The organism is Pseudorhodobacter sp. W20_MBD10_FR17 (assembly GCF_052119765.1).
Classification (GTDB): domain Bacteria; phylum Pseudomonadota; class Alphaproteobacteria; order Rhodobacterales; family Rhodobacteraceae; genus Pseudorhodobacter.
This window is the reverse complement of sequence record NZ_JBGQOQ010000002.1, coordinates 56,357-111,797: the sequence shown is the minus strand read 5'-3', so window position 1 is coordinate 111,797 and position 55,441 is coordinate 56,357. Positions and strand designations below refer to the sequence as shown.

Sequence of the window (55,441 nt, the reverse complement as noted above, 5' to 3'; positions counted from 1 at the left end):
TTTGATCAAAGCGCAGCGTGGCATGGTTGTAGCCACCACCTTTGCGTCAAACGTGGCGCGGTTGAAAACCTTGGCGGATGCCGCTGTGGCGGCTGACCGGACGGTGTGTTTCCTTGGCCGTTCGATGCGGCGGATGGTTTCTGCTGCCGAATCTGCTGGTGTGCTAAAGGATTTGCCGCGTACGGTTAGCCCCGAAGAGGCGCTCGATGTGCCGCGCGGAAATCTGATGCTGATCGTGACGGGGTCGCAAGGCGAACGCCGTGCTGCCTCGGCGCAGCTGTCGCGCGGGAAATACCTTGGGTTGGAAATGAAAGAGGGCGATACATTCCTGTTCTCGTCTAAAACCATTCCGGGCAATGAACGCGGCGTGATCGCGGTGATGAACGCGTTTTCCGAAATGGGCGTGAATATCGTGGATGATAGCGGTGGGCTTTACCACGTTTCTGGCCACGCCAACCGCCCTGATCTGGAAACGGTGCACCGCGTGTTAAACCCGTCAATCGTGATTCCGATGCATGGCGAGCACCGCCACCTGCGCGAACATGCCCGCATTGCGATGGCTGCGGGCCGCATGTCCGATGTGGTGACCAATGGCATGATGATCGATCTGACCAATGATGCGCCGGAGGTGGCCGAGTATATTGAGGCTGGCCGGACCTATCTTGATGGGTCGGTTATGATCGGCTCTCGGGATGGCGTGGTGCGTGACCGCATTCGTATGGCGTTGAACGGCCATGTGATGGTGACGTTGCTGTTGGACGAGTCAGACGAGCCGCTTGGCGATGCGTGGGTTGAGGTGAAAGGCCTGCCAGAAAAGGGCCGCACGGGGGCTGTTTTGGCCGATACGTTGGAAGCCGATTTGACCGAATTCGTTGATAAAGCGGGCAAAAAAGTGCTGAAAGACGATGACAAACTGGACGAAGCTGTCCGCCGCGTGATCCGTCAGATTTGCATGGAGGAGATCGGTAAAAAGCCCGAAGTGACCGTGGTTGTCAGCCGTTTGTCGGATGGCTAAAACGAAATTGCACCGTACTTGGCCCTGACGGGTTAAGTACGGTGAAGTGTGTTTTACACATGGAAAAAGGCGCGGAGGGGAAACCCTGCGCGCCTTTTTTAGTCTGAGAGCGAAAGAGGCAGGGCTATGGCCCCGCCAAAAATGCTTATTCGTCGGTATTTTCGCTGCCGTTTTCGTCTTCAACGTCATCCGAGCTGTTATCGCTTAGGTTATCTTCTAGGCGAAAACTGCGCAGGATAAAGTCTGGTACATGGTCGCCCATGCCGACAACGCGGTCATTTCCATTGCCCCGCCGATTGTCATTGCGATCATCGCGCCGATTATCGTTGCGGTTGTCGCCCCGACTGTCAGTGTTGCGGTCGTTGCGACGGCTGTCATTGCGGTGATCATCGCTGCGCTCTTCGCGGGGGGCGCGGCGGGTGTCTTGCTCTGGCTGTACCTCAACCACAGCAGGCACCACGGGTTTTTCAACGGCAACGACCGACTCTTGCGCGGCCTCTACCTTTTCGGCCTTTGGAGTACGGGTTCTGCTGCGGCTGCTGCGTGTGCGCTTTGGCTTTTCAGCACCGTCGTCCTCGGTGACTTTGGCAGTGGGCACTTTGACTGGGCGCTCGGCTTTTACCTCTATCCCTTCGGGCAATTCTCCGCGTGGAATAGGTTTGCCGACCAATGTCTCAATCGCGGCCAGATATTTGGCATCCGATGGAGACGAAAGCGTGAACGCCTTGCCCTCACGGCCCGCGCGGCCCGTGCGGCCGATGCGATGAACGTAGTCTTCGGGATGGCTGGGCACGTCAAAGTTAAACACGTGGCTGACGGCAGGAATGTCCAAACCGCGTGCGGCCACGTCAGAGGCCACCAACAAATGCACCGAGCCATCGCGGAATCCATCCAGCGTGCGGGTGCGCATCGATTGATCAAGATCGCCATGGATGGGGCTTGCGTTAAAACCGTGTTGTTTCAGCGACTTGGCAACAACATCGACATCCATCTTGCGGTTGCAAAAGATGATCGCGTTGGTGCAAGATTCGCCCTCGGCCCGAATGATCGCGCGCAAAACCGCACGTTTTTCAGCAAAGGTGCGGTCTTTGCGGCTTGGCGTGACCTCAATCAGCTTTTGCGTGATCGTGTCAGACGTCGAGTTTTGACGCGCAACCTCAATCTTCACGGCAGCCGATAGGAAGGTGTTGGTGATACGCTCAATTTCCGGCGCCATTGTGGCCGAGTAAAAGAACGTCTGGCGCGTAAACGGCGTCAGGCTAAAGATTTTTTCGATATCGGGGATGAAGCCCATATCAAGCATCCGGTCGGCCTCATCCACCACCATGATCTGCACGCCTTGCAGCAGCAGTTTTCCACGCTCGAAATGGTCAAGCAGGCGGCCCGGTGTGGCAATCAGCACGTCAACGCCGCGGTCGATCAGCTTGTCTTGCTCACCAAAGGCAACGCCACCGATCAGCAGCGCTTTGGTCAGTTTGGTGTGCTTGGCATAGGTTTCAAAGTTTTCTGCAACCTGTGCCGCCAGTTCCCGCGTTGGGGCCAGCACCAGCGACCGTGGCATCCGCGCACGGGCGCGGCCTTTGCTCAGCAGGGTGATCATCGGCAAAACAAAGCTGGCAGTTTTGCCAGTACCGGTTTGGGCAATGCCCAAAACGTCTTTGCCTTCCAGAGCATGTGGAATGGCTTGCGCCTGAATTGGGGTTGGGGTCTCGTAGCCAGCTTCGGCCACAGCCTTAAGCACGCGGGGATCCAGCGCGAGGTCAGAAAATTTGGTCATGTGCGTCCTGTGCATGCGGTATCGGACCGCAATAATGAGAAGGGACGCAAAAATTCCGGGCGCCCCGGCGTCTTGGCCCTAGGGCCTGCCCGCATTTATCGCGAATTCAGTGCTAGGTCAAGTTATGGCCTTTGCCCCTGTGTTTTCCCTCGTGTTTTGGGCGGGTTTCTTGCGCCGATGGGCCTCGGGGGCCGAGAGAATCGGTTTCGGTTCTGTGACCGAAGGTTTCGGGGCAGGTTTTGCGGCAGCCGCGTGGGTTTTGCAAAAGCTGCGTAATTGGCGCATCGGTGCGTCCTGCAGCAGGGTATAATAGCGCGCCATATGGGCAAAAATCGCAGCCTCGCGCAGATCCATCAGCCGCCCGTTTGAGGCGGTGTTCAGGGCCTCCATCCGTGCTGCCACCCGTGCCAAATGCGGCCGTGTGCTATCATCAATAGCGACGTTCGTGTTGCGTGTGGCCCAATACCGCGCGCCGACTGCGGGGCTGGTCGGGTGCTGGACCGATTTCAGCAGAAAACCTGCCACATCGCGGGTTGCGTAGTGGTTAATCTGCGCGCAGACGTTCGGGGCGGTGTGCCTCGCGTGTGGCGCGCCTTGGGGGCTATGGATGCCGGGCAGTGCGTACTTGGCCGGGCGGAACAGGCTTTTGGAAACGCGGTTTTCATCTGGCCGATCTGCCATCGAAAACCGTTCTGTCACAAGTTGATCGGTTATGGTTTCATAGCCGGAATTGCCAAAATTGCGCCGCCGAATGGCTATGCAATCGGCATTGAGCAGGGCGGCAGGCAGATCGCGCAGGGTGCCGCCACCGGCCTTAACCACTAAAAACTCATCCATATCCAAGGCCAAGGCCCAATCGCTGCTGCGATAGGCCGCAAGTTTGGCCGCACGGGCATAGGCATTCAGGCGGCGGATGGGTTTGGGGGCGCGGTTATAGAAGTATTGGATGGCACCGATATCGCGCAGCGCGGATAGGGTTTCATGCGTCAGATCATCGCTATCGTTTTGATAAATCGCGATATCTGTAAAGCCGATTTCCAGGTGATGCGCGACCCATTCCAGAAAGTAGGGGCCTTGGTTCTGGGCGGTTGCGACTAAAAACGCCTTCATAGCTTGGCGGGATCCGCCTTACGGTTCGCAATCCGAGCCTGTTTTTTTGCCCGCATTGCACCGATCCTGCGAAACAACCCGCCGGGGTCTTGGTTCAACTGCTCTAACAGCCGGCAGGCGAGGGGGCCCATCACAGGTTCATCCATCGCGCGCTGCCAAACGGGGGCCAAAAGGTTGATATCAAGCCCGCCTGTGGCCAGCGAAAACGGTGTCATGCCCAAGGGCAATTCGGCGTTTGCGCGGCGCAGGCCAAAGGCCTCATCCGGGGCCTTGCCGGAATGCAGACGCTCAAACTCATACAGTTTCATCATCGAAAACATCATACCCATTTCGCGCCCCAAGGCTTGCTCGGACGCGGTAGCGCCGTGTTCGCCAAAGGTAATCACGGCCGAGATCAGCCAGCGGGTGCTGAGATGTTCCAGCAGATAGGGAGTCTGTTCGACCCAGATTCGCCGAAACAGCTGCGGTGCGTGGTCGGGAAAGCGGCGTTTGCGCATATGGGCGATCAGCAACCCGTGCAGCAATAGCAGCGCAGATTGGCCACCCAACTCAGCGCACAGATCATGCTCTTTTTCGGCATGGCGGCTGGCCCCTTTGGCAAGGGGGGGCGGCGCGCTTGGTAGAACCTGTGCGATCAAGGCGCCTAAATCCACATCCAACGCGGGGAGTTCCTCGCCCGGTTCGGGCCGCATTGGGCCGCGGCGTTTATCCCAATGGGCGATCAGGCTGTCAGGGGCGTTTGGATAGGTGTTATCAATGGGCACAGGCTTTTCCGGCGGAGAGCGTTTGCACCGATTATAGGCCGACATCCCGCCATCAAGCAATAAGGCCAAGCAGAATTTGCGCTTGGCCTTTATAACTGTCGCCCTAGACGCGGTTAGACCATCATTTCCTTGGTCGCTGTCAGCTTTAGCTCGGGGTAGTCGCGGGTGATCCGGTCGATATCCCATTGCAGGCGGGTCAAGAACACCGTGTCGCCATCGCTGTCTTCGGCGATATGGCCTTTGTTTATGTTGATAAACTTGTCCATTTCGGCCTTTGGTCCGCGCACCCAACGGGCCGAGGTAAACTGCGATGGTTCAAACCGGACGGGCAGGGAATATTCCTGTTCAATCCGGCTGGCCAGCACGTCAAACTGCAAGGCCCCCACAACGCCGACGATATAGCCCGAGCCGATCATCGGTTTGAAAACCTTGGCAGCCCCTTCTTCGGCAAATTGCAGCAGCGCCTTTTCAAGGTGCTTTGCCTTCATCGGGTCGCCCGCCCGCACGCCTTGCAACAGTTCGGGTGCGAAGCTTGGGATGCCGGTAAAGCGCAACTCTTCTCCCTCGGTCAACGCATCGCCGATCCGCAGCTGGCCGTGGTTGGGAATGCCGATGATGTCACCGGCCCACGCCTCTTCGGCCAATTCACGGTCAGCGGCCAAAAACAGCACAGGGCTGGAGATGGTCATCGTTTTTTTGCTGCGCACATGGTTCAGCTTCATCCCGCGTTGAAAATGCCCCGAGGCAAGCCGCACAAAGGCCACGCGGTCGCGGTGTTTTGGGTCCATATTGGCCTGCACCTTGAACACAACGCCGGTTACAGCGGTTTCTTCGGGGGCCACTTTGCGGGTCGCTGTGGGCTGGGGCTGGGGCTCGGGGCCGAATTTGCCGATGCCATCCATCAACTCTTTGACGCCAAAGGAATTGATCGCCGATCCGAACCAGATCGGCGTCATTGACCCATTCAGCAGCGACTCGCGGTCCAGCGGTGGCAGCAGTTCACGGGCCATTTCCAGCTCTTCGCGCAGCTTTGCCAACATATCGGCGGGGATGTGCTGCGCCAGTTTCGGGTCGTTCAACCCTTTAATCTCAATCGTTTCTGCCACGCGGTTCCGGTCGGCGCGGTCCATCAACTCCAGCCGGTCGTTCAAAATGTCATAGCAGCCAAGGAAATCACGGCCCGAGCCGATGGGCCAGCTTGCAGGGCTTACGTCAATCGCCAGATTTTCTTGAATTTCGTCAATTATTTCAAATGTATCGCGGGCCTCGCGGTCCATTTTGTTACAAAAGGTCAGAATTGGCAGGTCGCGCAAACGGCACACTTCAAACAGTTTACGGGTTTGGGATTCCACACCTTTGGCACCGTCAATCACCATCACAGCCGCATCCACCGCCGTCAGCGTGCGGTAGGTATCTTCGGAAAAGTCCGAGTGGCCGGGGGTGTCGACAAGGTTGAACCGGAATTCGCGGAAATCAAACGACATGGCAGAGGCCGACACGGAAATCCCGCGGTCTTGCTCCATCTTGATGAAATCCGAGCGCGTGCGTCGGGCCTCGCCCTTGGCGCGCACTTGGCCAGCCATCTGAATAGCCCCACCAAACAGCAGGAACTTTTCGGTCAACGTGGTTTTACCAGCATCCGGGTGAGCGATGATCGCAAAGGTCCGGCGGCGGGCGATTTCGGGCGGAAGGGGGGGGCGATTTTCCAACATATGCGGCACATATCCGCAAATTTAAGGCTTCGCAACTGTCTGCAAAGCGTGCTGTTGCTATCGCTCGCCCTTATTGTGCTTTGCGGCATTCAATCCCAGCGCGGCAAGGTCGTTTGCGCCAGCCTCAACCCCGAAATGCTGTATATGGCTCACTTCGGGAAAACGCAGTTTTACCTCGGCTGCCAGTTCGGGCGGCAGGCGCGACACGGTCGCCTCGGTCACCATCAGACTCTCGGCGGGGATGCCCTCGGCATAGATGATTTCATGCGCGTCGAATACCAGACTGTAATAATCGACAAAGCCGATTTCGCGCAAATAGACGGTGTCGCCGTTTACCAAATGCTTGGCCTGCACCAAGATTTCAGCTTTTGGCACGGCTTTGGCCCTGTTGCGCTGGTACAGAAACATGCGGTGGTGCTGGCTGACAACCAGATCGGCCTCATTCCCCAACACGCCCGCCGCGATGACAACGGGCGCATAGGCCCCAACAGCGCGCAGCGTGACGTGGCCGATCCAAAGCAGCGCTTGTGGCCCATGATCGCGCGTTAGCACGCGGTCGCCGACCAACAGGCGCTCAATCGGTTTTTGGCTGCCATCGCCCAAGGTAATCATGGTGCCGCGCGCAAATGAGATGCACAAAAGGTCAATCAACCGCTCATCAGGCTGCGGCTCTTCGGCGCGGATCAATGTGTATTCAATTCTCTCGCCCATCGGGGAGAGAGGCAGAATGAAATACCCTCCCGCATCGTTTGCCATTGCCGCAATATGTAGGGCCAGCAACTCTAGCTTGTCGCCGCCGGGGGCCAACATGGTAAACCGAGCGGTGATTGTCACGCCCGCGCCGGGCGCACCTAACGTGCTGTTTTCTGAGACGATCTGGCTGTCGCCATCATGTTCTAACAGTAGTTTTTGTGGTGTGGCACCTTGTGCCAGCACATACATATCCCCCAAGCACACCTCATCCAAACTGGATAAGCCTTCGCCAAGGTTCACCCCGAGTGTGACGAAAACGTCATGGGAGGCAAACACCTGACACAGCTGGTCCGGCAGGCCAGGGGGCATAAAGGGTGTATTCAATTGGTGGTCCATTCAAAATCAGAGCCTCGCCCCGCAGTGTGTGACGTATGCTATATTACAACTTTATCAACCTTAATTCCAATGCCAGAGCCATGATTATATCTGGAAAATTGCAAAGACGCTCTAAACGAGTGGCGCGGATTGTCTTGAAACTTTTAGTCAATTGTGACGAATCATCGCGTCGCACTTTCACTTGATGCACAGGACTGCTAGCCTTTGGCGAACATAATTCAGGGGGCAAAGATGGAACTTGGCATCAACGGAAAAACAGCACTGGTTTGCGCGGCGTCGAAGGGTTTAGGCCGTGGCTGCGCCGAGAGCTTGGCCGAGGCAGGGGTGAATCTGATTATCAACGCGCGCGGCGATGCAGCATTGCAGGCGACGGCGGCGCATATCCGCGCCACTTATGGTGTGACGGTGACGGCTATCGCAGCCGACATCACAACCGAAGACGGGCGCGCGGCTGTGCTGGCTGCTGCGGGCGATGTGGATATTTTGGTCACCAATGCAGGTGGCCCACCCCCCGGCCTGTGGTCGGATTGGTCGCGTGACGATTTTATCAAGGCATTGGATGGCAATATGCTGACCCCGATTGCGCTGATGCAAGCCGTGCTGCCCGGGATGATTGCCCGCAAATGGGGCAGGGTCGTGAACATTACCTCGGGGTCGGTCAAGGCGCCTATCCCGCAGCTTGGGCTTTCCAATGCCGCGCGTGCGGGCCTGACAGGCTTTGTTGCAGGGACTGCGCGTCAGGTGGCCGAGCATGGCGTGACCATCAACAACCTGCTGCCCGGCATCCACGCAACCGACCGCGCCGACAGTTTGGATGATGGCGTGGCAAAGGCCCAAGGCATCGACCGCGCCGCTGCGACCAAGCAACGCCAAGCAACGATTCCGGCGCGCCGCTATGGCACCGCGGCCGAATTCGGGGCGGCCTGTGCGTTCCTGTGTTCGAATAAAGCGGGCTTTATTGTCGGGCAAAACCTGTTGCTGGATGGTGGGGCTATTAATGCGACCCTCTAGTCGCATTCTGTACCTGTCGCACCCCGAGGTTATGATCGACGCGCAAACCCCTGTTCCGGAATGGAAAATTTCAGATCAGGGGCGGCGGCGTCTTAAGGCCGCGTGCAAACGGGGCTGGCCGGGGCGCGGCTGGCGGATTATCGCCTCGCCCGAGGTAAAGGCGCAGCAAACGGCAGAATTGTTGTCCAATGCCTTTGCTCTGCCGCTGCACACCCACCCAGACATGGGTGAGGTAGATCGCAACGCTACGGGCTATTTGCCGCATGATGCGCATGAAAAGCTGGCAAATGCGCTGTTCGACCAGCCCGATATTGGCCCGCAAGGCTGGGAATCGGCCGCTGCCGCCAGCGCGCGTATTACCAAGGCTTTTCAAGAGGTTCTGGCCGAAGTCTCGGGCAATATGCTGTTTGTTGGCCATGGTGCTGTTGGCAGTTTTCTGTGGTGCGCGCTGACCAATACGCCCATAAGCCGCGCCGCCGGTCAACGACGCATGGGCAGCTTTTGGGCGGGCAGCATGGGGCCTGCGGGGTTTGCGCCGCTTCACGGCTGGCAGGCACTGGAAACGGCTGCGGCAAACAAGGCACGGTAATGACTTGGCTAAGTCTTGCCAGAGCCTTGAACTGCAGGGCGCAGCCTGCTAACTCATTCCTGATAGAATTTATAAGGTAAAGGCAGCTAGCCATTATGCCAGCCATCACGCCCAGATTAGAAGTCGCAAACCTGTCCCGTCGTTTTGGCGCACGGGATGTAGTGAAGAACCTGTCGCTGACTGTAGCACCGGGGCAGGTTACCTGCCTTTTGGGGCCGTCTGGCTGTGGCAAATCCACGACATTGCGTATGATTGCTGGGGTGGAAACACCAGATAGTGGCACGATCAAAATTGATGGCGAAACCGTTTGCGATGCGAACCACCACCTACCACCCGAGGCGCGCGGCATTGGCTTGATGTTTCAGGATTTCGCGCTGTTCCCGCACTTGACGGTGGCCAAAAACGTGGCCTTTGGGCTGTCGGGCTCTGCGGCGGAAAAATCGGCGCGTGTGGATGAGCTGCTGGAACGTGTAAACCTGACCGGTTTTGGCCCCAAACACCCGCATGAACTGTCAGGGGGCGAGCAACAGCGGGTTGCTTTGGCTCGTGCCTTGGCCCCACGCCCGCGCATGATGCTGATGGATGAGCCGTTCTCGGGCCTCGATAACCGATTGCGTGACGGTATCCGCGATACCACGCTAGAGGTGCTGAAAGACGAAGGCACTGCCGTTTTGCTGGTCACGCATGAACCGGATGAGGCGCTGCGCATGGCTGATGAAATTTGCCTGATGCGCGATGGCGCGATCGTTCAGCGCGGCTCGCCCTACCATATCTATAACGCGCCGTCCGACCGTGCGGCGGCAGCTTTCTTTAGTGATATCAATGTAATAAAAGGCGTTTCCAAAGGTGCGCTGACGCAAACCCCCTTTGGCGCATTTCTGACGCCCGGCCATGCCGACGGTGGGGCCGTGGAAATTGTGATCCGCCCGCAGCATTTGAAAATCGATTTTGATCGTGGCGGACGCGGGCCCAATACCACGCCACAAGAGGGCACACCTGCGCGCGGCATCGTGGCACGGGCGCGGTTTTTGGGGCATGAAAGCCTTGTCGATTTCACGATGGAATTTGACGGGTCCAAGCTGACAGCAGCCGTGCCGGGGGTGTTTTTGCCTAAGGTGGGAACGCCGCTGTGGCTGATGATCCGCCGTGACCGGTGCTTTGTGTTTAAGGCTTGATCAGCCCAAATCCTCGGAATCCGGCACCAACCCTGCCTGTGGCATTAGGGTGGACACCTTGAAACGCAGCGCCCGCGCCGCCCGTGCGCGCGATCCGTCCTCTGCCGCCACGCGGCCAAGGCCGTCCATCAGCGCTTCCAGCTCGTCTTGTGTCAGCATAATTGGCGGCAACATCAACGGTGCGCGCAAAATATAGCCCAAGCCGCGCTCGCCTTCGACCGGAATACCTGTAGCCGCCATCATCGCCATATCGCGCCAGATGGTGCGGGTCGACACCCCCAAATCCTGCGCCAGATCGGCAGCGGTGTGCAGCCGACCGTCGCGCATCCGTTGGATAAGGTCAAAAATGCGTTGGTCGCGGCTCATCTGCTGGGTCCGATGGGTTGGGGCTTGGGCAACTGACAAAATACTGTCAGCAGCGCGCGGCGTAAAGCCGAATCCCCCTTTGATCTGCCGCAACTTCCCCCTAAACGGAATGCACAACGTTCTGGGCCGCAGCTGTGGCCCACCAGGGGAGAATAGGCATATGCTTAACAATATTGGTATTCCGGGCCTTCTTTTGATCGCCGTAGTCGTCCTCGTGCTGTTTGGCCGTGGCAAGGTTTCGTCACTGATGGGCGAAGTCGGCAAAGGCATCAACGCGTTCAAAAAGGGCGTGAAAGAAGAGACCGAAGAGCTGGAAAACAAAACCGCCGATGACGCGGTTGATGTGACACCAAAGAAAAAAGACAAAGCCTGAACGCAGCTTTGCTAGGGGAATGACCCATGTTTGATATTGGCTGGTCCGAGCTTTTGATCATCGGAGTGGTGGCGCTGATCGTGATCGGCCCCAAAGATCTTCCGGATATGTTCCGCACCCTTGGCCGGTTTACCGCCAAGGCCAAGGGGATGGCGCGCGACTTTTCCCGCGCGATGGAATCGGCTGCGGATGATGCAGGCGTTAAAGACGTGGCGAAAGACCTTCGCAATGCGACGTCAGCCAAATCAATGGGTTTGGACGCGGTGAAGTCGGCCGCCAGCAAGTTTGAAAGCTGGGACCCGATGAAAGCTGCCAAATCGACGGCACCAAAGCCAGATCCAGCAGCGCCCAAACCGCCAACGCCTGCGGCCAAAGTTGAAGACGCCGTCAAAGGCCCTGCAACGCAGGCCTTGGCCGACGCGCAAGCCGCCAAGCCTGTAGCCAAAGCCGATCCCGCGCCAAAGGCGGTTGCAAAACCCAAAGCTGCGCCAAAGGCCAAGGCTGCGCCGCGCGCGGCCGCGACCAAGGTCGCCGCCGCTAAACCGGCAGTCAAAAAGCCCGCAGCGAAAAAACCAATCACAAAGAAGCCTAGCATAAAGAAGAGTGACGCATGAGCGCCGACGATATTGATGATAGCTCTGCCCCGTTGATCGAGCATTTGGCCGAGCTGCGTACCCGCATAATGGTCTCGCTCGGTGCATTTATCGTGGCGATGGTGATTTGCTTCACCATCTGGAACCCGATCTTTCACTTTCTGACGCAACCGATCTGTATTTCCTTGGCCGAGCGTAGCCAAGAATGCCATCTCGTGCTGATCAAGCTGCAAGAAGGCTTTTTCGTAGCGATGCGGATTTCTATCTTTGGCGGGTTTGTCCTGTCCTTTCCTATCATCGCCACCCAGATGTGGCGGTTTGTGGCACCCGGCCTGTATAAGAATGAAAAAGGTGCGTTCTTGCCGTTTTTGATCGCATCGCCGGTGATGTTTTTCCTTGGCGCTGCTTTTGCGTTTTATGTCATTATGCCAATGGCTTATTCGTTCTTTCTGGGGTTCCAAGAAATCAATGCAGACCCGGCAACGGCCAAAGACGCTGGCATCTTGTTCCAAGGGTCAATGGAAGAGTATCTGTCGCTTACGATCAAGTTTATCATCGCTTTCGGGCTTAGCTTCCAGCTTCCCGTTCTGCTGACGCTGATGGGCAAAGCGGGTCTGGTTTCGGCTGCGGGGCTGGGGGCGGTTCGTAAATATGCAGTTGTTGCCATCCTTGTACTTGCCGCGATTGCAACACCGCCGGATGTGCCGTCGCAGGTTATCCTGTTCACCGTGATTTACGGGCTTTACGAAATCTCTATCCTCCTTGTGCGGCGTGTGGAAAAGAAACGCGAAGCCGATCTGCGTGCCCAAGGTCTTTGGGTCGAAGAAGACGACTATGACGAGGACGATAGCGGCGAAGAGGTTAAGTAATGGATAATGCCGTCTTGATCCGTATTGCTGAGGCGTTAGAGCGCCTTAGCCCAAGGCCGCTGCCTGCGCCGGATTTTGACGCGGCCAGCGCCTTTATCTGGCACACGGGGCCTGACCGGCTTGATCCGGTTGTGGATGTGTCTCGGGTGGATCTTGGCTTGCTGATTGGCATTAACCGTGCCCGCGATATCTTGCATGAAAATACCGTGCATTTTGCCAAGGGCCTGCCTGCCAATAACGCACTTTTGTGGGGTGCGCGTGGCATGGGAAAATCTAGCCTTGTCAAAGCTATACACGCCGACGTTCATGCAACGCATCCCGTCATCCTTGTCGAGTTGTCACGCGAAGACTTGCCGTCTGTTACGGCATTGCTGCGCCACCTGCGCGCGGCACCAGATCGCCGGTTTATCTTGTTTTGCGACGATCTTAGCTTTAGCCATGATGACCAGCATTATAAATCGCTAAAGGCCGTGCTGGATGGTGGCATTGAAGGGCGGCCTGAAAATGTGATTTTCTACGCCACCTCAAACCGCCGCCATCTGATGCCGCGCGACATGATCGAAAATGAGCGGTCAACGGCCATCACACCGGGCGAGGCCGTTGAAGAAAAAGTCTCGCTGTCTGATCGTTTCGGTCTGTGGCTGGGGTTCCATCCCTGTACCCAAGATGAGTATTTGGCGATGATTGACGGCTATTGCGCCGCGCATGGCCTGACGGTTGCGCCTGAAACCCTGCGCGCCGAGGCGATTGAATGGCAGGCGACGCGCGGATCACGGTCCGGCCGTGTGGCGTGGCAGTTCTTTACGGATCTTGCGGCGCGGCATGGCGTATTGATTTAACCAATCCTCGGGGCAAGCTGAAACCTATTGAAACAAGCCCTGCCTGATGCTGAGAGGGCTTTAGTTTTGGCCGCCCCGCAAGCGCAGGGCGGCAATAGGGTTATTGGATCAGCGACATCGGATCGATCGCGTCCACGCCTTTGCGAACCTCAAAATGCAAAAAGGCCGGTGCTTTTTGCACCACGGCAATGGTTTGGCCTTTTTTGACCGTGTCGCCCTTTTTGACTTTGGCCGCATCTATGCCAGCATAGACGGTCAGGATATTTCCATCATGGCGGATCACCAAAATAGGCACCTGATCGGTATCTTTGGTCAGGGCTACAACTTGGCCAGCGGCGGCGGCCACAACAGGCGTGCCTGCGACGGCGCTGATATCAATGCCCTCGCTCTTGCCTTTGGTAAAGGGGCGGATGATCTTGCCATTGACCGGCATCATATATTTTGACGAAGACGAGGCGGTGCGGCTTGCACCCAGATTTGGCGAGGCCGGCGTGTCTTTTGCCTTGGATGCCGCAGGTGTGGTCTGTTCCGCAGGCAGAGGTTTTGCGGCCGAGGGCGGCACGGGGGTTGGCGAGCCACTGCCAGGTGCGGTTGTGCTATTGGGGTCGGTTGGGGCGGTACTACTGGCGCTTAGAACCGGGATCAGCAAATACTGGCCTTCGCGCAGGTTCAGATCTGCCCCAAGCCCGTTCCAATCGGCCAGTGATTTAACGTTAACGCCGTAGGTGCGGGCGATGGAATAGGCGGTCTCGCCGCGCTGTACACGGTGGCGGCCCGGCTGATCGGCGGTTGGTTTGACCGCAGTGCTGGCGGTACTGGTCGGGTTTGCGGCCTGCGTACTTGCCACGCGGTCCAAAGCACCCGAGGCGAGGGTTGTCACCTCAACCGGGGCCGGTGCGATTGTGCCGCCGATGATTGCCCCGCTTTGAGGGGCGGTGCCAGTGACAGATGATGCACTATCAACCCGGCGCGGCAGGGCGAGGATTTCGCCCTCGCGCAGCACATCCGTTGGCATCAGGGCATTATAGCGGCCCAATTCATCCGCGTTCATACCAAGGCGCGCAGCAATGCTGCTGACGGTATCGCCGCGCCGCGCGACAGCCACTTGATAGCTGGGATAGGCAATAACGCCGCGATTGTCGGCGCGAGGCCGTGCCACGCTGGCTTGCATGGCGGCACCGCTTGTGTCCAACGCTCCGCCTGCCAGACCGCGCATATCCCAGTCCAACCCGTCGCTTTGCACACAGGCCGACAGCGCACCAAGCGCTGCACCAAGCATCAAATTACGGGGGGTCACAATCAGGGAAAAACGATACATCTGGCACGGCCTCATTTTGGTTCGCCCGGGTTTGCCCCGGTGCGGGTTGGTTTTTGCTTTACTCTGTAGCAAGACCTTCGACCAATGGTACAAACCGGACCGGCCGCAGCTCTTCGTATTCATACCCAGTGTCATGGCGGGTGACTTTTATCAAGCTTTGCACCGCATCTGATTGGCCTACAGGCACCACCATGATACCGCCGTTTTTCAACTGCGCCAAGAGGGGGCCAGGCGGATCTTCGGCAGCGGCGGTGACCAAGATGCGATCAAACGGCCCTTGGTCGGGCAAACCATAACTGCCATCGGCGGAAAAAGCGGTGATATTGGTCAGGCTCAGGGCGCGAAACACCTCGGCCGCTTCGCGCACAAGGCGGCGGTGGCGATCAACGGTATAGACCCTGCGCGCCAACTGGCTGAGGATGGCCGCCTGATAGCCCGATCCGGTCCCGATTTCCAACACGGTATCGCGGGGCTGGATGTTCAGCGCTTGGGTCATCAGGCCCACAACCGAGGGCTGGCTGATGGTTTGGCCGCAGGCGATGGGCAAGGGCATGTCTTCATAGGTGCGATCGGCGAACAGGCCTTTGATGAAATGGCCGCGGTCGATCCGTTCCATCGCCGTTAAAACACGTGCATCGGTGACGCCTTTGGACCGAAGTGCAAACAAAAAACGCATCTTACGTTCGGCAAGGTCGTCGTCGTGATTATCCTCGTGATCTTCGGCGTGATAGGTCATGACAGGCGCGCCTTAAGCTCGTCAAGCCGGTCATGTGCGGTCAGATCGGCGCGCATCGGGGTGACAGAGATATAGTCATTCAAATTGGCGTTCACATCGGTGCCCGGCCCAGTATCAACCTGCTGCGCACCGCCTTTGATCCACAAAAAGCGGCGGCCATTGGGGGCGTGATGGGGTTCGACCCCGAAATAGGTGCCGGGACGCCAGCCTTGCGCCACCACTTGGCTGCCTTTTACATCGGCAGCCGCGCAGGGTGGAAAGTTGATGTTGTAAAACAACTGGTAATCATCATCGGTATCCCACAACCCGTGGTCCAGCAGCTTGCGGATCAGGGCGGCACCATGTTTGCGTGCGCCTTCAAACGGGTCGTCCAGCACTTGTGTCCGCTCTCCCAGAAACTGCGACAGGGCGATCGCGGGAATGCCTTGCAAGGCGGCCTCCATTGCGCCGCCAATTGTGCCGGAATACAGCGCATTTTGGCCCGCGTTGTTGCCACGGTTCACGCCCGACAGCACAAGGTCGGGGCGGGCATTGGGCATCACGTCATAGAGCCCCGCCAGCACGCAATCGGCGGGGCTGCCCTCGGTGGCAAAGCGGCGGGGGCCAAGTTCGGCAATCATCATCGGGTGGGTGTAACTGATGCAATGGCCAACGCCAGATTGTTCAAACGCGGGGGCAACTGTCCACACTTCGCCACTTGGTCCGGCCAATTCGGTCGCGATGTCTAGCAATACCTCAAGCCCGGGGGCGTTGATACCGTCATCATTGGTGATCAGAATGCGCACTTAGCTTTTCAACCTTATGTTTTCATTATTTAACGGCAAGAATGCTAGATTTATGCTGACTTTGATACCTACATAAAGATTGTCTGCATAGCCAAGCGCCAAATATTTCTTGGTATCGCGAGAGATTTTTTCAACGCAAATGCCGGAAAACGGCGAAAACGCCTGCTTTTCGCGCCTGCCCGTTGGCACATGCGTGCCCACACTTGAAGTCGGGAACCACATATCTGCTTTGCATAACCGTGGTCATAGGCGTCAAATAGCGTGGCATATGCCCCTGCTTTAGGGGGCATATGAAATGCTGTCGCTGCGAAAGATTTAGACGTCCAGCTCTTCGACGAACTGCGCGTTCTCTTGGATATATTGAAAGCGCAATTCGGGCTTTTTCCCCATCAGGCGTTCCACCAGATCCGAGGTTTCGCCCGGCTCATCCTCATCAATCGACACGCGGATCAGCTTGCGAGACATTGGGTTCATCGTGGTGTCTTTCAGGTCTTTGGCGTCCATCTCACCCAAGCCCTTAAAACGTTGCACGTCAATTTTGCCTTTTCCGCCCAAACCTTTGGCCAGCCACAACTCTTTTTCCGCATCATCGGCCACATACAGCCGCTTGGCGCCTTGGGTCAGGCGGTAGAGGGGCGGGCAGGCCAGATACAGGTGGCCTCGGTCGATCAAAGGGCGCATCTGGGTAAAGAAAAACGTCATCAGCAATGCGGCAATGTGGGCGCCGTCAACATCCGCATCGGTCATAATGATGATCTTGTCATAGCGCAGATCATCGACCTTGAATTTGGTGCCCATCTGCACCCCCAAGGCCTCACATATATCGCGGATTTCCGAGTTGTCGTGCAGCTTGTTTGACGCCGCGCCCAGCACGTTCAGAATTTTGCCTTTCAGCGGCAGCAGCGCCTGATTTTCGCGGTTGCGCGCGCCTTTGGCTGACCCACCCGCCGAGTCACCCTCGACGATGAACAATTCGGTGTTGTCGCGGTTTTTGGCGGTGCAATCGGTCAGTTTTCCGGGCAGGCGCAGGCGTTTGGTGGCCGATTTGCGCTGGGTTTCCTTCTCTTGGCGCCGTTTCAGACGCTCTTCGGCGCGCAGCACCAGAAAGTCCAAAATTGCGCCAGCTGATTTGGTATCGGACGCCAGCCAGTTGTCAAAGTGGTCTTTGACGGCCAGATCGACCCATTTGCTGGCCTCCTCAGTGGACAGCCGGTCTTTGGTTTGGCCGACGAACGAGGGCTCGCGGATAAAGATCGAGATCAACGCGCAGCCGCCGGTCAGCATATCGTCGCGGGTGATGAGGGCGGCTTTTTTGTTATTTGCTCGCTCGCCGTAAGCCTTGACGCCTTTCAGCATGGCCGACCAAAACCCGGATTCGTGCGTGCCGCCTTCGGCAGTGGGGACCGTGTTGCAATAGGATTGGATGAAGCCATCGCGCACGGGCGTCCAGTTGATCGCCCATTCGATCGAGCCGGGAATACCGAACTTTTCCTCAAACGAGACTTTGCCCGCAAAGGGGCGCTCGGCATAGGTCATCGCACCGGTCAGCGATTGGTTAAGAAAGTCAGCAAGGCCGTTGGGAAAGTGGAACGTCGCCTCGGTCGGCGTGGTGCCATCGTCGATTTCCGATTTCCAGCGGATTTCAACGCCAGAAAACAGGTAGGCCTTGGATTGCGTCAGCTTATATAGCCGTGCAGGTTTGAATTTCAGCGCGCCAAAGATTTCGGCATCGGGGTGAAAGGTGATCGTGGTGCCGCGGCGGTTTGGTGCGGCCCCCATCTTAGCCACGGGCCCCAAAGGCACACCGCGCGAAAAGCGTTGTTCATACAGCTCTTTGTTGCGGGCGACCTGCACGATCATGCTGTCAGACAGCGCGTTCACGACCGAAGAGCCAACGCCGTTTAGCCCGCCCGATGTCGAATAGGATTTGTTGGAAAACTTGCCGCCAGCGTGCAGCGTACACAAGATCACCTCAAGCGCGGATTTACCGGGGAATTTCGGGTGCGGGTCAACCGGAATGCCGCGCCCGTTATCGCGGACCAGAACCGAGCCATCAGCCAGCACCTCGACCTCAATACGCGTGGCGTGGCCTGCGACGGCCTCATCCATTGAGTTGTCGAGGATTTCGGCCACCATGTGATGCAGCGCGCGTTCATCCGTTCCGCCGATATACATGCCGGGGCGTTTGCGCACAGGTTCCAGCCCCTCAAGCACCTCGATGGACGAAGCATCATAGGTTTCTGGGGCGGTGGAAAGAAGGTCATTGGCCATGCGCTGCTCGATTCTTGTTAAGACGTCTTTGCGGCAGGATTAGACCATTTGGTGGCGCAGGGCGCAAGGCACCCGCCAGCATGACGTGTGGCGAGGGCCGGGTTTAGGTATTTTGGCCAAGGTGAAACGGCGGGCGAAACGGCAAGGGCAGGCGCGTTTGTGATGCCCTCTTGACCTTATCAGGCAGGCTCGGCGTTGCGGCGGGCCATCATTTCGGTGAAGGCGGGGCGCGATTGGCAGCGGGCCAGCCATGCAAAGGTTTTGGGATAGGTCTGGTGCAGCGGTTTATGCGGTTGGGAGTAGCGCAGACATTCGGCCAGCATGATGTCGGCCACGGTAAAGCGGTTGCCCATAAGGTGGTCATGCTGTGCGAAATGGGCCTCTAGCTGGGCAAGCGGGCGCGACAGGCGGTCGGCTGCGGCGGCAATTTTGGCCGCGCCTTCGGGGCTGTCAGACAGGCCATCGGCATAGGTGTAGAGGATATCAATGCCCGGCGGATCAATCGAGATGGCGGCAAACAGCGCCCATTGCTCGGCCAATGCCAGCTCGGCCTTCGTTTGTGGGCCAAGGTCGCCGCCGTATTCGCGGGCAAGGTAAAGCGTGATGGCGAGGGATTCCGTTAGCACCAGATCGCCATCTTGCAGGACAGGGACGGCCGATTGCGGGCTGGTTTTCAGGAACTCCGGCGACAGGGTATTCAAAGGGGCATCAACGGCCTGCGGATCGGCGAGGCGGTAGCTTTGAATCACGGGAACATGGGTAAATTCCGTACCCGTCTCGGCCAGCAGCCATAGGGGGCGGGTGGCACGAGAGCGCAGGACACCGTAGATCGTTAGCATAGGGACCGCCTAATCAAATTGAGGTTTGGGCGAGTGTTGCGGATTATGGTTCATCGCGCAAGTCCCGCTATGGGGGCGGCCCTTTGACACGGATCAAAGCGTCGCAGGCGGCGATGGGATATACTTACAGCTTGAGCAGCGGTGCTTGTGGCGTTTGTGCGGCTGTCGGCAGGTTTTGACGCAACGATTGGAATTGGGAGACGACATGGCTTTACCGGCAAACAACAAGACACTTGAACCAAACACCGCCCATGAGATGCAGGTCGAGGCCGCCGAAGTTGCAGCCGCAGTGGCCCCCCAGACCACAACGGATGCGCCGGTGACGGTTGCATCTAAGGCCGTTCGCAGAAAGCCTGCCAAAAAGGTTGCCGACGCGAACACGCTGCGCCAAACCTTTGAGCAAGGCAAATACCCCTATGCCCGCAAGATGGCGCGCAAGCTGTATGAGACCGAAAAGGCCAAGTTGCAGGCCGAGTTGCTGAAGGTCCAGATTTGGGCGCAAGAAACCGGACAGAAGTTTGTGATCTTGATGGAGGGCCGCGATGCGGCGGGCAAGGGCGGCACAATCAAACGCTTTATGGAGCATTTGAACCCCCGCTATGCCCGCGTGGTGGCCCTAAGCAAACCCGGTGAGCGCGAGCAGGGCCAGTGGTTTTTCCAGCGCTATCTGGAGCATCTTCCGACCAGTGGTGAAATCGTGTTCTTTGACCGCTCATGGTACAATCGCGCTGGGGTTGAGCGTGTGATGGGCTTCTGTTCGCCTTCAGAATATCTGGAATTCATGCGTGAGGCCCCCGAGTTGGAGCGGATGCTGGTGCGCTCGGGTATTCAGCTGTACAAATACTGGTTCTCTGTCACGCAAGAGGAACAGCGCGCACGGTTTGAAAGCCGCGAAACTGACCCCTTGAAACGGTGGAAACTGTCACCGATTGATAAGGCATCACTAGACAAGTGGGGCGATTATACCGAGGCCAAAGAGGCGATGTTTTTCTACACTGACACCGCCGATGCGCCGTGGACGGTCGTGAAATCGAATGACAAAAAACGCGCGCGGTTGAATTGTATGCGACATTTCTTGTCCAGCATAGATTACCCCGGCAAGGATTTGGCCGCGATTGGCCAGCCGGACCCGCTGATCATCGGCAAAGGGCGGCAGGTGATCCATAACGCCGAAGGCTTGATGGCCGCCGCCGTTCCACCAGAGCTGCGCAAGCCGAAATCCGCTGTCCCCAAAGCTGATCCGAAACCTACAGCCTAGGGGTTCTGGCATGCCCTGCGCTGCTGTGCCAAACTGCGGGCACTAAGGTTTGTGAGGGTATGTATGAGGTTTGGTATAATATTTGCGTTCGCAGTAAGCCTTGGTGGCTGCCTTGGTTCGGGCGCTGCCAAGGCCCATCCGCATATTTTTATCGATAGCGGGGTCGAGGCGATTTTTGATGCGCAGGGTCAAGTGACGGCACTGCGCATCAGCTGGGCCTATGATGATTTCTATTCATTGCTGGCGATTGAAGATCGGGGCTTGGACCCTGATGGTGACAGCCATTTAACGGCAGAGGAACAAGCCAGCCTGACCGGTTTTGATATGCATTGGGATGCCGACTATGATGGCGATCTGTATGTGCTGCACAAAGGCGCGCCCGTGGCTATGGGCCGCCCTGTGGATGTGACCGCCCGGTATGAGGACGGTATCATCACGTCAAGCCATCTGCGCACACTTGTAACGCCTGTTCGACCCGGCCCCGAGGGGGTGATCGTTAAGATCTACGATTCCGGCTATTATACCGCCTATACTATTGCATCCGAGACGGTGTTGACCAACGCCCTTGCAGGCTGTGCAGCCCAAGTTTATGCGCCTGACCTGTCAGAGGCCGATGAACAGCTGCAAGCCGTGCTGCAAGAATATCAGGCCGGCCAAAGCCTTGAAGAGGACTTTCCCGCTGTCGGGGCCAATTACGCCGATGAGGTGCGCATCACATGCCCCGCGCGTTAGTTTTATTGGGTGCAGTTCTTGGGCTGGGGTTTGTGCTATTCTGGGCCTTGGGTGGATTGGACGGCTTTACCGCATGGGCCGCGGCCGCCCAACACGATGCTCAAAATGCGCTGGCCCGTGCGTTGCGGCACTTGCGGGCGGGCGCGCACGGTGCGTTGCTGGGCCTGCTGAGCGTGTGTTTTGCTTACGGGTTTTTTCATGCGGCGGGGCCGGGGCATGGCAAGGTACTGATTGGCGGTTATGGCGTAGCCAAGCGGGTGCGGATGTGGCCTTTGATGGCTGTCGCGCTGGCCTCAAGCCTTGCGCAGGCGACAACGGCGGTGATCTTGGTTTATGCGGGCGTGTTTGTATTGGGCCTAACGCGTGAGGCCATGGTGGGGCTGACCGAGGATGTGTTTGCCCCCATCAGCTACGGCGCGATTATGACGATTGGGTTGTGGCTGGCATGGCGCGGCCTGATGGCGTTTTTGCGGGCGCGAGGCGGGACAGATGCCCACCACTTCCACCGTGGCGGGCATGACCACAAGCACTGTCACCAACACACGGGCGATTGCGGTTGCGGCCATACGCATGGGCCAGACCCCGCGCAGGTAGCGGCACTGACGGGGTGGCGCGATACGGTGCTTTTGATTGCAGGCATTGCGATACGGCCTTGCACGGGCGCATTGTTTTTACTGATCTTATGCTGGCGCATGGGGATTGATGCGGCGGGCATCGCGGGGGCCTATGCAATGGGCCTGGGGACGGCGACAATCACAATTGCGGTGGCCTTTGCCTCGGTCTGGGTCCGCGAAGGCGCATTGACGGCACTGGCAGGCGGGCGGTTGGCACGCTTGGCCCCGCTGATCGAGTTGGGTGCAGGGCTGACGGTAGCGGTACTCTCGGCGATCATGTTGCGCGCGGCGCTTTGAGGGATCTGGCTCTTGCCGGAATGGCTGGCCAAGGTTAAGGCTGGTGAATGAGCATACATCCCACCCTGTCCAAACCCCAACACGCCCGCGCCTTGCTGACGCTGGGCTTGCCCCTTATTGGCAGCCATCTGGCGCAAATGGCCCTGCATGTGACCGACACGGTGATGTTGGGCTGGTACGGGGTGGTCGAACTCGCGGCCGTTGTGCTGGGCGCGTCTGCCTTTTTCATCGTGTTCATCCTTGGGTCGGGCTTTGGCCAAGCGGTGATGCCGATGGTCGCCCAAGCCTTGGGGCGCGGGGATGAGGTGCAGGTGCGGCGCGATACGCGGATGGGGCTGTGGCTGTCGATCGGCTTTGGCATTGCCTGCTATCCGGTGTTTTGGTGGTCTGGCACGATTCTGCTCGCGCTGGGGCAACAGCCGGATGTGTCGGCGCTGGCCCAAGATTATTTGCGCATAGCGGGGCTGGGGATGCTGCCTGCGCTGCTGGTCATGGCGCTGAAAAGCTATCTGGCAGCGTTGGAACGGACCCAAGTGGTACTATGGATCACCGTCACCGCAGTGGTGCTGAACGCAGGCATCAATTATGCGCTGATTTTTGGCAATTGGGGCGCGCCCGAGCTGGGCGTGCGGGGCGCGGCCATTGCATCAGTGCTGACCCAAGCTGTGACCTTTGTGGCGCTGGGGTTTTATGCGCATTGGCAGCCCGAGTTGCGGCGGTTTTCGCTGTTTCAGCGGTTCTGGCGGCCGGATTGGCAAGCGATGCATCAGGTTTACCGCATTGGCTGGCCGATTGGCCTGACAGGGTTGGCCGAGGGTGGGTTGTTCCAAGCCTCGGCCATTATGATGGGTTGGATTGGCACAATTGAACTGGCGGCACATGGCATCGCCCTAGAGGTCACGGCGCTGGCGTTTATGGTACATTTGGGCCTGTCGAATGCGGCCACGGTGCGCGTGGGGCGGGCGATGGGGCAGGGCAATGCGCAAAGCCTGCGCGACGGGGCCAAGGTCGCGCTGATCCTGTCGCTGGGGTTTGGCGTGCTGATGGTTGTGTTGTTTTTGGCACTGCCGGGGCAGATCGTCGCGCTGTTTTTGGACCGCGAGAACCCATCAGCGGGCGCGATTATTGCCTTTGGGAGCGTGCTTTTGGCGCTGTCGGCGCTGTTTCAGATGGTCGATGCCACCCAAGCAATGGCGCTAGGGTTTCTGCGCGGGATGCAAGACACCCGCGCGCCGATGTGGATTGCCGCCCTCAGCTATTGGGTTCTTGGCATTCCGGCCAGTTATGTGCTGGCATTCCCATTGGGGTTTGGCGGGGCAGGGCTGTGGTTAGGCCTGACGGTGGGCCTAAGCGTGGCCGCCGTTCTGTTGATGCGGCGGTTTTGGAGCCGCGCACCAAAAGTATGACGCGACCCGAATTTTCCACGAAAATTCAGCGTGTTGCGACATGTGGTTAAGGTTCTGTGCGGCTGGAGTTATTCCCAGCCCTCGGCAATAACAAAATCGGCCTGCGCAGACGCGAGGCGAAGTTTTAGCACGTCTTGGTATTCGGGACTGTCGTAACAGTCTTGGGCCGCTTGATAGCTTGGAAACTCAACCAACACGGGGCGCGATTTGGCCGTGCCTTCCTTGACAATCTGGTTGCCTGCGCGTACCAAAAAACGCCCACCATAAAGCGCAAGCGGCGGGGCAACAACGGCACGATAATCGTCATAGGTTTTAGGGTCTGAAATCTCGACTTGAACCATCCAGTAACCTTTGGCCATGATGCTATCCTTTCGATGCAAAAAGCTTTGTAATCTCGGCGGCGTGGCCGGCCAGCCCGTAAGGCGGGTTCACGATGAACATGCCCGACCCGATCATGCGGTGGTCTTCGCGCACGGGCGGAAACCGGACCTCGTGGCGCAGTGCATCGGGGAACGCCTCGGTCAATGCGGCCAGCATCGGGCCGTGGCTGCCCGAGGTCAGCAGCGGATACCACAGCGCCAAAATGCCGACATTCCACTTGCGCGCGATCTTGGCAAAGTCTTTGGGAATGCTGTCATATTCGGCCTTTACCTCATAACTGGGGTCGACCAGCAGCATTCCGCGACGGGGTGTCGGCGGGCAAAGCGCCTGCGCCAGTTTAAAGCCGTCTTGCTTATAGATATGCGCGTCCCATTGGGTCAGGTGCTCGGCCAAAATCTCGTTTTCACCGGGGTGCAGCTCGGCCAGATGGATCGTATCGGTTTCGCGCAGGGTCATCGCGGCGATCAAGGGTGATCCGGGATAGGCCATCGGCCCGTATTTGAACCGCACATCATCCAGCCGTTGTCGGTAGGGGTGATCTGGCGCAAAAGACTGTTCCAGAACCGAAATACCTTTGGCGGCCTCGCCGGTTTTGAGCGCGGCCTCATCGCCCAAATCATAGAGGCCACGGCCCGCATGGGTTTCGATATAGGTCATCGGCTTGTCTTTTTGGACAAGATAATCGAGCGTCCACGCCAGCAGCGCGTGCTTGTGAACATCTGCCGGATTGCCGGCGTGGTAATGGTGTTGATAACTGAGCATAGCCCTGTCTAACAGGCCCTGCGGAGCGGGGGAAGTGTTACAACAGGTAAGACCCCAGAAACCTACAGAAAACCTTTGGTAATCCATCAGAGGCTTTACGCTTGCTTCGAACCATCAAATGTGAAGAATTGTCCTAGATTTCAGGTATTTGGAATATTTACTTTATGACAGCAAGTTCATCACTCCCCAATGGTCATATTCCTTCATTGGACGGGATACGCGCTGTCTCTATCGCGATCGTGTTTGCCTCACATGCGGTGGTAAGCGCGGCGATTCCCGGCGGTTTTGGGGTGACGGTGTTTTTCTTTCTGTCGGGTTATCTGATCACCACGCTGTTGCAGCGCGAATATGACCGGACCGGCGGGGTAGACCTTGGCGCGTTCTACATGCGCCGTTTGTTACGGCTGGGGCCTCCGATTTTGCTGACCCTTGCCTTGGGCGCGGTACTGGTATGGCTGGGGGTGTTCGCAGGTGAGGTCGAAGGCTGGACGCTGGCGAGCCAAGTTTTCTTTTACTACAATTATTTTACGCAATTTGGACAAGTGCATGAGATTGCAGGGACGGGGATTTTGTGGTCGCTGTCGGTCGAGGAGCATTTCTATCTGCTGTGGCCCGCGCTGTTCTTGTGGGTTGCGCGCGGCTGGCTGGGGCTGCGCGCGATCGTGGGGCTGCTGGTGATCAGTCTTGTCTGGCGCTGGGTGCGAATTTCGGTCTTGGGGCATGATGAATGGACGATTTACCAATCATCAGACACGCGGCTGGACAGTTTGCTGTATGGGTGTTTGCTGGCCATGATGCAGGCCCGTGGTCTTGCCGAGCGTTGGTTTGCGCAAGGGCGTGGGCGGTATCTGGTAATGCTGGCGGCGCTTGTGTTGGTGTTGGCCAGCTTTTTGGTGCGCGACCCGGTGTTCCGGTCAACCCTGCGCTATAGTCTGCAAGGGGTGGCGCTGATGCCGCTGTTTTATTATGCGGTGACGCGGGCGCAGGATTGGTATTTTAGGCCGCTGAACTGGGGATGGGTGCAGCAGATCGGGGTATATTCGTTTACGATTTACCTGTGCCATTTCGGGATAACTTTAGCGCTGGAGGCGCATGGATTATCGTTCGGGTCACTGCTTTTTGTAATGCTGGCCGCCATGTTGTCGCTGGGCTATGCGGCGCTGATGTATTGGGGGGTTGAGCGGCCCATTAAGGGCCTGCGGCGTCGGTTTGCGCGGTAAAGGGCGGGGCGCGAACCCCGCCTAATTTGTGCGGGATTAGACCAAGCGTGATGCCTCAACTGCGGCGCGGATGAAATCAGCAAACAACGGGTGCGGCGCAAACGGCTTTGATTTCAGCTCGGGGTGGAATTGCACCCCGATGAACCACGGGTGGTCTTTGACCTCGACGATTTCCGGCAGCTTGCCATCAGGCGACACGCCCGAGAACATCAGCCCGCATTTTTCCAGCTTGTCGCGGTAGGTCATGTCGACCTCATAGCGGTGGCGGTGGCGTTCCTCGATCTCGGTGGTGCCGTACACTTTGGCGACTTTCGAGCCGGGTGTCAGGTGGGCGGAATAGGCCCCCAAACGCATAGAGCCGCCTTTGTCATCGCCAACTTTGCGGGCGACGACGTGGTTGCCTTGGACCCATTCTTTCAGGTGGTAAATCACGGGGGTAAACCGTTTGGAGCCGCCTTTGCTGGTGGCCTCGTGGTCAAATTCCTCGGAGCCTGCGTCTTTTAGACCGGCCAGATTGCGGGCCGTTTCAATCACCGCCATTTGCATACCCAAACAGATGCCCAGATAGGGCACGCCACGGGTGCGGGCGAATTCAACCGCTTTGATTTTGCCTTCGGTGCCGCGTTCGCCAAAGCCGCCGGGCACAAGGATCGCATGGAAGCGTTGCAGATGCGGGGCGGGGTCTTCGCGCTCGAACAACTCGGCATCCACCCACTCAACCTTAACACGGGTCCGGTTGGCCATGCCGCCATGGGTCAGCGCTTCGGCGATCGATTTATAGGCGTCTTCCAACTGCGTGTATTTACCAACAATAGCCACACGGACCTCACCCTCGGCGTGGGTCAGGCGGTCCATCACGTCTTCCCAGCGGGCAAGGTTGGGGCGCGGGGCGGGCGATATGCCGAACGCATCCAGCACAGCTTGGTCAAGCCCTTCGCGGTGATAGGCGAGCGGGGCCTCATAGATGGTTTTCAGGTCATAGGCGGCAATCACCGCCTCTTTGCGCACGTTACAGAACAGCGCGATCTTCTCACGTTCTTTTTCGGGAATAGGGTGTTCCGAGCGCAGCAGCAGCACATCCGGCGCAAGGCCGATGCTTTGCAGTTCTTTGACCGAGTGCTGGGTTGGTTTGGTTTTCAGCTCGCCTGAAGCGGCCAGATAGGGTAGCAGCGTCAGGTGCATCAAGATACATTCGCCGCGCGGACGCTCATGGATAAACTGGCGGATGGCTTCAAAAAACGGCAGGCCTTCGATGTCGCCCACAGTCCCGCCGATTTCGCACAGCATGAAATCAACTTCATTCTCGCCGATGCGCAGGTAATCTTTGATTTCATTGGTCACATGCGGCACGACTTGGATCGTTTTACCCAAATAGTCGCCGCGACGTTCCTTTTCCAGCACGGTGGAATAGATCCGGCCCGACGACACAGAATCGGTGTTGCGGGCAGGGACGCCGGTAAAGCGCTCATAATGCCCAAGGTCGAGATCGGTTTCGGCACCATCATCGGTCACGAACACTTCGCCATGTTCAAAGGGTGACATCGTGCCGGGATCAACGTTCAGGTAGGGGTCAAGTTTGCGCAGGCGGACTGAATAGCCACGCGCCTGCAACAAGGCGCCCAAAGCAGCCGAAGCAAGGCCTTTGCCAAGCGACGATACAACACCACCGGTGATGAAAATATAACGTGCCATATGGTGGCCCCCCGTGAAATTTAAACATGCGATACGGCGTCTCAGAATCGCACTATCACGGGAGACGAGACATAACCGAAAAGCGGGCGTCCTGCAAGCAGGACGCTAGATGATGAGTGTAGGTTTTTACAGGCCCCAAGGTGTGGGGCCTGCCAAGCCGTTGGATTAGTTGCCAGAAGCAGGCGCAGGCGTTGCTGGCACAGCTGGTTCTGTTGCGCGCGGCGGCGTTACCGCATCACCGGTTGCTGCAGGCGCTGGTGTTGGGTCATCGGCACGGGGTGGTGTGGCTGGCGCATTCGCAGCAGGTGTCGGCGGCAGCAAGTCCGTGCCAAGTGGTGACACAGGGGCGGATTGCTCTGGAACCGAGCCACCGAATTGATCGACTACCGAGCTGCCAGAAGCGTTTTGCGCGGCAATCAGGGTAAGTGAAATCGAGGTGATGATAAAGCCAATGGCGAAAATCCATGTTAGCTTGGTCAGCGCGGTCGCGGCCGCACGGCCCGACATGGCGCCACCGCCACCGCCACCCATACCAAGACCGCCGCCTTCCGAGCGTTGCAGCAACACCACGCCGATAAGGCACAGTGCAAGGATCAGGTGGATGGTAAGAACGACGTTTTCCATAGGGTTTTCTTGCTTCCGTTTGGCTGACGCGCCTACTTAGGCGCAGTTTGGCGCGGGGGCAAGCCCTTGGTGACGTATCAATCGCCCGCGTCCCTGATTTGCAGTGGTTGTGCGGCTATTCGTCAACCTCATCCACGGTGGCCTGACCTGACATCCTTTGCCACAGGATGCTCCATGACAACCCGATGCCCAGTACCAGTGACAGCGTCAGAATTCCCAGCCAGATGTTCAGCGCCGAATTGCCGGTGGCCAGAATGCCCCAATCGACCAGCACCCAGATCAGCGCCGCAAATACGGCCGCGACCAAAAGCATCCCGAACGCCCCAAGTGAACGTAATGTCGCCCCTACATAGATAATGTAGGCCACGGCTAGCAGCAGGCCCAATAATACTGTCACGGGCAACTGAGTGGTATAATGTGCCTCGGCCCAGCGGTAAAAGTTCCACTGGGTCGGGTTGAAAGTGGCCGATAACAGGCCAAACGCCCCAAGCCACCGTAAAAACACACCCATGTCGCACCTCTTTTCTGTCTGCAACAGAGGTGCCACGGCGGCGGCATGTGGGCAAGGGCCGAAAATCGGGGGTCGCAAGCACATCTTTGTGCGCTAGGCGTGAAATAGAGGTTTCGCCCGTGCGGCAAAGCGGCTATGCCCTAATCGGTTTCAATTGGACCAAGTGAAGGGATCATCAGCATGGCCAATGTCGTTGTCGTCGGCGCCCAGTGGGGCGATGAGGGAAAAGGCAAGATTGTAGACTGGCTTTCAGAGCGCGCAGACGTGATCGCGCGCTTTCAGGGCGGTCATAATGCGGGCCACACGTTGGTCATTGATGGCAAGGTATACAAGCTGTCATTGCTGCCATCGGGCATCGTGCGCGGCGGGAAATTGTCGGTTATCGGCAATGGCGTTGTGCTGGACCCGTGGCACCTTATCATGGAAATTGAAAAGCTGCGCGCGCAGGGTGTTGAGATTAACACCGACAACCTGATGATCGCCGAAAACGCGCCACTGATTCTGCCTGTGCATGGCGAGCTGGACCGCGCACGCGAAGGCCAGACCTCGGTTGCCAAAATCGGCACCACAGGCCGCGGCATTGGCCCTGCCTATGAAGATAAAGTCGGCCGTCGTGCCATTCGTGTGGCTGACCTCGCCGATGAGGCGACGTTGGAGCTGCGGGTTGACCGTTTGCTGACGCACCATGACGCGCTGCGCCGTGGCCTTGGGCTGGACCCGATTGACCGCGATGCGCTGCTGGCGCAACTGCGTGAAATCGCTCCGCAAGTGTTGCCCTATGCGCAGCCCGTGTGGAAAGTGCTGAATGAGGCGCGCCGCGCAGGCAAGCGGATTCTGTTTGAAGGGGCGCAAGGCGCGCTGCTGGATATCGACTTTGGCACCTACCCCTTTGTGACCTCGTCCAACGTGATCGCAGGCCAAGCGGCCACCGGTACCGGCCTTGGGCCAAACGCGATTGATTTCGTGCTGGGCATCGTTAAAGCCTATACCACCCGCGTGGGTGAGGGCCCGTTCCCTGCGGAATTAAAGGATGATGACGGCGAACGTCTTGGCCAGCGTGGCCATGAGTTTGGCACCGTGACAGGCCGTAAACGTCGTTGCGGTTGGTTTGATGCGGTTCTGGTGCGCCAAACCTGTGCGACCAGCGGCGTGACAGGCATCGCCCTGACCAAGCTGGATGTGATGGACGGTTTCCCGATCATCAAGATCTGTGTCGGCTATGATCTGGACGGAAAACGGTTGGACTATCTGCCCACCGCCGCCGACCAACAGGCCCGCTGCACCCCGATCTATGAGGAAATGGAAGGCTGGACCGAAGACACCGCAGGCGCGCGCTCTTGGGCTGATTTGCCCGGTGCCGCGATCAAATATGTGCGTCGGATTGAAGAGTTGATTCAGTGCCCGGTTGCCCTACTTTCAACTAGCCCAGAGCGGGACGATACGATTTTGGTCACCGACCCCTTTGCTGACTAAGCCTAACTTTGCGGACGAAGCATCAATGGACTGACCCTCTTTGTGCGACACAGGCGCGAAGAGGGCGTTAAGGATCGAGAATGAAACTTTCGTACAAAGCGCGGCGCCGATGGTCACTGGTTTTGCTGGTGATCGGCCTGCCTCTCTACATCGCCGCCGCCCTTTTTGTGGTGTCGCTGTTTGATCGCCCACCGTTTTGGCTCGAACTTATGGTCTATGTATTCTTGGGGTTCCTATGGATACTGCCGTTCAAGTTTGTCTTTCTGGGTATAGGCAAGGCCGACCCAGATGCGGATGCCTAAAAACACTAAACCAAAAGGCCGAGGATTTACCTCGGCCTTTTGGTTCTTAAGTTCGGCTGGCTTAGCGCTTTGCTACGCGCAGCGCCTCTGCGTGAATGGACGACGTCTCACTTAGGATGAAATGCCCGCGCCGCACTTTTTCAATCCGGCCTTCGCGCAACAACGTCCCAAAGCTGCGCAACATTGTCTCGCGATCGCCTTCCAGTTCCGGCTGCGCCGACAAAACATGATGCAGCATTTGCGGACGTGTCACTTCGTTATTGCCGTGAATATGGGTTGAATAGGCGACTGCGGCCTCAAGCAATTCGGCCAGCGACCCGGCGCCCAGCTTTTCGGCATAGTCAGAAAAGCTTGTCGTCCGATCAAAAATGTTATCGCCATCAGCAACATTTGCCGTGGCATCAAGATCTTCATCATCACGGCTCGACACCGCAAGATTTCCTGTCGGTACACGGCGTGGGCGTACCGGTGTCACATGGCCCTGTGCCGTTTGTTTCAAACGCGGCTCATCAATCCGTTGTTCGGAGACCAGCATCAGCGGAGCGGCACGTTCGGCAGAGGATGCACCGCTTGCCGTTGCATTCGGGCGGGCCCGCACGGCCCGTTCCAGATCATTGCGATAGGGATTCATGCGCATTTCTTCGGTCGGCCCTTGGTCACCGCCTTCTTTTCGGTCGGCGACAGTGGCGGCAACGGCGGCTTTCAGATGTGCAATGGCAGACAGGCGGCGGCGGTTTTCTTCGCCTTCCAATTCGGTATTCGTTTGGTCAAGCAGGCGTTTTACCGATGCATCATCCTCGCTTGCCGACATTTTACCTGACTGGCGACGCGAAGATACAGGGCGTTGAGGGCGCACCGGAGCAACGCTGTCTGCGTTGTTTTGGTGCGTTGCTGGCTGTGGTGCTGCGGGCTGCGTTTTTTCGACTTGTGGTTGATCGTATTCAAGCTCTGCCAGCTCGCGCATGAGGTCGGCTTCGGCCTCGGGCGAAAGCATCCCGGCAGTGGGAGTTTGTGCGGCGGGGGCGGGGTTTGCCGCAGGGGGGGGCACAGGGGTTTCCACAGGAGGTTCCGGTGAGCGGCGGATTTTAATGACCCGCGCGCGGGCGCGTTGGAGCGTGGGGGTGACGTCAGATGTACCCTCTGTTGCAACAGGATCTTTGGGTGCAGGCTTTGCCTCTTGGGCAGGTGCGGTTGCGGTTTCATCCACATCCGTGTCAAGCGCCTCCAGAATCGCGTCATCCGCCTCTTCTTGTGCGGCGGTCTTGGGCGCCTTGACGGGGGCTTCGATCGTCTCAGACATGGCTGCCGCAAGTGAGGCCATCAGGGTATCTTCCCCTTCTGCATCAAGCGGCTCTAGGATTGCGTCAAATGCTTCGTCGTCAAACCGGCCGTCAGTGGCACCGTCTTCATCATCGAACGCACCGGCAAGCGACGCCAAAATCGCATCATCCGCCGCAGTGCTGTCGCTATCATTTGTGGCTTCGGCCTTTGCTTTCTCGGCAGCCTCGGCGTCGGCTTTCGCCTGAGCTTCGGCCTTTGCTTTCTCGGCAGCCTCGGCGTCGGCTTTTGCCTGAGCTTCGGCCTTTGCTTTCTCGGCAGCCTCGGCGTCGGCTTTTGCCTGAGCTTCGGCCTTTGCTGTCTCGGCAGCCTCGGCATCGGCTTTCGCCTGTGCTTCGGCCTTTGCTTTTTCGGCCGCCACCGCCTCGGCTTTTGCCTGTGCTGCTGATTCTTCTTTCTTGGCAGCTTCGACCTTGGCCTTAGCTTCCGCTTCTTCAGCAGCCTCCCCCTCAGCTATCGCACGTTCGGCAACAAAATTGGATGCTGGGCGCGTGGTTTCGCCAGAGGCACGGGTTTCGGCCATGGCGTTGCGGATGCGGGACAATTTGGCCGCCACGCTATCTGAAATAACCGAATCTGTGGTGCTACGCGCTTGCGCGGTTGGTTGGGGTGCAGTGGGCGTTGCCGCACGGGCAGGCGTGGCATGTTGGTCTTCAAACAATACATCGGTTTTGGGTGGGGGCACGCCCTTTTGGGACGCAATGCTTGCGCCATCATAAACGTCATCCGAATCTCTGGCCCGCAGAATCACGCCATTGTCTTGGATCTTGGTCTCGACCCGGCGTTTCATTTCGCGTTCTGCGATCTGGTGCAGCATCGCCGCGTCGGGCGTTGGCGGTTCGGCTCCGAAATAGCGATCATCGGCCGCCAAATCGCGGAAATACTCGGCAATCGCTTTCATGGTGTTGAAAGGTTCGTCGAACCCCTCCAAAGTACAGGAGAAAGTGCCGTATGATACTGTAAGAATTTTGCTCGCCCCGACCATTGGATGCTCGCCCCTTGTTACTAAACCGATGTCTTACATGACCGCATAGGATGTTCAATTCCGTGGACACTTAAGGGTAATTTGAAGGAGTGTTTGTGTCCGAACTATTAGATTGTGCCTTAATTTGGATTTAGTATCGCTATGAATCACCCAATTGTCGAATCACAAACGGGGGTCACTTTGATCGCCGGCGGCCCTGTGCAGGCGCGCGATCTTAGGGCGGCACTGGCGCAGGCACCTGTTTTGGTTGCCGCTGATGGCGGGGCAGATCGCGCTTTGGCGCTGGGTGTGCGGCCTGTGGCGGTGATTGGTGATATGGACAGTATCACGGCAACAACACGGGCGCAGTTGGCTGACGTTTTCCATCATGTGCCCGAACAGGAAAGCACTGATTTTGACAAAGCCTTGCGCAATATCCGCGCGCCGTTTGTGTTGGCCTTGGGCTGTTTGGGCGGGCGGGTCGACCATGAGCTGGCCGTGTTGTCAGTGTTGATCCGGCGCCATACGATGCCGTGTTTGTTGATCGGGCGCGAAGATGTGGTGTTTGCGGCGCCGCCTGTGTTGCAGATTGCGCTGCAGGCGGGGGACCGGTTCTCACTCTTTCCGATGGCGCATGTAACGGGCCGCAGCGACGGGCTGAAATGGCCGATTGCGGGCTTGGAATTTTCACCGGATGCGCGGGGTGGCACGTCAAATCAGGCGCTTGGGCCGGTACGACTGGAAATGGACCAGCCGGGGATGCTGGTCATCGTGCCGCGTAACCGGTTGGGCGCGGCGCTAAAGGCCGTGGTGGGTTAACGCTTTTGTTTGGGCGGGGTGACGGTTAGGCGGGCCGTCGAATGTTCACGGTATATAATATAGAGGCCCGATCCGGTGATGACGGCAATGCCGGCCCATGTCATCGGGTTCGGGAAATCGTCAAAGATAAGATAGCCCAAGGTGACGGCTGAAATAAGCTCGGCATAGTGCAGCGGTGCCAATGTGGCCGAAGGTGCGAATTTCAAAGCATAGGTCATGCACATGTGGCTGCACGCGGCCCAAAAGCCGACGCCAAACAGCCAAAGCCACTCTACGCCGCGCGGCAAAATCGCGTCCAGCTCGGCAATGCCGCTGCCGTCAAACACTGCCATCAGCGGCACGCAAATCGCGGATCCCGCAAGGGCAGTGTGCAGTTGCATCGTGACGGGGTGCATAGACCGCGACATCGCACGGGTAATCAGCATATAGGCGGCAAAGGTCAGGGCGGTACCAAGTGGGAACAGGGCCACCCAGCCAAAGGCCGAGATCGACGGTTGAATGACCAGTATCGCGCCCAGAAATCCGATGGTCGAGGCGATAATACGGCGCGGCCCCACCTCATCGCCAAATAGCATACGGCCCAGCAGCAACAGCAAGAAGGGTTCAACAAACACAATCGCCAGCGCATCGGCGATTGGCATCACCGCCACAGCCGCGACAAAGCAATAGGTGGCCAGCATCAGGCACACCGCGCGGGCAAAGACAAACGCCAACGTGCGGCGGCTTATTCGCCAATCGAGCCGCATCAATGCCACAAACGGCAGCATCAGCCCCGCTTGCACGACAAAGCGGGCCGTCACGATTTGGCCCACGGGCAGCGTGGCCGTGGCCAGCTTGGCAGAGACATCCAGTAATGGTGCCAAAACGCAAAACGCCAGCATCAAAGTGACGCCGGTCAAAATGCGATCTGCATGCGGAGGGGTGGCTGTTAACATTGTCATAATGATTTAGCCGTAGCGTGGAGGCGCGGGGGCGTCCTGCCTGAAATGACCATGCAAAGGACCAAAAGCGGCAGATCACAGCGCCAAAATATTACGGGGCAACTTGGGCTTGCGCATTTTGGGGGATTGGGCTTTGTAATCGGGGATAGAAGAAGGTGTAGACAACGTGCTGATATTGGGAGTGCAAAGGCTGGTGGTGTTGGAAACGCCCAAAACCGGCTCTTTGGCGCTGCGGGCGATGTTGGCGCCCTATACGCTGCCCATCTCGGATGATGCGGCGCGCCATACGGGGCATTATGCCTATGTGCAAAACCACGCAGCCCGCTTGGCCGAGGCGTTTGGCGGTACATTGGAAACGGTGGCCGTTGTGCGCGGGCCGTTGCAGCGGATGCAAAGCTGGTATCGCTACCGTTTGCGCCCCAAGGTCAAAGGTCTGCCCGCCAGCACCCGTGGCCACAGCTTTGAGGCGTTTATGTTGGCATATCTTGATGGCACCAAGCCGCAAATGGCGAATGTCGGGCGGCAAGACCGTTTTGTCGGCTGGACGGGGCAGGCTGCAGGGGTTGACCATGTGTTTGACTATAAACAGCTTGGCCTGCTCGAGGCGTTCTTTTCGACCCGTACCGGTGATGCCTTGACCTTACCTGTGCGCAATATGTCACCCATATCTGATCGGGTTGATTATACCCTGAGCGATGCCGTTTTGGCGCGCTATCACGCGCAAAACGCCGAAGAATTCGCGCTTTATAAAGCTGTGACAGCGCAGGGCCATTTGAAACGACCGGGTCTGCTGGCCTAAATGCGGGCCAACGGCCCTAACAGTTAGGCACGTTCACCGCCAACCCGCCCAGTGAGGTTTCCTTGTATTTTTCATGCATGTCATGGCCGGTTTGGCGCATGGTTTCAATGCAGGCATCAAGGCTGACCAAATGCACGCCATCGCCGCGCAGCGCCAAGCTTGCGGCAGAAACGGCCTTGATCGCGCCCAGCCCGTTGCGTTCAATACAGGGCACTTGTACCAGCCCTTTGACAGGGTCGCATGTCATCCCAAGGTGATGTTCCAACGCGATTTCGGCAGCGTTTTCAATTTGTTCCACACTGCCGCCCAAGACAGCCGCCAATCCCGCAGCGGCCATAGCGGCGGCGGACCCAACCTCGGCCTGGCAGCCACATTCTGCGCCGGAAATGCTGGCGTTATGCTTGCAAAGGCCCCCAATTGCGGCGGCGGTTAGCAGGAAATCGGGAACTTTGGACGCCACTGCCCCCGGCACATGGTCTAGGTAATAGCGGATCACCGCCGGCACCACGCCCGCAGCACCGTTGGTGGGCGCGGTCACCACTTGGCCGCCTGCCGCGTTTTCCTCATTCACCGCCATGGCATAGAGCGACATCCAGTCGTTGATTGTGTGCGGTGCGGTCATGTTCAGCCCGCGCTCGGCCATCAATTGGTCATGTATACCCTTGGCGCGCCTGCGAACGCGCAAGCCGCCGGGAAGAATGCCGGTGCCCTCCATCCCGCGCGAAATGCAGGCATTCATCACCTGCCACACCCGCGCGATGCCAGCATCCAGATCGGCGGCACTGCGAAACCGCAGTTCATTTTGGCGCTTCATTTGGGCGATGGTCAGGCCCGAATTTTTTGCCATCTCCAACATTTCGGCGCCGTTTTGAAAGGGAAAGGCCACGTCTGAACGGGCATTCGCCTTTAGCGTCCCTGCGGCGGCATGGTCGGCCGCCGTCAAAACAAAGCCGCCGCCGATGGAATAATAGGTTTCTTGCAAGATCACATCGCCTTGCGCATCAGTCGCGCGGATAATCATGCCATTGGCATGGCCGGGCAGGTTGGGGCCGTAGTCAAAGACCAGATCGGTTGCAGGGTCAAACTGCAGCGGGCCAAGGTCAGGCGCGTTGATGATTTTGGTCGCCGCAATCTCGGCCAACACGGTTTCTGCGCGGGCGGCATCATAGGTTTGCGGCTCAAACCCTGCGAGGCCCAGAATGGTGGCGCGGTCGGTCGCATGGCCTACGCCGGTAAAGGCAAGGCTGCCGTGCAACGTGGCCCGCAGTCCGTGGGCCTGAAACGGGCTGTCGCGCAGGGTTTGCAAAAACTGCGCCGCTGCCACCATTGGCCCCATTGTGTGCGATGACGACGGGCCAATACCGACTTTGAACATATCAAGGACAGACAAGAACATAGGGGCGCTTTCAGGTGGCGCTGCCTTCAGGTGGGCAGGCGTATTGCGGATTGGTAAATGGCGTGGGGCCGAGGCCTTCGGCATCTGCGGCGCGGTGTGTCGCGGGTAAGGATTCGAGTGCCAAGGCCATTGAATGTAGCGCTGGAAAATTGGTAATTTTGAACCAACGCGCGGCGGTTTTGGGGTAGAGCATCGGCCAGCGCATCAGGGTTGCAGTGTAATAGCCAAGCACGGACGGCGCGGCAAACAGGGCAGGGGTTTGGGCTGCTGCCGAGTCAAGCAAGGTGAAATGGCGGATCATGCGGGCCGACATCAGGCGTGCATGTTCCGCTATGGCCTGCACGGGAACATATTGTTCAGGATAGAAAATTTGCCGCAGGTCGGCATGCACGGTGTTCGACATAAAGAACAGCCATTTAAGATACGCGGCGCGCATCGGCTGGCCTGCTTGGGGCGCAAGGTTGGCCTCGGGGTGGGTTTCGGACAGCCATAAAAGGCAAGCAGCCGTCTCGGAAATAGGGCCTTGGGGGGTGATCAACGTAGGGATGAGGCCCGTCGGGTTTAGGGCGCGGTAGGCCGCACTGTCTTGTTGGCGGTTGCTGCGATCGACCAAAACCGCGCGGTAGGGCAGGTCTGCCGCCTCCATCACCAGCCGCAAAATCAGCGACGCATTGTCAGGCGCGTAGTGCAATTCGTACATCTCTGGCCCTTTCTTACGTGCCTGATGCATAGTTTAGCGCAGCGGCGGGGGGCACCATGGGTGAAAAGCGACTTTTTTCACGGCTTCGCGGCATCTGGCGCGGGTTAACCTTGGGTTAAGGTTGTTTTGCGACCCTTAGGAAAACGGAAGGGAGCACTGATGTAGCTTGATTTTGATGGGACTGGCTTTGTCTCTACGCCGGAATTGCGCAAGGCGCTGACATCGATTGCACCGCATAGCGGACTTTATGGCGTGATTGGGGCTAAATTCGGCAAATTGCCCCCTCGCACCGCTGCACGGCCTCGCCTATAAGCGTGGGGCAACAGTCAGCGGAGATGAACATGGCGTCAGAGCTTTCCCCGATCGATAAAGCCAAATTTGTGGCAGCGAAACGTGCGGTCCAGTATGTTGAGAATGGCATGAAATTGGGCTTGGGCACCGGTTCGACAGCCGCATGGATGGTGCGCTGCTTGGCCGAACGTATCCGCGAAGAGGGGCTGCGAGTAACCGGCGTGCCAACCTCTAGCCGCACAGCCGAGTTGGCGCGCAGCTTGGGCGTGCCAATCACCAGCCTTGATGAGGCGCGTTGGCTTGATCTGACGATCGATGGCGCGGATGAGTTTGATCCAAACCTGAACCTTATCAAAGGTGGTGGTGCAGCGCTGTTGCAAGAAAAAATCGTGGCCACGGCCAGCGATCAGATGATCGTGATTACCGATGCCGCCAAAGAGGTGGCGCAGCTTGGTGCCTTCCCTCTGCCGGTTGAGGTTATTCCATTCGGCTGGCAAACCACCAAAGCGTTGATTGAGGAAACCTTGGTCAGCATGGATGTGATGAGCCAGGAATGCAGCTTGCGGATGAATGGCGAGGCGCCTTTGGTCACGGATGAGGCCAATTATATCGTTGATCTGCATCTGAAACGCATCGGCAATCCGCGCCAGCTGGCTATGGTTTTGAACCAGATCCCGGGCGTTGTTGAAAATGGATTGTTTATTGATATCTGTGACATCGTCATCATCGGCCATGGTGATGGACGCGTCACACTGCGCGATATCAACTCGGGCGAAGTTGAAGAGGGTCGTATCGAGTTTGTGCCCTCGGACAATATATTTGCCGACTTGGGGGACTAATCGTCGATGCTTGAGATCCGCCGACCTGTGCCTGCGACCAATGTCATTCGGTTGCGGCTGATTGTACTTTTGGTCGTAGGGGGCTATCTGATCTGGAGCCAACGGATTTCTGCTACACCTTCGCCATTTTGGATGGGGCTTGGCGTGGTTATTCTGCTTTGGGCGGCGGTTGTGTTTCGCCTTTTGGTGCGGCCTGTGCGTTTGCGGTTAACGCCGGAAGGCGTGTTTGCACAATCTATGTTGTTTGGGCACAGATTTTCGTGGGACGCCCTGCAATGGATAGATTTTTCGTGGCAGCATGATGCTGCCTTGATGTGCTATGTCAAAGAGGGCAGCGACACAGAAGTTATTGTGGCATTAACCCGTAGCTCCGTAACCGATATTGGGCGCACCGATGCGCTTCGTTATATTCTGGACTATAGGCCAGATGTGCCAAAGGCCAACCCTGTCCAAGTTGTTGAGAGAAGGATAAGTAATACATGACGTTTGATTATGATCTTTTTGTTATCGGAGGCGGTTCGGGCGGGGTGCGTGCGGCACGGATAGCGGCGGGCACGCATGGGGCCAAGGTCGCCTTGGCCGAAGAATACCGTATGGGCGGGACCTGCGTTATCCGCGGCTGTGTGCCCAAAAAGCTGATGGTTTTTGCCAGCGAATACCCTGGTATGGTCGAAGATGCCCGCGCCTATGGCTGGGATGCACAGATGGGCGCCTTTGATTGGACGGCCTTTCGCACCAAGCTGGAAGCCGAGCTGGAACGGCTGGAAAAGGCCTATCGTGGCGGGTTAAGCGGGGCGGGTGTAACGGTTTTTGATAGCCGCGCTGTGGTTGCGGATGCGCATACTGTGATCTTGGCCGATGGTAAAACAGTGACAGCCAAGCACATTTTGGTGGCCACCGGCGGCGCGCCGTTTGTGCCTGAAATTGAGGGCCGCGAACTGGCGATTACCTCGAATGAGATCTTTCAGATGAAGGCCCTGCCAGCCCGCGTTTTGGTGGTTGGCGGCGGTTACATCGCGTCAGAATTTTCCTGCATTTTGAATGGCTTGGGCTGCGAAGTTGCGCAATACTATCGCGGTGCGCAAATTCTGCGCGGCTTTGATGATGAGGCGCGGGGCCATGTCGCCGAGGCGATGCGCGAAAACGGTGTGGCCATCCATTGTGGCACCGACGTGATGCGGTTGGAAAAGGTCGATGACGGGATCAAAGCCGTGGCGACTGATGGGTCCGAGCGGGTGTTTGATGCCGTGCTCTATGCCACGGGCCGCAAGCCCAACAGCCACGACTTGGGGCTTGCGGAATTGGGCGTTGAATTTGGCCGCGCGGGCCAGATTATTGTTGATGATTTCAGCCAAACCGCCGTGCCGTCGATCTTTGCCGTGGGCGACGTGACCGACCGCATCAACCTGACGCCAGTGGCCATTCGCGAAGGCCATGCTTTTGCTGATACCGTTTTTGGCGGGCAGCGCCGCAAGGTAGACCACAGCCTGTTCGCCTCGGCCGTTTTCACCCAGCCCGAAATCGGCACCATTGGCCTGTCAGAAGAGGCCGCGCGCGCCCAAGAACCGATTGAGGTTTACGGCACCGCGTTTCGCCCGATGCAATCGGCTTTTGCTGGGCGGCCCGATCGGGTCATGATGAAATTGATTGTATCGCAAGCCAGCCGCAAGATTTTGGGCTGTCATATCGTCGCACCTGGCGCGGGCGAGATGATCCAGCTTGTGGGCATTGCGGTCACGATGGGGGCCACAAAAGAGCAATTCGACGCAACAATCGCGGTGCATCCGACGATGGCCGAAGAATTGGTAACGATGCGCAGCCCAATTCGTGTGGGCTAAGCTTGAATTTCTGGTTTAAAACACCAGTTAAAATAGAACTGAATTAGATAGGGTTAAGTACATGGCAGGTAGCGGAGGCCCATGGGGCGGCGGCGGCGGAAATCGTGGCGATGAAGGCAACGAAGAAAACCCGCGTCCGAATGGCGGGCGTAGGCCAAGCAATGACGGCCCGCAGATCCCCGAGATCGAAGAGATCATGAAAAAGGGCCAAGAGCAGCTGCGTGTCCTGATGGGCGGTCGTGGTGGCGGCAATCGTCGCACCGGTGGTGGTTCGGGCGGTGGCGACAATGGCCCTGCGTTCACCAAACAAGGTTTGGCCTTGGGCGGTATTGTGGCGATTGGCCTGTGGGCGTTTGCCTCGTTCTACACGGTAAAGCCCGAAGAACGCTCGGTCGAGCTGTTCCTTGGCAGCTTTTCGTCGGTCGGCAACCCCGGTTTGAACTTTGCGCCTTGGCCGTTTGTGACGGCTGAAATCGTGCAGGTTACGGGCGAGCGCCAAACCGATATTGGCACGGGAAAAGGTGGCGTTATGGACAGCGGCTTGATGCTGACCCGTGACCAGAACATCGTCGATATCGAATTCCAAATTGTTTGGAACGTGTCGGACCCTGCACAATATCTGTTCAACCTTGCCGAACCTGCCGACACACTGCGTGCCGTCGCGGAATCGGCCATGCGCGATATTATCGCAAGGTCGGAACTGTCTCCGGTGCTGAACCGGGATCGTGGTGTGATTGCATCCGATCTAAAGGCCGCCGTCCAAGGCACGCTGGATGTCTATAAAGCGGGCATAAACGTAGTGCGCGTGAACTTTGACAAGGCTGACCCGCCGCGCGAAGTTATCGACAGCTTCCGCGAAGTGCAGGCCGCGCAGCAAGAGCGTGACCGGCTGGAAAAAGAGGCTGATGCCTATGCCAACCGTGTGACGGCTGCGGCACGTGGCCAATCAGCCCAGTTGACCGAAGAGGCCGAAGGCTACCGCGCCAGCGTTGTCAATGACGCGCAGGGTGAGGCGAGCCGCTTCCTGTCGGTCTATGCCGAATATGTGAAAGCGCCCGAAGTAACGCGGCGCCGGATGTATCTGGAAACCATGGAAGGTGTGCTTGGCGGTATGAACAAGGTTATCCTTGACGGTGTTTCGGGCGAAGGGGCAGGGCAGGGCGTTGTGCCATATCTGCCGCTGAACAACCTGACACCCGCACCCAAAGAAACCACCGGAGGGAGCAACTGATGAGTAAAACAGCCTTTATCCTACCCGTTATTGCGCTTGCTGTCGCAGGCTTGTTGTCGTCGGTTTACATTGTGGACGAGCGTGAAAAAGCGCTGGTTCTGCAATTTGGTGAAGTGAAAACTGTGCGCGAAGAGCCCGGTATCGGGTTCAAGGTGCCGTTGCTGCAAAACGTGGTCAAATATGACGACCGCATTTTGGGCCTGTTCACCCAGCCGTCCGAGGTGACCCCCGCCGATGACCGCCGTTTGGTGGTTGACGCCTTTGCGCGTTGGCGCATCACGGATTTGGTCAAGTTTCGCCAAGCCACAGGCACGGGCGGTGTTCGCACAGCCCAAGCGCGGATTGAACCGATCTTGAACGCGGCGATCAAAGAGGTTTTGGGTGCTGTTCCATCGCAGCGCGTGCTGTCCGAGGACCGGACCAGCCTGATGAACCTGATCCGCGATCAGGCCCGCCGTCAGGCTGCGTCCTTGGGTGTTGATGTGGTTGACGTGCGTTTGACGCGCACCGATTTGCCCGAACAAAACCTTGCATCCACTTATTCGCGGATGCGGGCCGAGCGGGAACGCGAAGCGGCGGACGAAATCGCACGCGGTAACGAGGCCGCGCAGCGGGTTCGTGCCAGCGCCGACCGGACTGTGGTAGAGCTGACATCGCAAGCGCGTAAGGAATCGGAAGTGATCCGCGGTGAGGCCGACGGCCAGCGTAACGCGATCTATGCCGAGGCCTTTGGTCGAGACCCTGAATTCTTTGCCTTTACCCGTTCGCTTACCAGCTATGAGCGTGCGCTAAAGGGTTCGAATTCGTCGATCGTGATGCAGCCGGATAGCCAATTCTTTGAATATCTGCGCAGCGATGAGGCGCCAAAGCCGGCCAACTAAACCGACTTTGCACGTCATGACGCGCGGCCCCTTACAAAAGCGGCCGCGCGTTTTCATATCTACAACCAAGACCTGCATGACAAAGCTGTTCACGTCCTGTTGAGAATGCGCGATGGGGTTTGCATTGCACGCAATCATGCCTAGGTTCACAATAGCAGCGTAAGGGGTGCTCCGTTTTTCGCCCCAACAAAACGCGGTGTCGCAGGCCGCATCAGGAGGATGTTCGAGTGATTTCAAAAACTATCGTAACCGCCAAACCCGCCAAAAGCCCGCATTACAACGGCTTTATGCGCGGATTGACCGCATTGGTCCTTGGCGCGTCGCTTGTCTTGGCCCAAGCCATAGCCACCGAGGCACGCGGTGCACCTGAAAGCTTTGCCGATCTTGCTGAGTCGATCAGCCCGTCCGTCGTGAACATCACGACCTCTACAACGGTTGCCGCAAGCACCGAGGCTGCGCCACAAGTGCCCCCTGGCTCGCCCTTTGAGGATTTCTTTAAGGATTTCTTGGATCGTAACGGCAATGGTGGTGAAAACAAACCCCGCCGGTCCGAGGCGTTGGGGTCGGGCTTTGTGATTTCCGAAGATGGTTACATCGTGACCAACAACCACGTGATCGACAAAGCCGATGAGATTGAGATCGAGTTCTTTTCTGGAAAAAAACTGCCTGCCAAGCTGATCGGGACAGACCCGAAAACCGATATCGCCTTGCTGAAGGTGGAAAGCGATACCCCGCTGCCGTTCGTGCCGTTTGGCAACTCGGATCTGATGCGTGTGGGCGACTGGGTTATCGCGATGGGCAACCCGCTGGGCCAAGGGTTCTCGGTGTCGTCCGGTATCATCTCGGCACGTGGTCGTGCGCTGTCTGGCACCTATGATGACTATCTGCAAACCGATGCTGCGATCAACCGCGGCAACTCGGGCGGGCCGCTGTTTAACATGGACGGTCAGGTTATCGGCGTGAACACTGCCATTTTGTCGCCAACGGGCGGGTCTATCGGGATTGGTTTTTCGATGGCATCGAATGTGGTGAACAAGGTTGTTGACCAGTTGAAACAGTTTGGCGAAACCCGCCGTGGCTGGTTGGGTGTGCGGATTCAAGACGTGACGGCAGATGTTGCCGAAGCGATGGGGCTGGTCGATGCCAAAGGCGCGTTGATCACCGATGTGCCGGATGGTCCTGCCAAAGATGCAGGGCTGCAATCGGGCGATGTGATCACCTCGTTTGACGGGGCTTCGGTTGCCGACACCCGTGAATTGGTGCGCCGTGTGGCCGATGCCCCTGTCGGGCAGGCTGTGCGGGTTGTTGTTATGCGCGATGGCAAATCCGAAACGCTGTCGGTGACGTTGGGCCGCCGTGAAACCGCCGAAGGCGAGCCTGTGCCTGCTGTTGCTGGCACCGACCCCACGCCCGCGCCTGCTCAAGTCTTGGGTATGACGATCCAACCTTTGACAGCCGAAGATGCGGCTGCCCTTGGGATGGCTGCGGATGCCACCGGCCTTGCGGTTGTCGATATCGATGAGATGTCAGAAGCCTATACCAAGGGCTTGCGCGTTGGTGATGTGATCACCGAAGCCGGGCAGCAAAAGGTCGTGACGGTCAAAGACTTGCAGGACCGCGAGAGTGAGGCCCGCGATGCTGGCCGCAAATCCTTGCTGCTGCTGATCCGCCGTGGGGGTGACCCTCGCTTTGTGGCGGTTTCCATCGATAAGTAAGCTATTGATGTTAAAAAAGGGGCGGCAGGGAAACCTGCCGCCCCTTTTTGCTGCCCGTTGTTCTGCGGTGCGTTAGCCCAACTCGCGCAACAGATGTGACCGGAAAGACCGCATCCATTCCACCCGCGACAAGGCCATTTCCCGCCCCGGTGCCGTGCGCATGGTTTGCGCAATCGGGAACAGCTTGACTTCTAGGTGATCCAGTGAGTAGCGCTTGTCATCCAGCGGTCGGTGCAGGGCCATCGGATCGTCTGCGTCAAACAACAACCCGCCCATCGCGCCACCAACATGAAACATCCGCGCAATGCCAATCGCGCCCAAGGCCTCGAGCCGGTCGGCATCTTGCAAAATCTCGGCGTCTAACGTCTCGGGCGCGATTGCAGCCGAAAAGCTGTGCGCGGCAATTGCATGGGCCACGGCAGGGATTTTTGCCGCCGGAAAATCGGTGCCCGCCAAATAATCCGCCGCCCATTGTGCCGAGGCCGTTGAGGCCTGCGCGCGGTCTGGGTGGTTTTTCGGCAGGTTCACGGCGTCATGGAAATAGGCGGCGGGCCACAAGATTTCCAAATCGGCCCCGCCCAATTCATGGGCTATGCCCTGTGCATTGGCCCAAACACGGTCCAGATGCCCCAAATCATGGGCACCGTCTGTCTCGCCCGCCCAATGTGCCGCAATCACGGCCCGATAATCTGCTTGTGTCATCATTTAAACTCGGTTGCTGAAATACCCAGCCGTTGGGCCGCCGCAAGCGACAGCCGTTCGCTATCCAGCCCCAAAGGCTCTTGAAACTGGCGGATCGCACGGCGGGTAGGGGCATCTAATTGCCCTGTTATATCATAGGGATAGTAACCACGGGCCTTTAGCGCACGCTGCAAGCTGGCAACATAGTCAAGCGTCACCACCTCGGCGCAGGGCGTGCGAAACCACACCGCGCGCCGGTCTTGGACAATGCGCTGTGACGCCACCGATTGGAAAACGGCGGCCGTTTTCACGGCCCCATCTGGCCCGCGCGTCTCGGGGCGCACCTGCAATTGTTCTGTCACCGTTTCGATGATGGCAGGTGTTACATCATCGGCCCAGCAAATCCCTTTGCCTGTGGTCGGCGGAGTCTTGCCCTTTTTCGTCACCAGCTCTTTTTGCAGGCTGTCGGCTAAAACTGGCGCCGCGGGAAGGGTGGGCTGGCATCCCGTCAAGGACAGCACCAAGAGTAGCAAAAGGGCAGGGCGGTGCATTGGGCAAAGCTCGGGTTAAGGCAGTGTTGGCGCACCATAACGTCATTCCCCCCAAAGGAAAGCGCAGGCTCACACGGTTTTCAACACGGCGTTGCGCTTTGGCCGCGCCTTGGTCTGGCAAATGCCTGCGAACTGCCTTAAATCTAGGGTGAACCGATTGGGTTAATGAAAGATAAGGGACGACCATGGCCAAGATCACCTATGTAGAGTTTAACGGCAAAGAACATGTGGTTGACGTGAAAAACGGGCTGACCGTGATGGAAGGCGCACGCGACAACGGCATTCCGGGGATCGAGGCCGATTGCGGCGGTGCCTGTGCCTGTTCCACCTGCCACGTCTATGTGGATCCGGCTTGGGTTGATAAGCTGCCCGCCAAGGATGGCATGGAAGAAGATATGCTCGATTTTGCCTATCAGCCCGACCCTGCCCGTTCGCGCCTGACCTGCCAGATCAAGGTGACCGATGCGATTGACGGCCTCCGCGTGCAAATGCCTGAAAAGCAAATCTGATGTTGCGCGCGCTTATCACGTCTTGTGCCTTTTTTTGGGCTTATGGCGCGCAGGCCGAGGTGACAAGCGCGCAGCTTACCCAACCTACAGGGCGCTATGACCATGCCATTCTGGGCGATGCCGATGAATGGGGCGGGATGCGCCTGACCGGCCCCACTGGCACGGTCGAGGTAACGCTGCCACAAAGCCGCGTATTTGAGGATGTAACGGCACGCGTGGCCGACCTTGACGGCGATGGTGCGTCCGAGGTGTTGGTGGTTGAAACGCACATCGCACATGGTGCCTCGCTGGCGGTGTATGATGTGACTGGCCGTGTGACGGCGACGCCGTTTATTGGCCGCACGCATCGCTGGCTTGCGCCTTTGGGCGTGGGCGATCTCGATGGCGATGGATTGCCCGAAATCGCCTATGTCGACCGCCCGCATCTGGCGCGTGAGTTGGTGATCGTGCAATACCGCGATCACAAGCTGACCGAAATTGCGCGGATTTCTGGGCTGACCAATCACCGCATCGGCGATAAAACCATCGCAGGCGGCATCCGTAACTGCGGGCAAGGGGCCGAGGCGATTTTAGCCAATGCCGATTGGTCGCAAGTTATGGCGGTGCGGATGGAGGGGCGCAAATTGCTGCCGCGCGCGCTTGGCCCCTATTCGGTTGCCGCAATGAAACAAGCACTGGCCTGCAAGCTCTAAAGAGCGGGCGGGCGTTTGTTCGGCCAATCGGTCGCGGCGTGATAGGCTTGCCCCATTGCAATAACCTCGGCGTCGGTGCCCGAACGCCCCATCAACTGCACCCCCATCGGCAGGCCATTTGCGCCAAAACCCGCAGGGAGTGCTAGCGCAGGCAGCCCGATCAGGCTGGCAGGCACCACCACTTCCATCCAGCGGTGATAGGTATCCATCGCCACACCGTTAATGTCTTGCGGCCAGCGCCACTCTGCTGGAAATGGCCAAACTTGGGCCGCAGGCAGCACCAGCGCGTCAAACTGGTCAAACAAACCCGCCGCGCGCGCATACCAACGCGACCGGATGACAGACGCCTCATACACCGCCGCCGCCGTCAGGTTTAACCCCTGTTCGATTTCCCAAATCGTCTCTGGCTTGGTCAGGGCGCGATGCGCGGCGTGCTCATACAGCCCGCGCTTGGCCCCCGCATTCAGCATCGCCCGCAATGTGACCCAAGCCTGCCACAGCTTTTCGGCAGGAAAGGGCGGCGCAAGCGGCACAATCTCGGCGCCCAAATCCTCAAACACCCGCAAGGCAACCTCGGATTGTCCCAAAATGCCTGGCTCCATCGTATAGGCGCCGCCCCAATCGCCCAGCCAAGCAATCTTTTTGCCGCGCATATCTGCTGGCTCGGGCACCGCAAACCGCCCCGTGCGGCCAAACGGCACCGCAGGGTTTTCACCCGCCTGTACATCCAAAAGCAGCGCCAGATCGGCAATATCGCGGGCCATCGGCCCTTCGGTCGCCAGCGTCGCCATAAATGTGTCGCCCACGGCATCACTGGGCACCAAGCCCCATGTTGGGCGAAATCCGTACACATTGCAAAACGCTGCTGGATTGCGCAGCGAGCCCATCATATCCGACCCATCCGCAACCGGCAGCATCCGCGCGGCCAAGCCCGCCGCCGCCCCGCCCGATGATCCCCCCGCTGTGCGGGCCAAATCATACGGGTTGCGCGTCACCCCATGCACAGGGTTAAAACTATGCGACCCATGCCCCCATTCGGGCGTGTTGGTCTTACCAATAAAAATCGCTCCCGCAGCCCGCATACGTTCGGCCAAAAGATCATCTTTTACAGGCACATAATCGGCATAAACCGGCGAGCCATAGGTGGTGCGAAGCCCTTTAGTCGCCACCAAATTCTTGACCGCAATCGGCAGCCCATGCAAAGGCCCGCGCGCGCCAGCAGCATCGGCAGCCCGCGCCTCATCCATCAGCGCATCACTATCGCGCAAGCTGACAATCGCATTCACCGCAGGGTTTACCACCTCAATCCGCGCCAGATAGGCGGCCATCACCTCGGCGCAACTGACCTCGCGCCGCGCAATCATCGCAGCCAAGCCCACAGCAGAAATCGCAGTCAACTCCACCGCAAAACCCTCTCATCTGTTTATAAATATCCTAGGGGAAGCAGTTTTGGCACAGCCAAAACTGTGAATAGGGGGCAACGCCCCCTTCAGATGGGCGGGGGCTCGATGCCACCGCCCATCTGGGCTAGTTTACTTCTGCAATTCGGTCCAGATCGCGGTCAAATACTCTTGCGATTTTTGACCACAGGTCGGCAAGAACCGCCCCGCTTTTGCATGCTCGGCAGGCGCCACAACTTCCGGTGCGGTTTTCATATCGTCAGGCATAAACTCGGCTGAACCCGCAATGCCGTTGGCATAGCGTGCAAAGGCCGAAATCATCGCGGCATTTTCTGGCAGCATAATGAAATCAATGAACTTATAGGCGTTGTCTACGTTCTTGGCATCCGAAAGCAAGGCTACCGAATCCATGAATAACGGATAGCCCTCCTTGGGGTAACCAAACGCCACGTCCGGGTTCGCCATCCGCGCGCGCATGCTCGACCCGTTCCAGTTCACCGACGCCGCCCAATCATTGTTCGACAGCTTCTCTGTCGCGCCATAATCCATCGACAGCCAGTCTTTCTTGGCCTCAACCACCAAGTCGCGCACTTTTTTCAGCACTTCGGTGTCTTCAGTACAGGCCTCGCCGCCAACGTTGAAAATCGCCATGTTCAACACATCGGTCATTTCCGGCACGACGTTGATCTTGCCTTTCAGCTCGTCCGGCACGCGCAGGAAAATATCAGAGGTGTTGATATCGCCCTTATAAACAGAGGTGTTCACAGCCACACCAACCGAGCCCCACTGCCACGGCACCGAAAACTTGCGGCCCATATCCCAAGGCACATCGACCCACTCCGGCGCGATATTGGCTTTATGGGTCAGCTTGCTCTCGTCCAGCTCGACGATCAGGCCTTTTTCAACCCAAATCTGGATATAGTTCGCCGACGGTACCACAAGGTCAAACCCAGCCCCACCGGCCTCGACCTTGGCCAAAGCGGCGGTGTTGCTGTCATAATCGGTGACCGTCACCTTAATGCCGGTTTCTTCCTCAAACTTTTTCAGCAACTCGGGCGAGGTATAGTTGCCCCAGTTGTACAGCTGCAATTCGCCTTCGGCCGCTGCAAGTGAGGTGCTGGCCAGCAGCAAAGCCGTCGCAGTTAGGATCTTTTTCATAGGTCGTCTCCCGTTTGGTTTTTATTAGTCATTTTTGCGCGTCAATAAGAAAAACGCGGTCAACATCACCACGGTCAGCGCCAGCAACACAGTTGAAATGGCGTTAACTTCGGGTGTCACAGCCCGGCGCATTTGGCCCAGCATGTAGGTTGGCAGGGTATCTTGCCCGCCAGATTTCACAAATTCGGTGATCACCACGTCATCCAGACTGATCACAAAGGCCAGCATAGCCCCCGCAATAATCCCCGGCAACATCAGGGGCAGGGTGACATAGCGAAACGTGCGCCAATGGCTGGCGTAAAGGTCGGATGCTGCGGTTTCAAGCGTCAAATCCATGCCCTCCAGCCGTGCCCGAATGGGCAGATAGGCAAAGGGAATGCAGAATGCAGCATGGGCGATAACCAAGTAAATCAAGCCGTTATAGCCCGTGGCCACCTTGATCGAGGCAAAGAAAATCAGCAGCGCCACGGCCGTCACAATCTCGGGCACCATCAAGGGCTGGTTGATCATCACATAGATGAAGGTTTGGCCTTTGAACGCCTTGCGCCGTGTGGTGCCCAGTGCGGCCATCGTCGCAACCGTGGTTGCAATCGCCGAGGCCGAGGCCGCGATGATCAGTGACCGGAAGGTGGCCCCTTTAACCGCCTCATTCGCCCAGGCTTTGGCATACCAATCAAAGGAAAACCCTTCCCACACCGCCACCGATTGCCCGCTGTTAAAACTGTAGACGACCAGTGTGATGATCGGCAGATACAGCAGCACAAAGGCCGAAATAGCGATGAATTTAAATCCCGGCAGGCGGGCGACTTCGAAACTGCGATCAGCCATGTGGATTGCCCTCTTTATTTGCCGCACGCACATAGACAAGCAGTGCGATCATCACCACGACCAGCAAGGTCATCGACAGCGCGGCCCCCAAGGGCCAGTTGCGGCCTTGGCCAAATTGCAGTTCGATGAAGTTGCCGATCATCATATTCTTACCGCCGCCCAGCACGCGCGGCGTGACATAGGCACCCAGCGACGGCACAAAGACCAAAATCGACCCCGCCACGATACCCGGTTTTACAATCGGCAAAATCACGCGGCGCAGCACCCGAATACGGCTGGCATAAAGGTCATACCCTGCCTCTAGCAGCCGCATATCAAAGCGGTCGATGGCAGCGTACAGCGGCAGAACCATCAGCGGCAGATAGACATAGGCCATCCCGATCAGCACCGCCGTATCGGTGTAAATAATCCGGATCGGTTCCGAAATCACACCCAGCCAAATCAGCGATGTGTTCAGTAGGCCTTCGTTGCGAATGACCTCATTGATTGCCACCGTGCGGATCAACAGGTTGGTCCAAAATGGAATTGTAATCAAAAACAACCAAAACGCCCTTTGTTTGGCGGGCCGTGTGGCGATGAACCATGCGGTGGGAAAGCCCACAACAAAGGTGATCGCCGTAGTCATCAGCGACAGCTTTACCGACCGCCAAAATATCGTCAAATGCGCATCGGCCAGCCCCCAAGTGCCATCAAAGATGTCCTTGGTAAACAAAATCCCGATCCAACCTTTCAGATCCCATTCCCAGATCACGTTGCCATATTGGCCGGGTGTCAAAAACGAATAACACAGCACAATCAACAGCGGCCCCGAGGCGGCAAACAACAGCACGACAAGCGCGGGCGTTGACAGTAGCCATGCTGAACGGGTACGCGCTGCCTCGGCCTTATTTTCAGCGTCAGAAGACATTGATCAATCCCCCATCACTTGCAGGGCGTCTTGCGTCAGCACCACGCCAACGGGGGTTCCTTTTGGCATCTCGGCCGCCCCCATCGCGGGGCTTTGCTGGCGGGCGACAACCTCGGTCCCATCAGAAAGGGTTACATGCACATGCGTGTCGGTGCCGAAATACACGGTCGACGCAACAGTCGCAGGTATCGCGCCCGCCGTATTCGCCTCCACAATCCGCACTTGCTCGGGCCGGATGGCAAGGCCAACTGGGCCGCGCGGGGCCACCACATCTAGCACAGCACCATTGCCCAAGGTCACACGCGCCCCATCGCTGGTGCCGGTCAAGAAGTTGGTTTCGCCGATAAAGCTGGCGACAAAGCGGTTGGCGGGGCGGGTGTAAATTTCGCGTGGCGGGCCGACTTGTTGGATGTGCCCCGCGCTCATCACGGCGATGCGGTCGCTCATCGTTAGGGCTTCTTCTTGGTCGTGGGTCACGAAAACAAAGGTGATGCCGGTTTCTTGCTGCAAGCGCTTCAGTTCAATCTGCATTTCTTTGCGCAGCTTTAGGTCCAGCGCCGAAAGCGGTTCATCCAGCAGCAAAACCTTGGGCGTGGGGGCCAAAGCGCGGGCGAGTGCGACGCGCTGTTGTTGCCCACCCGAAAGCTGGCTGGTCTTGCGGTCGGCCATCGGTTCCAGTTGGACCAGCGCCAACATGCGCGCCACGGTTTCTTTAACCTCGGCGCGGGGGCGGTCTTGCATTTCCAAACCGAAGGCGATGTTTTGCGCCACGGAAAGGTGCGGAAACAGTGCATAGCTTTGAAACACCGTGTTCACCGCGCGCTTGTTGGGCGGCAGGGTTGTGATGTCGTCGCCATTCAGCAAAATCTGCCCCGAGGTTGGCGTCTCAAACCCCGCGATCAGCCGCAAAAGCGTGGTTTTGCCACAGCCCGAGGGGCCAAGCAGGGTGAAAAACTCACCCTGCTTAATTTTCACCGAAACATTATCAAGTGCCGTTACCGCGACTGCACCTTGCCCGAAAGATTTCACTGCATTGCGGGCTTCGACGGCGATCGTGGTCTCAGGCATTTTAGGCTCCGGTGTTAGGATTCGGTTTACCCTAGTCCAGCAATTTGAGATAATGCAAGGAGTTATAACACATAGCTCAAAACGCGCGGGCCCAGATTGGCGGGTGGCGATGGCCCCAAGGGGCTGCGCGTTCCAGCTCGGCGCATAGCGCAATCAGCGCCTCATCTTGGCCATAACGCGTGGCCAAATGGATGCCGATAGGCAGGCCCGTGGCGGACTGCCCCAAAGGCACCGAGGCCGCCGGTTGCCCGGACGCATTGAACACCGCGCAGAACGGCGAATAGTCAAACACGCGGCCTGGCCCGATGCGGTAATCAACGTAATCTTCAGGCGCGTGGCTAAAGCGGCCGACCTGCGCAGGCGGCTCGGCCAGTGTTGCGCTGAGGATCACATCTGGCGCGCCTGCACCTTCAAACACTGCCGCCATCTCGCGGCCAAAGGCGTGGATTTCATTCACGGCCTCAAGGTAGCGGGTGGGGTGCAGGGTTTGTGCATAGGCCAGTGCGCCGCGGCTGATCCCCTCAACCAAATCGGGAGAAAGTACGTTTGATTTCAGAGATTTGGTCACTGAAAGCGCCGTGCCAATGGCGACAATATCCGTCCATGCCCGCATCATTGCGGCAATGTTCGCGCGGGGCAGGCCGGGGGTGACGACATGACCAAGGCTTTCCAACAATCGCCCTGTTTGATGCACAGCGGCGGCGCAGTCGGGGTCAATCGCCGTACCCGTGAAGCTGGTATCACACAGCATCACCCGCATTCGGCGCGGTGGGCGGCTGATCGCATCGGCGTGGCTGCGCAACAGCGGCGGTGCCACATAGGGCGCGCCAAGGTCTGGCCCTGCGCAGGCGTCCAGCATCACGGCTGTATCGCGCACCGACCGTGTCAAAAATCCGTCAATCGCCATGCCCGCCCAGCCTTCGCCCGCGTAGGGGCCATCGGGCAGGCGCGCGCGGGTGGGTTTGAACCCGAACAGCCCGCAAGAGGACGCCGGTATCCGTACCGAGCCACCGCCATCAGAGCCATGCGCAAAGGGCACAATCCCTGCCGCCACAGCCGCACCCGCGCCGCCCGAAGACCCGCCGGGCGTGCGGTCGAGCGCCCAAGGGTTGCGCGTTGGGCCGCCGTAAACCGCGCTTTCGGTGGCAGGCCCAATTCCGCCCTCGGGCGAGGTGGTGCGGCCAAAGGTTAAAACGCCGGTTGCCTGAATTCTGGCGTATATGCTTGAATTTCGGGCATATTTTGTATTGGCCAGTAGCCTAGACCCGTTGTGGCCGGGAAAATCTATGGCCTCACAGCCCAGATCCTTTAGCAAAAATGGCACGCCGCGAAATGGTCCTTGCGGCAAGCCCGCCGCAATATGCGCCCGCGCGGTGGCCTCTTGCACCAAAACAACTGCGTTTAGACCGGGGTTTATGCGCGCCACTGCAGCCAAGGCGTGGTCTAACAACTCGTTAGGGCTAACACGGCCAGCGGCAACAGCCGCCGCAATGTCGGTGGCATCTGGGATAGTGGCAGGAGACATGGCAAAACCTTTGTTGCAGAAATTTGCCTTACTCTGGTCTTGAACCTCTGGCTTTGTCCAGCACGGCTTTGATCTCGGTCTCGATGCGTGCTGGGTTGATCGGCTTGGCCAGATATCCATCCAGACCCGCAGCCAAATAGTGTGCGCGGTGATCTGGCATCGCATCTGCCGTCATTGCGATCACCGGAACGCGGGCGACAGGGCCGGGCAGGGCGCGGATCTGCTCAAGCGTCTCTATCCCGTTCATTTCGGGCATGTTCATATCAAGCAACACCAGATCAGGTTGGCTTCTCGTCAGAATTTCCAACGCCTGCGCACCGCTTGCTGCCTCAATCATCGTGGCCCCCAGCATCCGCAGATAGGTTGAGGCGACAAGCCGGTTGGTGGCGATATCGTCGACAACCAAAACCTGCAGGCTGGTTATGTTGGGCGCAAGCCTTGGGGCGATTGGCTTTGGCGCGTCGGTTGCGGGCTCGGAGGTGGGGGGGGCTACGCCTAGCTGCAACGTAAAAATGAAATGCGCGCCGCTTTCGCCTTCGGTATTTGTCGCTATGGTAACATCACCGCCCATTTGCCGCGCCATTGTGCGGCAGATTGACAGCCCAAGCCCGTTACTTTCGGTGCCAACTTGCGGCCTGCGGGCCTGTGAAAAGGGTTCGAACAGGCTGCTGTGCCGATGGCTTGGAATGCCCGGTCCCGTATCGGCGATCTCAATCCGCATGATCGCTTTCCCCGCATTGACTGCGCCCATTTGGGGGCCCGATTGGAGGGATGGGGCTATGTCCAAATCGGCCGTAACCGTAATGCTGCCATGGGTGGTATTTTTCAGCGCATTCGACAACAGGTTAGTCATGCATTGCCGTAAACGCTGCGGGTCAAGCAACCATTGTGCCCCAAGCTGCGGGGACAGCGTATAGATGAGCTCTAGGCCGGCGTTGGTGATCGCGGGCTGAAATAGGTTTAGCAGCGCCATTATTTCTTGCGCGGGAACCACAGGTTTTGGCCGTATCGACAGCCGCCCCGACTCAATCGCTGACATGTCCAGAATATCATCGAGTATGGTCGAAAGCCCCTCGGCCGAGGTTATCAGAACTGACAAACGGTTTTCGCTTAGGTTATCTTTGGCGCGGCGCAGCTCTGCGTGGCCCATGCCCAAAATGGCATTCATCGGGGTGCGCAGCTCATGGCTCATCTGGGCCAGAAACCGGCTTTTGGCCTTGCTGCTATCGACCGCGGCTGCCCGATCAAGGGCGGCGGCAACATGCAGGCGGTTGTTGGATTTCATCGCAACGAGTGTATAGGTCAATGCACCCGATAGCGCGAGAGTAGACACTGCCAGCCCTGCATGATTGTCGATCCCGATCCAGTAATACGCATTTCCCACCAAGGAAGGCACTGCAGCCGCTACAAATGCGAAATAGCCAAAGGGCATATGGATGCTGCGCGCCCCGATCATTTGCATCAATGTTGTACACAGCATGCCAACGGCGAAAGCCTTGGCGTAGTTCTCATCGCCTTGCCAGATTAGTATGGCCGGTAGGACATAGCAAAACTCCATGGCCGCAACACAGGCGATGACAAAATGATACCGCTTGGGGTGGCGGCGCGGGTCTAGCGCGCGCATGTAGAGCATCGATGCCAGCTCGGCCCCGAGGTTTACCATGGCACAGACAACGGCCATCCGAATGGGCAGGTAAATTGTGGTCATCGCAATGGCCAGAAGCGTTAGCGGCAATCGCGCCCAGCGTTCGCGCCACAAAAGGTCACGCTGCTGCTTGATCTCTTCCTTGATGGAACGGGTTGGCAAGGTTATCGGCAACTGCAGTTTCCCTATGTGCGCTTGGCGCGAGTATACCGTCAAATCGCC

The 55,441-nt window shown here is 58.0% G+C and carries 55 protein-coding genes (1 of these 55 only partly in view); 25 read left to right on the top strand and 30 right to left on the bottom strand.

Going from position 1 to position 55,441, the window contains the following annotated elements; genetic code table 11:
* Nucleotides 1-1,015: the 3' portion of a ribonuclease J gene (locus ACEN2J_RS02035; protein WP_442102857.1), read on the top strand. It extends 662 nt beyond the left edge of the window; 1,015 of the gene's 1,677 nt are visible here — the last part of the coding sequence; its start codon lies beyond the left edge, outside the window; the stop codon is at nt 1,013-1,015.
* Nucleotides 1,016-1,160: 145 nt separating this feature from the next.
* Here ACEN2J_RS02035 and ACEN2J_RS02030 read toward each other — a convergent pair whose 3' ends face one another.
* From ACEN2J_RS02030 to ACEN2J_RS02010, 5 genes are all read right to left on the bottom strand, one after another.
* A complete protein-coding gene (locus ACEN2J_RS02030; protein ID WP_442102856.1) occupies nt 1,161-2,792 on the bottom strand; it encodes a DEAD/DEAH box helicase in 1,632 nt (543 codons plus the stop codon).
* A gap of 117 nt (nt 2,793-2,909) precedes the next feature.
* A complete protein-coding gene (locus ACEN2J_RS02025) occupies nt 2,910-3,902 on the bottom strand; it encodes a glycosyltransferase family 2 protein (protein ID WP_442102855.1) in 993 nt (330 codons plus the stop codon).
* Nucleotides 3,899-4,666 carry a hypothetical protein gene (locus tag ACEN2J_RS02020; protein ID WP_442102853.1) on the bottom strand — a complete coding sequence of 256 codons (768 nt, stop codon included), beginning with the start codon at nt 4,664-4,666 and terminating at the stop codon, nt 3,899-3,901. Before ACEN2J_RS02020 ends, ACEN2J_RS02025 begins: the two co-directional genes overlap by 4 nt.
* A 113-nt stretch (nt 4,667-4,779) precedes the next feature.
* Nucleotides 4,780-6,378, bottom strand: a complete 1,599-nt coding sequence (locus ACEN2J_RS02015) for a peptide chain release factor 3 (RefSeq protein ID WP_442102851.1) — start codon at nt 6,376-6,378, stop codon at nt 4,780-4,782.
* Between the two features lie 57 nt (nt 6,379-6,435).
* Nucleotides 6,436-7,455 carry a Hint domain-containing protein gene (locus ACEN2J_RS02010; RefSeq protein ID WP_442102850.1) on the bottom strand — a complete coding sequence of 340 codons (1,020 nt, stop codon included), beginning with the start codon at nt 7,453-7,455 and terminating at the stop codon, nt 6,436-6,438.
* A gap of 243 nt (nt 7,456-7,698) precedes the next feature.
* Here ACEN2J_RS02010 and ACEN2J_RS02005 point away from each other — a divergent pair, with 243 nt between their 5' ends.
* The 3 genes from ACEN2J_RS02005 to ACEN2J_RS01995 all read left to right on the top strand — a co-directional run bounded on the left by ACEN2J_RS02005 (nt 7,699) and on the right by ACEN2J_RS01995 (nt 10,242).
* Nucleotides 7,699-8,478 (top strand): SDR family oxidoreductase, encoded by a 780-nt coding sequence (locus ACEN2J_RS02005; protein ID WP_442102848.1) that lies wholly within the window; start codon nt 7,699-7,701, stop codon nt 8,476-8,478.
* Nucleotides 8,465-9,067 carry a histidine phosphatase family protein gene (locus tag ACEN2J_RS02000; RefSeq protein WP_442102847.1) on the top strand — a complete coding sequence of 201 codons (603 nt, stop codon included), beginning with the start codon at nt 8,465-8,467 and terminating at the stop codon, nt 9,065-9,067. Before ACEN2J_RS02005 ends, ACEN2J_RS02000 begins: the two co-directional genes overlap by 14 nt.
* Before the next feature lie 95 nt (nt 9,068-9,162).
* The gene (locus ACEN2J_RS01995; protein ID WP_442102846.1) at nt 9,163-10,242 is read left to right on the top strand and encodes an ABC transporter ATP-binding protein; all 1,080 of its coding nucleotides are present in this window, start codon (nt 9,163-9,165) and stop codon (nt 10,240-10,242) included.
* Here the strand turns inward: ACEN2J_RS01995 and ACEN2J_RS01990 are convergent, their stop codons facing one another.
* Nucleotides 10,243-10,608, bottom strand: a complete 366-nt coding sequence (locus ACEN2J_RS01990; RefSeq protein ID WP_442102845.1) for a helix-turn-helix transcriptional regulator — start codon at nt 10,606-10,608, stop codon at nt 10,243-10,245.
* A gap of 160 nt (nt 10,609-10,768) precedes the next feature.
* Between ACEN2J_RS01990 and tatA the strand changes: the two genes are divergently transcribed.
* Genes tatA through ACEN2J_RS01970 form a run of 4 tightly spaced genes read left to right on the top strand, consistent with a single transcriptional unit; the run spans nt 10,769 to nt 13,282 of the window.
* Nucleotides 10,769-10,981, top strand: coding sequence for a twin-arginine translocase TatA/TatE family subunit (gene tatA, locus ACEN2J_RS01985; protein WP_050522585.1), 213 nt, complete (start codon nt 10,769-10,771; stop codon nt 10,979-10,981).
* 26 nt (nt 10,982-11,007) lie between these two features.
* Entirely contained in the window at nt 11,008-11,595 is a 588-nt protein-coding gene (gene tatB / locus ACEN2J_RS01980) for a Sec-independent protein translocase protein TatB (protein WP_442102843.1), read from the top strand.
* Nucleotides 11,592-12,443: a twin-arginine translocase subunit TatC gene (gene tatC, locus ACEN2J_RS01975; protein WP_442102841.1), complete on the top strand. Its 852-nt coding sequence runs from the start codon at nt 11,592-11,594 to the stop codon at nt 12,441-12,443. Before tatB ends, tatC begins: the two co-directional genes overlap by 4 nt.
* Entirely contained in the window at nt 12,443-13,282 is an 840-nt protein-coding gene (locus ACEN2J_RS01970) for an ATP-binding protein (protein WP_442102840.1), read from the top strand. Before tatC ends, ACEN2J_RS01970 begins: the two co-directional genes overlap by 1 nt.
* Nucleotides 13,283-13,382: 100 nt before the next feature.
* Here ACEN2J_RS01970 and ACEN2J_RS01965 read toward each other — a convergent pair whose 3' ends face one another.
* The 6 genes from ACEN2J_RS01965 to ACEN2J_RS01940 form a co-directional block, all read right to left on the bottom strand.
* Nucleotides 13,383-14,600 carry a LysM peptidoglycan-binding domain-containing protein gene (locus tag ACEN2J_RS01965; protein ID WP_442102838.1) on the bottom strand — a complete coding sequence of 406 codons (1,218 nt, stop codon included), beginning with the start codon at nt 14,598-14,600 and terminating at the stop codon, nt 13,383-13,385.
* 58 nt (nt 14,601-14,658) lie between these two features.
* Entirely contained in the window at nt 14,659-15,336 is a 678-nt protein-coding gene (locus tag ACEN2J_RS01960; protein ID WP_442102836.1) for a protein-L-isoaspartate(D-aspartate) O-methyltransferase, read from the bottom strand.
* Nucleotides 15,333-16,121: a 5'/3'-nucleotidase SurE gene (gene surE / locus ACEN2J_RS01955; RefSeq protein ID WP_442102834.1), complete on the bottom strand. Its 789-nt coding sequence runs from the start codon at nt 16,119-16,121 to the stop codon at nt 15,333-15,335. Before surE ends, ACEN2J_RS01960 begins: the two co-directional genes overlap by 4 nt.
* Nucleotides 16,122-16,343 carry a hypothetical protein gene (locus ACEN2J_RS01950; RefSeq protein WP_442102832.1) on the bottom strand — a complete coding sequence of 74 codons (222 nt, stop codon included), beginning with the start codon at nt 16,341-16,343 and terminating at the stop codon, nt 16,122-16,124.
* A gap of 93 nt (nt 16,344-16,436) precedes the next feature.
* Complete coding sequence (gene parE, locus ACEN2J_RS01945) at nt 16,437-18,392, bottom strand: DNA topoisomerase IV subunit B (RefSeq protein WP_442102831.1); 1,956 nt, start codon at nt 18,390-18,392, stop codon at nt 16,437-16,439.
* A 179-nt stretch (nt 18,393-18,571) separates the two neighbouring features.
* On the bottom strand, nt 18,572-19,231 hold the full coding sequence (locus ACEN2J_RS01940; RefSeq protein WP_442102829.1) for a glutathione S-transferase family protein: 660 nt from the start codon (nt 19,229-19,231) through the stop codon (nt 18,572-18,574).
* Between the two features lie 205 nt (nt 19,232-19,436).
* Between ACEN2J_RS01940 and ppk2 the strand changes: the two genes are divergently transcribed.
* From ppk2 to ACEN2J_RS01920, 4 genes are all read left to right on the top strand, one after another.
* Nucleotides 19,437-20,489: a polyphosphate kinase 2 gene (gene ppk2 / locus ACEN2J_RS01935; protein WP_442102828.1), complete on the top strand. Its 1,053-nt coding sequence runs from the start codon at nt 19,437-19,439 to the stop codon at nt 20,487-20,489.
* A gap of 63 nt (nt 20,490-20,552) precedes the next feature.
* Nucleotides 20,553-21,221 carry a DUF1007 family protein gene (locus tag ACEN2J_RS01930; RefSeq protein WP_442102826.1) on the top strand — a complete coding sequence of 223 codons (669 nt, stop codon included), beginning with the start codon at nt 20,553-20,555 and terminating at the stop codon, nt 21,219-21,221.
* Nucleotides 21,206-22,132 carry a nickel/cobalt transporter gene (locus ACEN2J_RS01925; protein ID WP_442102824.1) on the top strand — a complete coding sequence of 309 codons (927 nt, stop codon included), beginning with the start codon at nt 21,206-21,208 and terminating at the stop codon, nt 22,130-22,132. Before ACEN2J_RS01930 ends, ACEN2J_RS01925 begins: the two co-directional genes overlap by 16 nt.
* A gap of 47 nt (nt 22,133-22,179) precedes the next feature.
* Nucleotides 22,180-23,538 (top strand): MATE family efflux transporter, encoded by a 1,359-nt coding sequence (locus tag ACEN2J_RS01920; RefSeq protein ID WP_442102823.1) that lies wholly within the window; start codon nt 22,180-22,182, stop codon nt 23,536-23,538.
* A gap of 68 nt (nt 23,539-23,606) precedes the next feature.
* Here the strand turns inward: ACEN2J_RS01920 and ACEN2J_RS01915 are convergent, their stop codons facing one another.
* Together ACEN2J_RS01915 and rlmJ are read right to left on the bottom strand one after the other, a co-directional pair.
* Entirely contained in the window at nt 23,607-23,897 is a 291-nt protein-coding gene (locus ACEN2J_RS01915) for a DUF1330 domain-containing protein (RefSeq protein ID WP_442102822.1), read from the bottom strand.
* 4 nt (nt 23,898-23,901) lie between these two features.
* Nucleotides 23,902-24,681 (bottom strand): 23S rRNA (adenine(2030)-N(6))-methyltransferase RlmJ, encoded by a 780-nt coding sequence (rlmJ, locus tag ACEN2J_RS01910; protein WP_442102820.1) that lies wholly within the window; start codon nt 24,679-24,681, stop codon nt 23,902-23,904.
* Nucleotides 24,682-24,845: 164 nt separating this feature from the next.
* Between rlmJ and ACEN2J_RS01905 the strand changes: the two genes are divergently transcribed.
* The gene (locus ACEN2J_RS01905) at nt 24,846-25,901 is read left to right on the top strand and encodes an acyltransferase family protein (RefSeq protein ID WP_442102819.1); all 1,056 of its coding nucleotides are present in this window, start codon (nt 24,846-24,848) and stop codon (nt 25,899-25,901) included.
* 36 nt (nt 25,902-25,937) lie between these two features.
* Here the strand turns inward: ACEN2J_RS01905 and ACEN2J_RS01900 are convergent, their stop codons facing one another.
* The 3 genes from ACEN2J_RS01900 to ACEN2J_RS01890 form a co-directional block, all read right to left on the bottom strand.
* Nucleotides 25,938-27,593, bottom strand: a complete 1,656-nt coding sequence (locus ACEN2J_RS01900) for a CTP synthase (RefSeq protein WP_442102817.1) — start codon at nt 27,591-27,593, stop codon at nt 25,938-25,940.
* A gap of 165 nt (nt 27,594-27,758) precedes the next feature.
* Complete coding sequence (secG, locus tag ACEN2J_RS01895; RefSeq protein WP_442102816.1) at nt 27,759-28,217, bottom strand: preprotein translocase subunit SecG; 459 nt, start codon at nt 28,215-28,217, stop codon at nt 27,759-27,761.
* A gap of 115 nt (nt 28,218-28,332) precedes the next feature.
* Nucleotides 28,333-28,728: a DUF6524 family protein gene (locus ACEN2J_RS01890; RefSeq protein ID WP_442102814.1), complete on the bottom strand. Its 396-nt coding sequence runs from the start codon at nt 28,726-28,728 to the stop codon at nt 28,333-28,335.
* Between the two features lie 180 nt (nt 28,729-28,908).
* Between ACEN2J_RS01890 and ACEN2J_RS01885 the strand changes: the two genes are divergently transcribed.
* Complete coding sequence (locus ACEN2J_RS01885; RefSeq protein WP_442102812.1) at nt 28,909-30,201, top strand: adenylosuccinate synthase; 1,293 nt, start codon at nt 28,909-28,911, stop codon at nt 30,199-30,201.
* A gap of 80 nt (nt 30,202-30,281) precedes the next feature.
* A complete protein-coding gene (locus tag ACEN2J_RS01880; protein ID WP_442102811.1) occupies nt 30,282-30,503 on the top strand; it encodes a DUF2842 domain-containing protein in 222 nt (73 codons plus the stop codon).
* A 61-nt stretch (nt 30,504-30,564) separates the two neighbouring features.
* Here the strand turns inward: ACEN2J_RS01880 and ACEN2J_RS01875 are convergent, their stop codons facing one another.
* Entirely contained in the window at nt 30,565-32,742 is a 2,178-nt protein-coding gene (locus ACEN2J_RS01875; protein WP_442102809.1) for a hypothetical protein, read from the bottom strand.
* A 225-nt stretch (nt 32,743-32,967) separates the two neighbouring features.
* Between ACEN2J_RS01875 and ACEN2J_RS01870 the strand changes: the two genes are divergently transcribed.
* A complete protein-coding gene (locus ACEN2J_RS01870; protein WP_442102807.1) occupies nt 32,968-33,624 on the top strand; it encodes a thiamine diphosphokinase in 657 nt (218 codons plus the stop codon).
* Here the strand turns inward: ACEN2J_RS01870 and ACEN2J_RS01865 are convergent.
* Entirely contained in the window at nt 33,621-34,565 is a 945-nt protein-coding gene (locus ACEN2J_RS01865) for a DMT family transporter (protein WP_442102806.1), read from the bottom strand. The two genes, ACEN2J_RS01870 and ACEN2J_RS01865, sit on opposite strands and share 4 nt — an antisense overlap.
* Before the next feature lie 166 nt (nt 34,566-34,731).
* Here ACEN2J_RS01865 and ACEN2J_RS01860 point away from each other — a divergent pair, with 166 nt between their 5' ends.
* Complete coding sequence (locus ACEN2J_RS01860; protein WP_442102805.1) at nt 34,732-35,364, top strand: hypothetical protein; 633 nt, start codon at nt 34,732-34,734, stop codon at nt 35,362-35,364.
* A 16-nt stretch (nt 35,365-35,380) separates the two neighbouring features.
* Here the strand turns inward: ACEN2J_RS01860 and ACEN2J_RS01855 are convergent, their stop codons facing one another.
* Nucleotides 35,381-36,760, bottom strand: a complete 1,380-nt coding sequence (locus tag ACEN2J_RS01855) for an L-serine ammonia-lyase (RefSeq protein WP_442102803.1) — start codon at nt 36,758-36,760, stop codon at nt 35,381-35,383.
* Between the two features lie 10 nt (nt 36,761-36,770).
* Nucleotides 36,771-37,460 carry a glutathione S-transferase family protein gene (locus ACEN2J_RS01850; protein ID WP_442102802.1) on the bottom strand — a complete coding sequence of 230 codons (690 nt, stop codon included), beginning with the start codon at nt 37,458-37,460 and terminating at the stop codon, nt 36,771-36,773.
* Between the two features lie 341 nt (nt 37,461-37,801).
* Between ACEN2J_RS01850 and rpiA the strand changes: the two genes are divergently transcribed.
* From rpiA to ACEN2J_RS01820, 6 genes are all read left to right on the top strand, one after another.
* Nucleotides 37,802-38,590, top strand: coding sequence for a ribose-5-phosphate isomerase RpiA (gene rpiA / locus ACEN2J_RS01845; RefSeq protein ID WP_442102801.1), 789 nt, complete (start codon nt 37,802-37,804; stop codon nt 38,588-38,590).
* Nucleotides 38,591-38,596: 6 nt separating this feature from the next.
* On the top strand, nt 38,597-39,073 hold the full coding sequence (locus ACEN2J_RS01840; RefSeq protein ID WP_442102800.1) for a hypothetical protein: 477 nt from the start codon (nt 38,597-38,599) through the stop codon (nt 39,071-39,073).
* Nucleotides 39,070-40,428, top strand: coding sequence for a glutathione-disulfide reductase (gene gor / locus ACEN2J_RS01835; protein WP_442102798.1), 1,359 nt, complete (start codon nt 39,070-39,072; stop codon nt 40,426-40,428). The genes ACEN2J_RS01840 and gor overlap by 4 nt, the downstream gene beginning before the upstream one ends.
* A gap of 61 nt (nt 40,429-40,489) precedes the next feature.
* A complete protein-coding gene (hflK, locus tag ACEN2J_RS01830) occupies nt 40,490-41,659 on the top strand; it encodes an FtsH protease activity modulator HflK (protein WP_442102797.1) in 1,170 nt (389 codons plus the stop codon).
* Entirely contained in the window at nt 41,659-42,540 is an 882-nt protein-coding gene (gene hflC / locus ACEN2J_RS01825) for a protease modulator HflC (RefSeq protein WP_442102796.1), read from the top strand. Before hflK ends, hflC begins: the two co-directional genes overlap by 1 nt.
* Before the next feature lie 287 nt (nt 42,541-42,827).
* Entirely contained in the window at nt 42,828-44,255 is a 1,428-nt protein-coding gene (locus ACEN2J_RS01820) for a Do family serine endopeptidase (protein WP_442103039.1), read from the top strand.
* Between the two features lie 72 nt (nt 44,256-44,327).
* Here ACEN2J_RS01820 and ACEN2J_RS01815 read toward each other — a convergent pair whose 3' ends face one another.
* The gene (locus ACEN2J_RS01815; protein ID WP_442102794.1) at nt 44,328-44,960 is read right to left on the bottom strand and encodes an HD domain-containing protein; all 633 of its coding nucleotides are present in this window, start codon (nt 44,958-44,960) and stop codon (nt 44,328-44,330) included.
* Entirely contained in the window at nt 44,957-45,487 is a 531-nt protein-coding gene (locus ACEN2J_RS01810) for a peptidoglycan-binding domain-containing protein (RefSeq protein ID WP_442102793.1), read from the bottom strand. The genes ACEN2J_RS01815 and ACEN2J_RS01810 overlap by 4 nt, the downstream gene beginning before the upstream one ends.
* Before the next feature lie 185 nt (nt 45,488-45,672).
* Here ACEN2J_RS01810 and ACEN2J_RS01805 point away from each other — a divergent pair, with 185 nt between their 5' ends.
* Nucleotides 45,673-45,996, top strand: coding sequence for a 2Fe-2S iron-sulfur cluster-binding protein (locus ACEN2J_RS01805; RefSeq protein ID WP_442102792.1), 324 nt, complete (start codon nt 45,673-45,675; stop codon nt 45,994-45,996).
* Complete coding sequence (locus ACEN2J_RS01800) at nt 45,996-46,688, top strand: FG-GAP repeat domain-containing protein (protein ID WP_442102791.1); 693 nt, start codon at nt 45,996-45,998, stop codon at nt 46,686-46,688. Before ACEN2J_RS01805 ends, ACEN2J_RS01800 begins: the two co-directional genes overlap by 1 nt.
* Here ACEN2J_RS01800 and ACEN2J_RS01795 read toward each other — a convergent pair.
* From ACEN2J_RS01795 to ACEN2J_RS01765, 7 genes are all read right to left on the bottom strand, one after another.
* Nucleotides 46,685-48,091 carry an amidase gene (locus tag ACEN2J_RS01795; RefSeq protein WP_442102789.1) on the bottom strand — a complete coding sequence of 469 codons (1,407 nt, stop codon included), beginning with the start codon at nt 48,089-48,091 and terminating at the stop codon, nt 46,685-46,687. The two genes, ACEN2J_RS01800 and ACEN2J_RS01795, sit on opposite strands and share 4 nt — an antisense overlap.
* A 129-nt stretch (nt 48,092-48,220) precedes the next feature.
* Nucleotides 48,221-49,246, bottom strand: a complete 1,026-nt coding sequence (locus ACEN2J_RS01790; RefSeq protein WP_442102788.1) for an extracellular solute-binding protein — start codon at nt 49,244-49,246, stop codon at nt 48,221-48,223.
* Nucleotides 49,247-49,270: 24 nt separating this feature from the next.
* The gene (locus ACEN2J_RS01785; RefSeq protein ID WP_442102787.1) at nt 49,271-50,074 is read right to left on the bottom strand and encodes an ABC transporter permease; all 804 of its coding nucleotides are present in this window, start codon (nt 50,072-50,074) and stop codon (nt 49,271-49,273) included.
* Complete coding sequence (locus ACEN2J_RS01780; protein WP_442102785.1) at nt 50,067-50,981, bottom strand: ABC transporter permease; 915 nt, start codon at nt 50,979-50,981, stop codon at nt 50,067-50,069. The genes ACEN2J_RS01785 and ACEN2J_RS01780 overlap by 8 nt, the downstream gene beginning before the upstream one ends.
* 3 nt (nt 50,982-50,984) lie before the next feature.
* A complete protein-coding gene (locus ACEN2J_RS01775) occupies nt 50,985-52,049 on the bottom strand; it encodes an ABC transporter ATP-binding protein (RefSeq protein ID WP_442102783.1) in 1,065 nt (354 codons plus the stop codon).
* A 76-nt stretch (nt 52,050-52,125) separates the two neighbouring features.
* On the bottom strand, nt 52,126-53,574 hold the full coding sequence (locus tag ACEN2J_RS01770; RefSeq protein ID WP_442102782.1) for an amidase: 1,449 nt from the start codon (nt 53,572-53,574) through the stop codon (nt 52,126-52,128).
* A 28-nt stretch (nt 53,575-53,602) separates the two neighbouring features.
* Nucleotides 53,603-55,393: a response regulator gene (locus ACEN2J_RS01765; RefSeq protein ID WP_442102780.1), complete on the bottom strand. Its 1,791-nt coding sequence runs from the start codon at nt 55,391-55,393 to the stop codon at nt 53,603-53,605.
* Nucleotides 55,394-55,441 lie beyond the last annotated feature (48 nt).

Bases quoted from the DNA above. Each gene is read 5' to 3' on its own strand.
- ACEN2J_RS02030 (WP_442102856.1), bottom strand. From the start codon at position 2,792: ATGACCAAATTTTCTGACCTCGCGCTGGATCCCCGCGTGCTTAAGGCT.
- ACEN2J_RS02025 (WP_442102855.1), bottom strand. From the start codon at position 3,902: ATGAAGGCGTTTTTAGTCGCAACCGCCCAGAACCAAGGCCCCTACTTT.
- ACEN2J_RS02015 (WP_442102851.1), bottom strand. From the start codon at position 6,378: ATGTTGGAAAATCGCCCCCCCCTTCCGCCCGAAATCGCCCGCCGCCGG.
- ACEN2J_RS02005 (WP_442102848.1), top strand. From the start codon at position 7,699: ATGGAACTTGGCATCAACGGAAAAACAGCACTGGTTTGCGCGGCGTCG.
- ACEN2J_RS02000 (WP_442102847.1), top strand. From the start codon at position 8,465: ATGCGACCCTCTAGTCGCATTCTGTACCTGTCGCACCCCGAGGTTATG.
- ACEN2J_RS01995 (WP_442102846.1), top strand. From the start codon at position 9,163: ATGCCAGCCATCACGCCCAGATTAGAAGTCGCAAACCTGTCCCGTCGT.
- ACEN2J_RS01990 (WP_442102845.1), bottom strand. From the start codon at position 10,608: ATGAGCCGCGACCAACGCATTTTTGACCTTATCCAACGGATGCGCGAC.
- tatA (WP_050522585.1), top strand. From the start codon at position 10,769: ATGCTTAACAATATTGGTATTCCGGGCCTTCTTTTGATCGCCGTAGTC.
- tatB (WP_442102843.1), top strand. From the start codon at position 11,008: ATGTTTGATATTGGCTGGTCCGAGCTTTTGATCATCGGAGTGGTGGCG.
- tatC (WP_442102841.1), top strand. From the start codon at position 11,592: ATGAGCGCCGACGATATTGATGATAGCTCTGCCCCGTTGATCGAGCAT.
- ACEN2J_RS01970 (WP_442102840.1), top strand. From the start codon at position 12,443: ATGGATAATGCCGTCTTGATCCGTATTGCTGAGGCGTTAGAGCGCCTT.
- ACEN2J_RS01965 (WP_442102838.1), bottom strand. From the start codon at position 14,600: ATGTATCGTTTTTCCCTGATTGTGACCCCCCGTAATTTGATGCTTGGT.
- ACEN2J_RS01960 (WP_442102836.1), bottom strand. From the start codon at position 15,336: ATGACCTATCACGCCGAAGATCACGAGGATAATCACGACGACGACCTT.
- ACEN2J_RS01950 (WP_442102832.1), bottom strand. From the start codon at position 16,343: ATGTGGTTCCCGACTTCAAGTGTGGGCACGCATGTGCCAACGGGCAGG.
- parE (WP_442102831.1), bottom strand. From the start codon at position 18,392: ATGGCCAATGACCTTCTTTCCACCGCCCCAGAAACCTATGATGCTTCG.
- ACEN2J_RS01940 (WP_442102829.1), bottom strand. From the start codon at position 19,231: ATGCTAACGATCTACGGTGTCCTGCGCTCTCGTGCCACCCGCCCCCTA.
- ppk2 (WP_442102828.1), top strand. From the start codon at position 19,437: ATGGCTTTACCGGCAAACAACAAGACACTTGAACCAAACACCGCCCAT.
- ACEN2J_RS01930 (WP_442102826.1), top strand. From the start codon at position 20,553: ATGAGGTTTGGTATAATATTTGCGTTCGCAGTAAGCCTTGGTGGCTGC.
- ACEN2J_RS01925 (WP_442102824.1), top strand. From the start codon at position 21,206: ATGCCCCGCGCGTTAGTTTTATTGGGTGCAGTTCTTGGGCTGGGGTTT.
- ACEN2J_RS01920 (WP_442102823.1), top strand. From the start codon at position 22,180: ATGAGCATACATCCCACCCTGTCCAAACCCCAACACGCCCGCGCCTTG.
- ACEN2J_RS01915 (WP_442102822.1), bottom strand. From the start codon at position 23,897: ATGGCCAAAGGTTACTGGATGGTTCAAGTCGAGATTTCAGACCCTAAA.
- rlmJ (WP_442102820.1), bottom strand. From the start codon at position 24,681: ATGCTCAGTTATCAACACCATTACCACGCCGGCAATCCGGCAGATGTT.
- ACEN2J_RS01905 (WP_442102819.1), top strand. From the start codon at position 24,846: ATGACAGCAAGTTCATCACTCCCCAATGGTCATATTCCTTCATTGGAC.
- ACEN2J_RS01900 (WP_442102817.1), bottom strand. From the start codon at position 27,593: ATGGCACGTTATATTTTCATCACCGGTGGTGTTGTATCGTCGCTTGGC.
- secG (WP_442102816.1), bottom strand. From the start codon at position 28,217: ATGGAAAACGTCGTTCTTACCATCCACCTGATCCTTGCACTGTGCCTT.
- ACEN2J_RS01890 (WP_442102814.1), bottom strand. From the start codon at position 28,728: ATGGGTGTGTTTTTACGGTGGCTTGGGGCGTTTGGCCTGTTATCGGCC.
- ACEN2J_RS01885 (WP_442102812.1), top strand. From the start codon at position 28,909: ATGGCCAATGTCGTTGTCGTCGGCGCCCAGTGGGGCGATGAGGGAAAA.
- ACEN2J_RS01880 (WP_442102811.1), top strand. From the start codon at position 30,282: ATGAAACTTTCGTACAAAGCGCGGCGCCGATGGTCACTGGTTTTGCTG.
- ACEN2J_RS01875 (WP_442102809.1), bottom strand. From the start codon at position 32,742: ATGAAAGCGATTGCCGAGTATTTCCGCGATTTGGCGGCCGATGATCGC.
- ACEN2J_RS01870 (WP_442102807.1), top strand. From the start codon at position 32,968: ATGAATCACCCAATTGTCGAATCACAAACGGGGGTCACTTTGATCGCC.
- ACEN2J_RS01865 (WP_442102806.1), bottom strand. From the start codon at position 34,565: ATGACAATGTTAACAGCCACCCCTCCGCATGCAGATCGCATTTTGACC.
- ACEN2J_RS01855 (WP_442102803.1), bottom strand. From the start codon at position 36,760: ATGTTCTTGTCTGTCCTTGATATGTTCAAAGTCGGTATTGGCCCGTCG.
- ACEN2J_RS01850 (WP_442102802.1), bottom strand. From the start codon at position 37,460: ATGTACGAATTGCACTACGCGCCTGACAATGCGTCGCTGATTTTGCGG.
- rpiA (WP_442102801.1), top strand. From the start codon at position 37,802: ATGGCGTCAGAGCTTTCCCCGATCGATAAAGCCAAATTTGTGGCAGCG.
- ACEN2J_RS01840 (WP_442102800.1), top strand. From the start codon at position 38,597: ATGCTTGAGATCCGCCGACCTGTGCCTGCGACCAATGTCATTCGGTTG.
- gor (WP_442102798.1), top strand. From the start codon at position 39,070: ATGACGTTTGATTATGATCTTTTTGTTATCGGAGGCGGTTCGGGCGGG.
- hflK (WP_442102797.1), top strand. From the start codon at position 40,490: ATGGCAGGTAGCGGAGGCCCATGGGGCGGCGGCGGCGGAAATCGTGGC.
- hflC (WP_442102796.1), top strand. From the start codon at position 41,659: ATGAGTAAAACAGCCTTTATCCTACCCGTTATTGCGCTTGCTGTCGCA.
- ACEN2J_RS01820 (WP_442103039.1), top strand. From the start codon at position 42,828: ATGCGCGGATTGACCGCATTGGTCCTTGGCGCGTCGCTTGTCTTGGCC.
- ACEN2J_RS01815 (WP_442102794.1), bottom strand. From the start codon at position 44,960: ATGATGACACAAGCAGATTATCGGGCCGTGATTGCGGCACATTGGGCG.
- ACEN2J_RS01810 (WP_442102793.1), bottom strand. From the start codon at position 45,487: ATGCACCGCCCTGCCCTTTTGCTACTCTTGGTGCTGTCCTTGACGGGA.
- ACEN2J_RS01805 (WP_442102792.1), top strand. From the start codon at position 45,673: ATGGCCAAGATCACCTATGTAGAGTTTAACGGCAAAGAACATGTGGTT.
- ACEN2J_RS01800 (WP_442102791.1), top strand. From the start codon at position 45,996: ATGTTGCGCGCGCTTATCACGTCTTGTGCCTTTTTTTGGGCTTATGGC.
- ACEN2J_RS01790 (WP_442102788.1), bottom strand. From the start codon at position 49,246: ATGAAAAAGATCCTAACTGCGACGGCTTTGCTGCTGGCCAGCACCTCA.
- ACEN2J_RS01785 (WP_442102787.1), bottom strand. From the start codon at position 50,074: ATGGCTGATCGCAGTTTCGAAGTCGCCCGCCTGCCGGGATTTAAATTC.
- ACEN2J_RS01780 (WP_442102785.1), bottom strand. From the start codon at position 50,981: ATGTCTTCTGACGCTGAAAATAAGGCCGAGGCAGCGCGTACCCGTTCA.
- ACEN2J_RS01775 (WP_442102783.1), bottom strand. From the start codon at position 52,049: ATGCCTGAGACCACGATCGCCGTCGAAGCCCGCAATGCAGTGAAATCT.
- ACEN2J_RS01770 (WP_442102782.1), bottom strand. From the start codon at position 53,574: ATGTCTCCTGCCACTATCCCAGATGCCACCGACATTGCGGCGGCTGTT.